The organism is Kluyvera sp. Awk 3, from assembly GCF_028069715.1.
In the GTDB taxonomy this organism is placed as follows: Bacteria; Pseudomonadota; Gammaproteobacteria; order Enterobacterales; family Enterobacteriaceae; genus Kluyvera; species Kluyvera georgiana_A.
Genome location: NZ_JANEWH010000022.1, coordinates 1 through 46,693 on the forward strand (window position 1 = coordinate 1; position 46,693 = coordinate 46,693).

Annotated in this window: 37 protein-coding genes, 1 pseudogene and 1 riboswitch; of the genes and pseudogenes, 24 read left to right on the forward strand and 14 right to left on the reverse strand. The window is 55.9% G+C overall.

Annotation, left to right across the window (positions count from 1 at the left end):
- The first annotated feature begins 214 nt into the window (after positions 1-214).
- A complete protein-coding gene (locus NNN71_RS06985; RefSeq protein WP_064540370.1) occupies positions 215-892 on the forward strand; it encodes an oligogalacturonate-specific porin KdgM family protein in 678 nt (225 codons plus the stop codon).
- Between the two features lie 89 nt (positions 893-981).
- Positions 982-2,406 (forward strand): MFS transporter, encoded by a 1,425-nt coding sequence (locus tag NNN71_RS06990; protein WP_167577198.1) that lies wholly within the window; start codon positions 982-984, stop codon positions 2,404-2,406.
- Positions 2,407-2,704: 298 nt separating this feature from the next.
- Here the strand turns inward: NNN71_RS06990 and NNN71_RS06995 are convergent, their stop codons facing one another.
- Complete coding sequence (locus tag NNN71_RS06995; RefSeq protein WP_271458178.1) at positions 2,705-3,700, reverse strand: LacI family DNA-binding transcriptional regulator; 996 nt, start codon at positions 3,698-3,700, stop codon at positions 2,705-2,707.
- Positions 3,701-3,797: 97 nt separating this feature from the next.
- On the opposite strand from NNN71_RS06995, the pseudogene NNN71_RS25250 reads away from it, so the two are divergent.
- The 4 genes and pseudogenes from NNN71_RS25250 to NNN71_RS07010 all read left to right on the forward strand — a co-directional run.
- A pseudogene (locus tag NNN71_RS25250) lies at positions 3,798-3,875 on the forward strand (hypothetical protein); the annotation flags it as partial.
- A 57-nt stretch (positions 3,876-3,932) separates the two neighbouring features.
- Positions 3,933-5,174, forward strand: coding sequence for an MFS transporter (locus NNN71_RS07000; protein ID WP_249022521.1), 1,242 nt, complete (start codon positions 3,933-3,935; stop codon positions 5,172-5,174).
- Between the two features lie 15 nt (positions 5,175-5,189).
- A complete protein-coding gene (locus NNN71_RS07005) occupies positions 5,190-6,626 on the forward strand; it encodes a glycoside hydrolase family 32 protein (protein ID WP_271458179.1) in 1,437 nt (478 codons plus the stop codon).
- A gap of 17 nt (positions 6,627-6,643) precedes the next feature.
- A complete protein-coding gene (locus NNN71_RS07010) occupies positions 6,644-7,588 on the forward strand; it encodes an aminoimidazole riboside kinase (RefSeq protein WP_249023386.1) in 945 nt (314 codons plus the stop codon).
- Positions 7,589-7,646: 58 nt separating this feature from the next.
- Here the strand turns inward: NNN71_RS07010 and metJ are convergent, their stop codons facing one another.
- On the reverse strand, positions 7,647-7,964 hold the full coding sequence (gene metJ / locus NNN71_RS07015) for a met regulon transcriptional regulator MetJ (protein ID WP_012907792.1): 318 nt from the start codon (positions 7,962-7,964) through the stop codon (positions 7,647-7,649).
- 259 nt (positions 7,965-8,223) lie between these two features.
- On the opposite strand from metJ, the gene metB reads away from it, so the two are divergent.
- Together metB and NNN71_RS07025 are read left to right on the forward strand one after the other, a co-directional pair.
- Positions 8,224-9,384, forward strand: a complete 1,161-nt coding sequence (gene metB / locus NNN71_RS07020) for a cystathionine gamma-synthase (protein ID WP_163448636.1) — start codon at positions 8,224-8,226, stop codon at positions 9,382-9,384.
- 2 nt (positions 9,385-9,386) lie between these two features.
- Positions 9,387-11,819, forward strand: coding sequence for a bifunctional aspartate kinase/homoserine dehydrogenase II (locus NNN71_RS07025; protein ID WP_163448635.1), 2,433 nt, complete (start codon positions 9,387-9,389; stop codon positions 11,817-11,819).
- Here NNN71_RS07025 and NNN71_RS07030 read toward each other — a convergent pair whose 3' ends face one another.
- Positions 11,820-12,200 carry a carboxymuconolactone decarboxylase family protein gene (locus NNN71_RS07030; RefSeq protein ID WP_271458192.1) on the reverse strand — a complete coding sequence of 127 codons (381 nt, stop codon included), beginning with the start codon at positions 12,198-12,200 and terminating at the stop codon, positions 11,820-11,822.
- Between the two features lie 88 nt (positions 12,201-12,288).
- Between NNN71_RS07030 and NNN71_RS07035 the strand changes: the two genes are divergently transcribed.
- The gene (locus NNN71_RS07035) at positions 12,289-13,197 is read left to right on the forward strand and encodes a LysR family transcriptional regulator (RefSeq protein ID WP_271458180.1); all 909 of its coding nucleotides are present in this window, start codon (positions 12,289-12,291) and stop codon (positions 13,195-13,197) included.
- On the opposite strand, the gene malI is transcribed toward NNN71_RS07035, so the two are convergent.
- The 3 genes from malI to NNN71_RS07050 form a co-directional block, all read right to left on the reverse strand.
- Positions 13,170-14,186 carry a Mal regulon transcriptional regulator MalI gene (malI, locus tag NNN71_RS07040; protein WP_065357279.1) on the reverse strand — a complete coding sequence of 339 codons (1,017 nt, stop codon included), beginning with the start codon at positions 14,184-14,186 and terminating at the stop codon, positions 13,170-13,172. The two genes, NNN71_RS07035 and malI, sit on opposite strands and share 28 nt — an antisense overlap.
- Before the next feature lie 88 nt (positions 14,187-14,274).
- A complete protein-coding gene (locus NNN71_RS07045; protein ID WP_271458181.1) occupies positions 14,275-15,774 on the reverse strand; it encodes a PTS transporter subunit EIIC in 1,500 nt (499 codons plus the stop codon).
- A 182-nt stretch (positions 15,775-15,956) separates the two neighbouring features.
- Positions 15,957-17,105 (reverse strand): cytoplasmic protein, encoded by a 1,149-nt coding sequence (locus tag NNN71_RS07050; protein ID WP_271458182.1) that lies wholly within the window; start codon positions 17,103-17,105, stop codon positions 15,957-15,959.
- Positions 17,106-17,238: 133 nt separating this feature from the next.
- Here NNN71_RS07050 and NNN71_RS07055 point away from each other — a divergent pair, with 133 nt between their 5' ends.
- The 4 genes from NNN71_RS07055 to katG all read left to right on the forward strand — a co-directional run bounded on the left by NNN71_RS07055 (position 17,239) and on the right by katG (position 23,296).
- On the forward strand, positions 17,239-18,795 hold the full coding sequence (locus tag NNN71_RS07055) for a bifunctional metallophosphatase/5'-nucleotidase (protein ID WP_271458183.1): 1,557 nt from the start codon (positions 17,239-17,241) through the stop codon (positions 18,793-18,795).
- 194 nt (positions 18,796-18,989) lie between these two features.
- Positions 18,990-19,877 carry a methylenetetrahydrofolate reductase gene (metF, locus tag NNN71_RS07060; protein WP_163448632.1) on the forward strand — a complete coding sequence of 296 codons (888 nt, stop codon included), beginning with the start codon at positions 18,990-18,992 and terminating at the stop codon, positions 19,875-19,877.
- Positions 19,878-19,989: 112 nt separating this feature from the next.
- Positions 19,990-20,895 (forward strand): DMT family transporter, encoded by a 906-nt coding sequence (locus NNN71_RS07065; RefSeq protein ID WP_271458184.1) that lies wholly within the window; start codon positions 19,990-19,992, stop codon positions 20,893-20,895.
- A 226-nt stretch (positions 20,896-21,121) separates the two neighbouring features.
- Positions 21,122-23,296: a catalase/peroxidase HPI gene (gene katG, locus NNN71_RS07070; RefSeq protein ID WP_271458185.1), complete on the forward strand. Its 2,175-nt coding sequence runs from the start codon at positions 21,122-21,124 to the stop codon at positions 23,294-23,296.
- 64 nt (positions 23,297-23,360) lie between these two features.
- Here the strand turns inward: katG and gldA are convergent, their stop codons facing one another.
- Genes gldA through ptsP form a run of 3 tightly spaced genes read right to left on the reverse strand, consistent with a single transcriptional unit; the run spans position 23,361 to position 27,651 of the window.
- Positions 23,361-24,464, reverse strand: a complete 1,104-nt coding sequence (gldA, locus tag NNN71_RS07075) for a bifunctional L-1,2-propanediol dehydrogenase/glycerol dehydrogenase (protein ID WP_163448629.1) — start codon at positions 24,462-24,464, stop codon at positions 23,361-23,363.
- A gap of 11 nt (positions 24,465-24,475) precedes the next feature.
- A complete protein-coding gene (gene fsa / locus NNN71_RS07080; RefSeq protein WP_271458186.1) occupies positions 24,476-25,138 on the reverse strand; it encodes a fructose-6-phosphate aldolase in 663 nt (220 codons plus the stop codon).
- Positions 25,139-25,149: 11 nt separating this feature from the next.
- Positions 25,150-27,651, reverse strand: coding sequence for a phosphoenolpyruvate--protein phosphotransferase (ptsP, locus tag NNN71_RS07085; RefSeq protein WP_271458187.1), 2,502 nt, complete (start codon positions 27,649-27,651; stop codon positions 25,150-25,152).
- A gap of 312 nt (positions 27,652-27,963) precedes the next feature.
- On the opposite strand from ptsP, the gene NNN71_RS07090 reads away from it, so the two are divergent.
- From NNN71_RS07090 to NNN71_RS07100, 3 genes are all read left to right on the forward strand, one after another.
- A complete protein-coding gene (locus tag NNN71_RS07090) occupies positions 27,964-29,043 on the forward strand; it encodes a PTS fructose transporter subunit EIIC (RefSeq protein WP_163448626.1) in 1,080 nt (359 codons plus the stop codon).
- Between the two features lie 17 nt (positions 29,044-29,060).
- Positions 29,061-29,381 carry a PTS fructose-like transporter subunit IIB gene (locus tag NNN71_RS07095; protein ID WP_163448625.1) on the forward strand — a complete coding sequence of 107 codons (321 nt, stop codon included), beginning with the start codon at positions 29,061-29,063 and terminating at the stop codon, positions 29,379-29,381.
- Between the two features lie 91 nt (positions 29,382-29,472).
- Complete coding sequence (locus NNN71_RS07100) at positions 29,473-29,829, forward strand: PTS fructose-like transporter subunit IIB (protein ID WP_167577186.1); 357 nt, start codon at positions 29,473-29,475, stop codon at positions 29,827-29,829.
- On the opposite strand, the gene NNN71_RS07105 is transcribed toward NNN71_RS07100, so the two are convergent.
- The 3 genes from NNN71_RS07105 to argE all read right to left on the reverse strand — a co-directional run bounded on the left by NNN71_RS07105 (position 29,816) and on the right by argE (position 34,876).
- Positions 29,816-30,661 (reverse strand): helix-turn-helix transcriptional regulator, encoded by an 846-nt coding sequence (locus NNN71_RS07105; protein ID WP_223803549.1) that lies wholly within the window; start codon positions 30,659-30,661, stop codon positions 29,816-29,818. The two genes, NNN71_RS07100 and NNN71_RS07105, sit on opposite strands and share 14 nt — an antisense overlap.
- Positions 30,662-30,761: 100 nt before the next feature.
- Positions 30,762-33,413, reverse strand: coding sequence for a phosphoenolpyruvate carboxylase (gene ppc, locus NNN71_RS07110; RefSeq protein ID WP_167577185.1), 2,652 nt, complete (start codon positions 33,411-33,413; stop codon positions 30,762-30,764).
- A gap of 311 nt (positions 33,414-33,724) precedes the next feature.
- Positions 33,725-34,876, reverse strand: a complete 1,152-nt coding sequence (gene argE / locus NNN71_RS07115) for an acetylornithine deacetylase (RefSeq protein WP_064540316.1) — start codon at positions 34,874-34,876, stop codon at positions 33,725-33,727.
- Between the two features lie 153 nt (positions 34,877-35,029).
- On the opposite strand from argE, the gene argC reads away from it, so the two are divergent.
- The 4 genes from argC (at position 35,030) to oxyR (ending at position 39,583) form a co-directional block, all read left to right on the forward strand.
- Positions 35,030-36,034, forward strand: coding sequence for an N-acetyl-gamma-glutamyl-phosphate reductase (gene argC / locus NNN71_RS07120; RefSeq protein WP_163448621.1), 1,005 nt, complete (start codon positions 35,030-35,032; stop codon positions 36,032-36,034).
- Positions 36,035-36,046: 12 nt separating this feature from the next.
- A complete protein-coding gene (argB, locus tag NNN71_RS07125; protein WP_163448620.1) occupies positions 36,047-36,820 on the forward strand; it encodes an acetylglutamate kinase in 774 nt (257 codons plus the stop codon).
- Positions 36,821-37,015: 195 nt separating this feature from the next.
- Positions 37,016-38,389: an argininosuccinate lyase gene (gene argH / locus NNN71_RS07130; protein ID WP_271458188.1), complete on the forward strand. Its 1,374-nt coding sequence runs from the start codon at positions 37,016-37,018 to the stop codon at positions 38,387-38,389.
- A gap of 276 nt (positions 38,390-38,665) precedes the next feature.
- On the forward strand, positions 38,666-39,583 hold the full coding sequence (oxyR, locus tag NNN71_RS07135) for a DNA-binding transcriptional regulator OxyR (protein ID WP_249022514.1): 918 nt from the start codon (positions 38,666-38,668) through the stop codon (positions 39,581-39,583).
- Here oxyR and sthA read toward each other — a convergent pair.
- Positions 39,566-40,966, reverse strand: coding sequence for a Si-specific NAD(P)(+) transhydrogenase (gene sthA, locus NNN71_RS07140; protein ID WP_064540302.1), 1,401 nt, complete (start codon positions 40,964-40,966; stop codon positions 39,566-39,568). The two genes, oxyR and sthA, sit on opposite strands and share 18 nt — an antisense overlap.
- Before the next feature lie 197 nt (positions 40,967-41,163).
- Here sthA and fabR point away from each other — a divergent pair, with 197 nt between their 5' ends.
- Both fabR and NNN71_RS07150 read left to right on the forward strand, forming a co-directional pair.
- Positions 41,164-41,799 (forward strand): HTH-type transcriptional repressor FabR, encoded by a 636-nt coding sequence (fabR, locus tag NNN71_RS07145; RefSeq protein WP_064540299.1) that lies wholly within the window; start codon positions 41,164-41,166, stop codon positions 41,797-41,799.
- A gap of 15 nt (positions 41,800-41,814) precedes the next feature.
- Positions 41,815-42,168 carry a YijD family membrane protein gene (locus NNN71_RS07150; RefSeq protein ID WP_163448616.1) on the forward strand — a complete coding sequence of 118 codons (354 nt, stop codon included), beginning with the start codon at positions 41,815-41,817 and terminating at the stop codon, positions 42,166-42,168.
- 49 nt (positions 42,169-42,217) lie between these two features.
- Here NNN71_RS07150 and trmA read toward each other — a convergent pair whose 3' ends face one another.
- On the reverse strand, positions 42,218-43,318 hold the full coding sequence (gene trmA / locus NNN71_RS07155) for a tRNA (uridine(54)-C5)-methyltransferase TrmA (RefSeq protein ID WP_271458189.1): 1,101 nt from the start codon (positions 43,316-43,318) through the stop codon (positions 42,218-42,220).
- Positions 43,319-43,432: 114 nt separating this feature from the next.
- Positions 43,433-43,620, forward strand: a riboswitch (cobalamin riboswitch).
- A gap of 66 nt (positions 43,621-43,686) precedes the next feature.
- Between trmA and btuB the strand changes: the two genes are divergently transcribed.
- On the forward strand, positions 43,687-45,543 hold the full coding sequence (btuB, locus tag NNN71_RS07160) for a TonB-dependent vitamin B12 receptor BtuB (RefSeq protein WP_271458190.1): 1,857 nt from the start codon (positions 43,687-43,689) through the stop codon (positions 45,541-45,543).
- A complete protein-coding gene (gene murI, locus NNN71_RS07165) occupies positions 45,488-46,345 on the forward strand; it encodes a glutamate racemase (protein ID WP_271458191.1) in 858 nt (285 codons plus the stop codon). Before btuB ends, murI begins: the two co-directional genes overlap by 56 nt.
- Positions 46,346-46,693 lie beyond the last annotated feature (348 nt).

The following is a 46,693-nucleotide window of genomic DNA, read 5'->3' on the forward strand; positions in this document are numbered from 1 at the left end:
TTATTTATCCTGGTAATGGTTTTTATTGGTGATCTGCATCTCATTTACCTTTAGTTTTTTGCCATTTACTAATATTTGATGGCAGTAATGAAAAGGTGTTTCTATACATTGCAAAATAGAATTTCAGGGTGACAAAAATACTACTAAACATCCTTTTCTTTGTTTAAAAACAGAGTTAATTGGACATCTTGCTGATATTTTAAGAGTGATTGCAATGAAGAAATACGCATTTTTACTGCTCCCTTTGTTATCCTGTGCGGCGCATGCAGGGTACGTGGACTATCGTCATGAGTACTATGATGATGGCCGGAATTACGACCGTGTCTATATGTCGAACCGTTTTGCAACCGGATTTGGTGTCGCGGTAGAAGCGGTGTCACGTTCGGATGACAAAGAGTCCAATCATGCGCTGAACAATATGGAATCTAACAGCGCAGAGTATACGGCTAGCTACCAGTTTGAATGGCAAGGATTTATTTGGCAACCGGGCATTGCCGTTGAGACGGGCGACGATATGGCAATCTATAAGCCTTATATTCGCGTACAGTACAACATCAATGATAACTGGTGGACGGCTTTTCGCTACCGTACTGAGTACGCCCGTCGTAACGGCGATGGGCGCGATGACCGCACCGTCTACCGTCCAGAAGCTTGGCTCGGCTATAACATCGATAACTGGATGTTTGAGCTTAACGGCATTTATAAAGTGGCGGATAGCGAAGATCTCTACAATAACGGCAAAGAGGATTATGAATATAACTTCCGCGTCGCTTATAACATTAACTCCTGGATTCCATTTATTGAAGTTGGCAATGTCTCATCCGGATATAATACCTCCACGACTGACGATCGCCAGACTCGCTACCGTATTGGTTTAGGTTATAACTTCTAATCATTAATATTCTCCAGTTTCGTTTATTGCGGTAAGTATCAGAATATACGTATAGCTTGTGTGAATAATGTGTCTAAGGAATTGACATCATGTCTAATGATGGAACCCGGGTTGGAAGCAATCAAAATATTGCCGTCAGACCTTTCGGATTCAGAGATAAAATCGGTTATTTATGTGGCGACCTGGGAACCTGTTTCATCCTCGGGTTAGTCAATAGTTTCTTAATGATTTATTACACCAACGTCATCGGCGTTTCCGGCGTGATTGTCGGGTCACTCTATTTTGTGACCAAACTTTTTGATGCGTTTGTGGATGTTGGCGTTGGGCGTTTATGTGATACCTCAAAACTGACCGCTCATGGGCGTTTTAACCCTTGGGTACGTCGCATGAAGTATCCGTTCTGCATTATTGCCGTGGTTCTGTTCCTGCCGTTTGTGCATGATTTTTCCTATACGGCAAAAATTATCTATATCTGCTGCTCCTATTTTGTTTACGGTTCTTTGTTATCGACCGTCAGTATTCCTTATGGCGCCATGTCTGCGGCGATTAGTTCTAATCCGGAAGACCGGGTATCGCTGTCAACTTACCGCAGCGTTGGTTCGGCGATTGGCGGCGGGGCCACCGGTTTTTTCATTCCGATCCTGATGTACACCACGCTGGTGGACGGCAGCCAGGTGATTTCCGGGCAACACTTTTTCTGGATTGCCATCGGTTGTGCAGTGCTGGGTTTTATTTTTTTAAGCCTGACCTGTCACTTAACGACGGAACGCGTACGGGTGGAAAGAAAAGAGAGCATGCCCGTTTCTGTACTGCTGAAGGGCTTGGCACGTAATAAGGCGCTGATTGTTTTAGTCGTTGTGGATCTGCTTATTGTGATTAATCAGGGCCTTTCCGGCACCAACATGACTTACCTGTTTAATGACTATTTCCACAATAAAGAGGCGATGTCTATCGCGCTGCTGTTTACCTTTGGTTCGCTGGTTTTGTTAGCGCCATCGGCATCGTGGCTCACCAGACGGTTCGGTAAAAAAGAGGCCAGTGTCGGTGCGCTGCTTTTTGCGGTCGTCATGTATGTGCTGATGTACTTCATCCACATTACGGACGCGAAAATTTATCTGATTTTCCTGTTCCTGGCGACGTTGGGCGCGGGCTTGTTCAACCTGATGATTTGGGCGTTTATGACCGACGTATGCGACTATCACCAGTATGTAACCGGCGATCGCGAAGATGGCACTGTGTATGGTGTGAACTTCTTTGCCCGTAAGATTGGCCAGGCATGCGCCGGGGCGATTGGCGGGTTTATGCTGGCGATTATTGGCTATCAGTCTTCATCGACGGGCGGCGCCGTGCAAACCAGCATCGTGCAGGAAAATATCTACACAATGGCGAACCTTCTGCCAGCTTTATGTTTGTTCCTGGCGGCAGTCATTTTGATTTATTTCTATCCACTTAACCGTAAAGAAACGCTGAAAATGGAAGAGACATTGAACAAATTCAATGGGATAAGTAAGTAATCTGCGTATGTGAAACGAAAGGCGAGGGAGCAATCTCTCGCCTTTCGTTTATCTGAAGTCAGTCAAACAAGATTTTTTGTGATGAGCGTCACAAAAATATTGCACAGCCAGCCGGATAAGCTTATTATTTGTCCATCAAACGACCACAAAATAACTATGGGTAAAGGTGTGACTATGCTGACTGCAATCAAAAACGTTTTTGTTTCCTACCTGATCTCAATGTCTGAGCTGCATCCTGAAGTGACTCGCTTCTAATTCGCTGAAAAAATTCCAAAAAAACCGCCTGACGGCGGTTTTTTTATATCGATTCTCCGGATAACCACGGGCTGGCGACGCGGACCGTCTTGCGATGTTTGTCGCCATTGATGATATGCAGCGCGCTGAGTCGGCCAATCTCGTAGTGCGGTAACTGCACCGTCGACAGCGACGGCAGGAACAGATCGCCAATGCCTACCATATTGTCGTAACCCAATACCGCAACGTCCTGCGGGATCTTCAACCCTTGCGCCAGCAGCGTCTGGTAAACCATAAACGCGATGCGATCGTTACCGCAAATTACCGAATCAAACTGGGGTTTACCCTGCTTGATATGCGCCAGTACTCTGGACGGCATATCGCGGTAGTGCGCATCGCCGTACTCCATGTAGTAATGCGTCAGCGTATCAGGGTTAATACCCGCTTCGCGGCAGGCGCGCTCCAGCCCCTGTCGGCGGCGTACGGTAGCCAGATGATTTTCCGGCAGATGCAGGCACAGCGGGCGGGTATACCCTGCCGCCAGCAGCCCCTTCACCGCTTCATATTGCCCTTGTTCATCGTCCGGAATAAAGCTGGCGACCGGATCGTTCAGGCTTTCACAGTTTGCCAGCACGCACGGCAGAGTGAGCAGCTTGGCGGGAACGGGCACCTGACGTAGGCCCATGGTGGTGTAAATAATACCGCCGGGACGGTGTGAGAGTAACAGGTCGACAATCGCCTCCGGGCTATCGTCAGAAAACATATTCACCACGAAACTGTTCCAGCCGTGCGCGCGCGCGGTCTCTTCAATCGACAGCGTGATCTCGACCGAGAAGGGCGTGGTGACCGTATCCAATGCCAGTACGCCGATAGTTTTCGGCGTATCGTGCGCGCCACGAATACGTTTAGCTGAGAGATCGGGGACATAGTTCGTTTGGGCAATAGCGGATTGTACGCGAGCCAGCGTTTCCGGCTTGAGCCGCTCCGGGCTGTTCAGGGCGCGGGAAACCGTCATCAGGGAGACGTTCGCCAGCTTCGCTACATCTTTTAAAGATGCCATATTTCAGACTCCACGATTGCAACAGAACCACTAACTTACTGATGTAAAAGGATAGCGCGTTATTCTAGCGTACTCTACTTCCCCGTTATGGCAGGAAATAGTTGATCATGATCTTATTTTTATAATGTTAACGTTAACTTTTGTGATTAACATCGGATATCGCAGCAAAATGACATGAGAATCGCTTTTTGTTAACGTTACCATTATGGCGTTAACCCACGATGAGATTGCTATGATGAAAGAACATCACTCCAGCAGTTACTTGTTACTTAGCGCCTTGCTGTTTTTCTTTTTTGTCACCTGGTCCTCTTCAGGTTCGCTGCTCTCTATCTGGCTGCACCAGGAGGTGGGGCTACAGCCTGGCGATACGGGCATTATTTTCTCCGTTCTGTCGGTTTCCGCGCTGTTTGCGCAGATCTGCTACGGTTTTATTCAGGACAAGTTAGGCCTTCGCAAACACCTACTCTGGTATATCACCGTACTGCTCATTCTCTCCGGCCCGGCATATTTGCTCTTTGGCTACCTTCTGAAAATCAACATCTTGATTGGCAGCCTTTTTGGCGGCCTCTACATTGGGCTGACCTTTAACGGCGGGATCGGTGTGCTGGAGTCTTACACTGAGCGCGTGGCGCGCCAGACGCATTTCGAGTTTGGCAAAGCGCGGATGTGGGGGTCGCTGGGATGGGCCGTCGCCACCTTCTTTGCCGGATTGCTATTTAACATCAACCCGCAGCTTAACTTTGCGGTGGCAAGCTGCTCGGGGCTGGTTTTTTTCTTCCTGCTGGTTCGTCTATCAGTACCGGGTGATACGCAGGCGCTTTCAACAGAGGGCGAGAAGAGCAACATTAAGCTGGAAGATGCCCTGCGTCTGCTGACGCTGCCGCGCTTCTGGGCCCTGGTCTTTTTCGTGGTCGGAACCTGCATTTATGGCGTCTACGATCAGCAATTCCCGGTCTACTTCTCCTCACAGTTCCCGACGCTGCAGGAAGGGAATGCGATGTATGGCTATCTGAACTCGTTCCAGGTCTTCCTTGAAGCGGCAGGGATGTTCTGCGCGCCGTGGCTGGTTAATCGCATTGGCGCGAAAAACGGGCTGATTTTTGCAGGGATGATCATGGCCTTGCGCATGGTGTCTTCCGGGCTGGTTGAGGGGCCGTTGCTGATCTCCATCACCAAGTTGCTGCACGGCGTTGAGCTGCCGGTACTGCTGGTCTCCATCTTCAAATACAACAGCGCCAACTTTGATAAGCGCCTCTCCTCAACGCTGTACCTGGTCGGGTTTGCTTGCACCAGCTCGGTTATCGCCACCGTACTGTCACCGCTTGCGGGCTATAGCTATGAAAAATATGGCTTTGCCGAATCCTACCTGTTTATGGGAGCGCTGGTGTTCTGCACCACCTTTATTTCCATCTTCCTATTACGCGCCAGCAAGCCGGCTTCCGATCCGCTGCTGACACAATCTTCTGCTGTCTGAACAAGAGTGAAGAATATGACATTTTCAATTGCCCATGCTGAACAGGAACTCGAGAAACGCAGCGCCACGCTGAATCCGCGCTGGTATCCGCGCTATCACCTTGCCGCGCGCGCCGGGTGGATGAATGACCCTAACGGACTGGTGTGGTTCGACGGCTGGTACCACGCGTTTTATCAGCATCATCCCTACTCAACCCAGTGGGGGCCAATGCACTGGGGGCATGCGCGGAGTAAAGACCTGGTGCACTGGGAGCATCTGCCGGTGGCGCTGGCGCCGGAAGGCCCTGAGGATAAAGACGGCTGTTTCTCCGGCTCAGCGGTGGTCGACGGCGACACGCTGGCGCTGATCTACACCGGGCATAAGTTTCATGGCGATCCGGGCAGTGACGATAATCTCTACCAGGTGCAGTGCCTGGCGACCAGCCGCGACGGGATTCATTTTGAACGTCAGGGACAGATTATTGATACTCCCGCCGGGTTGCATCACTTCCGTGATCCGAAAGTCTGGCGTGAAGGCGATACCTGGTACCTGATTGTCGGTTCGCGCGTTGGCGATACCGGGCAGGTGCGCCTGTACAGCTCCGCCGATCTGCGTCAGTGGCAAGAAGAGGGCGTGTTGGCCGAAGCGCAGGAAGGCATGGGCTATATGTGGGAGTGTCCGGACTTCTTCACGCTCAACGGGAAGCGGATACTGATGTTTTCACCGCAGGGGCTGGCGGCGGAAGGTTATCGCAACCGCAATCTGTTCCAGAGCGGCTATCTGATTGGCGACTGGCAGCCGGGGCAGCCGTTTTCGACCGATGGCGAATTCATTGAGCTGGACCACGGGCACGATTTTTATGCCCCACAAAGCTTCCTGACGCCGGATGGCCGCCGCATCGTGATCGGCTGGTTGGATATGTGGGAATCGCCGATGCCGGAACAGCAGGATGGCTGGGCGGGGATGCTCTCTCTGCCGCGTGAAATTCGTCTCGGCGCAGATAACCGCCTGCAGATGGTTCCCGCCGAAGAGGTGGCGACGCTGCGCGGCAGTTATTACCCGCTGCTGGCGCAGCAGTTGCACAATCAACGTTCACACATCGTGGATGACGCTGAGGCGATTGAGCTGGAACTGGTGTGGTCGATGAAAAACGCGACGGCGGAAAGCTACGGCCTCGCGTTAGGCGATGGCTTGCGGATCGCTGTTGATACTCAGGCGCAGCGGCTGACGCTGGAGCGCCGCTATCCGCAATTCGCGCTGGAAGGGACGCGCAGCATCGCGTTACCGGCGGGCGATCGTCTGTCGCTGCGGATATTTATCGATCGTTCCTCCGTGGAAGTTTTCGTGAATGACGGTGAGGCCTGCTTAAGTAGCCGCATTTATCCGCTGGAAGGGCAACGTGAACTGGCGCTGTTCGCCAGCAACGGGCGAGCCACGCTGCACAGCGGCGGCTATTGGCCCCTGGATAAATAACCGGAGGAAGAAGCATGATGAATATCTGGGCGCTAGGCGATGCAGTGGCCGATCTGCTTCCCATTGGCGACAGGCGCTATGAGGCCTGCCCCGGCGGCGCGCCGGTAAACGTCGCGGCGGGGGCCGCGCGATTAGGTTGCCGCAGCGGTTTTATTGGGCGGGTGGGTGACGATCCTTTCGGCCATCTTTTGCAGCAGACGCTGCGGGAGTATGGCGTCAACACGCAGGCAATGGAGCTGGATGACCAGCACCGCACCAGCACGGTGGTGGTGTCGCTCGGTAAAGGCGGCGAGCGGGATTTCACCTTCCTGGTGAATCCCTCCGCCGATCAGTTCTTGTCGGCGCAGGCGCTCCCTGAGTTTGGCGCGGATATCCTGCACTTTTGCTCGCTGGCGCTGGTGGCGCCGGCCTGCCGCGATACGCTGGCGCAGGCGATTGTGGGTATTAAACAGCAGCATGGCCTGCTGAGTTTTGACGTCAATCTGCGTGAGCAAATGTGGCCCGACCCCGAAAGCATGCTGGAAACCGTGCGCCACTTTGCCCGTCAGGCCGATATCCTGAAGCTCTCGGAAGAGGAGTGGTATTGGTTAACCCAGTCCCAGAGCTTTGCCGAAGCCATTACTGGGCTGGAGGCCTATCCGGCGACGCTCAAAGTGGTGACTTACGGCGCGCAGGGGGCGATGGTTTTGTACCAGGGGAACGTTGTGCACTTCAGCGGTTATGTAGTTGAGAGTGTGGATACGACGGGGGCGGGCGATGCGTTTATGGCGGGCTTGCTCGCCAGCCTTGCACAGCAAGGGATGCCTGACGATATCACGCAGTTACATCGCGCGATGGCGCAAGCCAGCGCCTGTGGCGCACTGGCGACCACGCAGAAAGGGGCGCTTTCGGCGATTCCCGACCGCGATGCGGTGGCGCAGTTTATTGCCGCGCGACCATGGCCGGAGTACGAGGTGAAGTAACGCTCGCTGACAATAAAAAAGCCGGGAAACATTAACGTTTCCCGGCTTCTTCAGCGAATCAATATTCCCACGTCTCCGGGTCAATTCCCAGCTCACGCATAATTTCTTTCGCCGCTTCCGGAATTTCATCGCTGCGCTCTTTCCGCAGGTCTTCATCGTTAGGTAACGGTTGACCGGTAAAAGCATGCAGGAACGCTTCACACAGCAGTTCGCTGTTGGTGGCGTGACGCAGGTTGTTCACCTGACGACGCGTGCGTTCATCGGTGAGGATCTTCAACACCTTCAGAGGAATGGAAACCGTAATTTTTTTTACTTGCTCACTCTTCTTACCGTGCTCAGCGTATGGGCTGATATATTCGCCGCTCCATTCAGCCATGAGATACCTTTAATCCTCTAGTCATTAGTTAACAGGCCGGTTCAGGGCCATGATCGCGCGTAGTGTACCGTAGTGGCCTTGCGCTGACACGCGCTTCGCCTTCGCAGATGTGCGCTAATGCATATAATTTTAACGGCTATTTGCCAATAGCTCAATCTATACGCAAAGAGGTTTAGATGTCTAGATGTATTGACGGCTATGACAACAATGTTTACTCTGGGGTCTGACTTTTCACAGACCTTGCCAGGAACGAATCCTCATGACCCGTAAACAGGCCACCATCGCAGTGCGTAGCGGATTAAATGACGACGAGCAGTATGGTTGTGTTGTCCCGCCGATTCATCTTTCCAGTACCTATAACTTTACCGGCTTTAACGAACCGCGCGCGCATGACTACTCGCGTCGTGGTAACCCGACGCGTGACGTCGTGCAACGCGCGCTGGCTGAGCTGGAAGGCGGCGCGGGCGCCGTGATGACCAATACGGGCATGTCGGCGATTCACCTGGTGACCACCGTCTTCCTGAAACCTGGCGATCTGCTGGTGGCGCCGCACGACTGCTACGGCGGCAGCTACCGTCTGTTTGATAGCCTGGCAAAACGCGGCTGCTATCGCGTGCTGTTTGTCGATCAGGGCAATGATGAAGCCTTAAAAGCGGCGCTGGCGGAAAAACCGAAGCTGGTGCTGGTCGAAAGCCCGAGCAACCCGCTGCTGCGCGTGGTCGATATTGCGAAAATCTGCCAGCTGGCACGTGAGGCCGGCGCGGTGAGCGTGGTGGATAACACCTTCTTAAGCCCGGCGCTGCAAAACCCGCTGGCGCTTGGCGCCGATCTGGTGCTGCACTCCTGCACCAAATACCTTAACGGCCATTCCGACGTGGTGGCGGGCGTGGTGATTGCTAAAGATCCGGATACCGTCACAGAACTGGCATGGTGGGCGAATAATATCGGCGTCACCGGCAGCGCGTTCGACAGCTACCTGTTGCTGCGCGGCCTGCGTACGCTCTCTCCACGTATGGAAGTGGCGCAGCGTAACGCGTATGCGATTGTCGACTTCCTGAAAACCCAACCGCTGGTGAAAAAGCTGTATCATCCTTCTCTGCCGGAAAACCAGGGCCACGAAATTGCCGCCCGCCAGCAGAAAGGGTTTGGCGCGATGCTCAGCTTCGAGCTCAACGGCGACGAGCAAACGCTGCGCCGCTTCCTGAGCGGGCTGTCGTTGTTCACCCTGGCGGAGTCGCTGGGCGGGGTAGAGAGCCTGATCTCGCATGCGGCTACCATGACCCATGCGGGCATGGCGCCGGAAGCGCGCGCCGCTGCGGGGATTTCTGAGACGCTATTACGCATCTCAACCGGTATTGAAGATAGCGAAGACTTAATTGCCGATCTGGAAAATGGATTCCGGATCGCAGCACAGGGGTAAATATGAGTGTGATTGCGCAGGCAGGGGCGAAAGAGCGTCAGCTGCATAAATTTGGTGGGAGTAGTCTGGCGGATGTGAAGTGTTACCTGCGTGTTGCCGGCATTATGGCGGAGTACTCTCAGCCAGGCGATATGATGGTGGTTTCCGCCGCCGGTAGCACCACCAACCAGCTGATCAACTGGCTGAAGCTCAGTCAGACCGATCGCCTCTCTGCGCATCAGGTTCAGCAGACGCTGCGCCGCTATCAGTCCGATCTGATTAGCGGCCTGCTGCCCGCCGAGATTGCCGATGGCATGATTGCCGACTTTATTCATGACCTGGAGCGGTTAGCCGGGCTGCTGGATAACGGCGTCAACGACGCGGTGTACGCGGAAGTGGTCGGCCACGGTGAACTGTGGTCGGCGCGCCTGATGGCGGAAGTCCTCAAGCTGCAAGGTCTGGACGCTGCCTGGCTCGATGCCCGCGCGTTCCTGCGTGCCGAACGTAGCGCGCAGCCGCAGGTGGATGAAGGATTGTCATACCCTCTGTTACAACAGCTGATGGCGCAGCATCCGGGTAAACGCCTGGTGGTGACCGGTTTTATCAGCCGTAATAACGCGGGTGAAACCGTACTGTTGGGGCGTAACGGTTCCGACTATTCCGCCACCCAGATTGGCGCGCTGGCGGGTGTTTCCCGCGTTACCATCTGGAGCGACGTGGCGGGCGTGTACAGCGCCGATCCGCGTAAAGTGAAAGATGCTTGTCTGCTGCCGCTGCTGCGTCTGGATGAAGCCAGTGAACTGGCGCGTCTGGCCGCTCCGGTGCTGCACGCGCGTACCTTACAGCCGGTTTCCGGCAGCGATATCGATCTGCAATTGCGCTGTAGCTACACGCCGGATCAAGGGTCCACGCGCATCGAACGCGTGCTGGCTTCCGGTACCGGCGCGCGGATTGTCACCAGCCATGATGATGTCTGTTTAATCGAATTCCGCGTTCCGGCTAGCCAGGACTTTAAGCTGGCGCATAAGGAGATCGACCAGATACTCAAACGCGCGCAGATTCGTCCGCTGGCGGTTGGCGTACACGCGGATCATCGTCTGCTGCAGTTCTGCTATACCTCGGAAGTGGTTGATAGCGCGCTGAAAATTCTCGATGAAGCGGGTCTGCCGGGCGAACTACGCCTGCGACAGGGGCTGGCGCTGGTGGCGATGGTTGGTGCGGGCGTCACCCGCAACCCGCTGCACTGCCACCGTTTCTGGCAACAGCTTAAGGGGCAGCCGGTCGAATTTACCTGGCAGTCGGAAGAGGGCATCAGCCTGGTCGCCGTACTGCGTGCTGGCCCGACGGAAAGCCTGATTCAGGGTCTGCACCAGTCGATTTTCCGTGCCGAAAAACGCATTGGCCTGGTGCTGTTCGGCAAAGGGAATATCGGTTCCCGCTGGCTGGAACTGTTTGCCCGTGAGCAGACGACGCTATCGGCCCGAACCGGTTTTGAATTTGTGCTGGCAGGCGTGGTGGATAGCCGCCGCAGCCTGCTGAGCTATGAAGGGCTGGACGCCAGCCGCGCGCTGGCTTTCTTTGACGATGAAGCCGTTGAGCAGGACGAAGAGTCGCTGTTCCTGTGGATGCGCGCTCACCCTTACGACGACCTGGTGGTACTGGATGTCACCGCCAGCGAACAGCTGGCCGATCAGTATCTCGATTTTGCCAGCCACGGTTTCCACGTGATCAGCGCCAACAAACTGGCCGGGGCCAGCAGCAGCGATAAATATCGCCAGATTCACGACGCGTTTGAAAAAACCGGCCGTCACTGGCTGTATAACGCCACCGTAGGCGCGGGTCTGCCGGTTAACCATACCGTGCGCGACCTGATTGAAAGCGGCGACAGCATTCTGGCGATCAGCGGTATCTTCTCCGGCACGCTCTCCTGGCTGTTCCTGCAGTTTGATGGCACTGTGCCGTTTACCGACCTTGTCGATCAGGCCTGGCAGCAGGGGCTGACCGAGCCGGACCCGCGTGTCGACCTCTCCGGTAAGGATGTGATGCGTAAGCTGGTGATTCTGGCGCGTGAGGCGGGCTATGACATTGAGCCGGACCAGGTTCGTGTGGAATCGTTGGTGCCGGCGCACTGTGAAGAAGGCTCAATCGACCATTTCTTTGAGAACGGCGATGAGCTGAATGAGCAGATGTTGCAGCGTCTGGAAGCCGCTCAGGAAATGGGGCTGGTGCTGCGTTATGTGGCGCGTTTCGACGCCAACGGCAAAGCGCGCGTTGGCGTGGAAGCGGTGCGTCAGGAACATCCGCTGGCCTCGCTGCTACCGTGTGATAACGTCTTTGCCATTGAAAGCCGCTGGTATCGCGATAACCCGCTGGTGATTCGTGGGCCGGGCGCCGGCCGCGACGTGACCGCCGGGGCCATTCAGTCGGATATTAATCGTCTGGCGCAGTTGCTGTAACTAGCGTTTGCCGTTCGCCGCAAAAACCTCTTTTGCGGCGAACAGGCCGTTGAGCGCCGCTGGAAATCCCGCATAAACCGCCATCTGCATAATCACTTCTATGACCTCTTCCTGCGTTAAGCCAACGTGCAGCGCAGCGGCAATGTGCACTTTGAGCTGCGGCGCGGCGTTACCCATGGCGGTCAGCGCGGCGACGGTGGCAATTTCCCGGCTACGCAGGTCCAGTCCCGGACGCGCATAAATATCGCCAAACGGGAACTCAAGCAGATAGCGGGCGAAGTCCGGTGCGATATCCTTCAGGCTATTCACGACGGCCTCTCCCCCTTTCCCATCAACCTGTTGCAGCATTTTCTGACCGGTTATATAGCGTTCTGAATCCATCATCATCACCTCGTTTGTTAGCGTATGGCGAGAGGATAGAGCGCGCAGAATCATTTGGATAATACCGATTCCGTGATACCTTTTCGGTATGACTACATCCCCTTTGCACGCGCTGGATATCCGGCTGCTGCGCTACTTTGCCGTGGTGGCGGAAGAGAACAATATGCGTCGTGCGGCGGAAAGGCTGTATATGTCGCAGCCGCCGCTGAGCCGTCACATTCGCCAGCTTGAAGAACGGCTGGGGGTAACGCTTTTTGTCCGGCATACCAAAGGGCTGACGTTAACGGCTGAAGGGCGGCAGGTGCTGGCGATTATTCGCCCACTGTTGGCGCAGCAGGATGAAACCTATGATGCCCTGAGCCGGCTCGCTCAGGCTGGCGCGTCATCGCTACGCATTGGATTGACCACCGCATTTGAGCAGGGCGTTTTTGCCACGCTGGAAACCGTGCTGGCGGCCCAGGTGGAGACACTGCACGTTGTGCGGCACGGTTCACCAGAGCTGGTGCGTCAGGTGCGCCGCGGAAAACTGGATGCTGCGCTGGTGGCGCTGCCGCTGGAAACCCCAGGGTTAAGCCTGATGCCTCTTAGCCGACAGGAGCCGTTGATTGCGGCGTTGCCCGCACAATGGCCTGAGTCGAAGCAGCAGCAACTGATGCTCAGCGAACTGAACGGTCGACCGTTATTCTGGTTCAAGCGCGAGCGTAACCCCGCCTTCTTTGACTTTACTCGCGATATTTTCCGCCGGGCGGGTTACCTGCCCGCCTGTATTGAAGAGCCGCTGGAACATGACGTGCTGCTGGCGCGTATTGCCCGCGGAGAAGGGCTGAGTTTGTTTCCCGAATCGTTTGCTGCGATTCAGCGCCAGGGCGTGGTTTTCCGGCCCATTGATGAAGCCGCCCTGTACGTCCAGTGCGGGCTCGTGATGTCGCCGGAAAATGCGGCGAGGCTGGATTGGCTGGTGAACGTGGTTCAGGCAGACTCGCGCGGCACCAGTTGACCCGACAACGTAATCGCCTGATTTTGTAATGTTGGCTCGCGCAATTTACGGATCATCAGCGTCGCGGCCTGACGCCCGGTTTCTTCGCTGGCCGAGGAGACGTAGGTAAATGACGGCGAGGTCAGGTTGATGTGCAACATGTCTTCAAAGCCGATTAGCGCCACCTGCTGGGTTAAAAAGACATCTTTCCCCACGGTGCGCCCCACCTTATGAATTCCATCGATACAGCCGATCATTGCATCCGGTGAATGACACAACAGGGCGGTAATGGCGTTATTGTTTTCCAGCAGCTGACGCGTCGCGACGCTGGCGGCGTACGTATCATCGCCGCAGGCGGGACTGAATTCGTCGCGAGTCGCAATACCGAGGCGGGTGAGGGTGCTGCGAAAACCGACCAGCCGCTGCTGGCGAATCAGATCGTGTTCCTGGCCGCCGAGGTAGGCGATGTAGCGGTGGCCGCGCTCCAGCAGATAGCGAGTTGCCAGGCTGGCCGCCTGTTGGTTATCACGCATCACCAGGTTGCACTTTTCTTTGATGGGAGACTGTGAGACGACGACCAGCGGTAATGGGCATTGGCGAATTTGTGCGGGCAGCGTATCGCGACGCACATCCGATGCCAGATAGATAACGCCAGCGACGCCCTGCTGTTTAAACGACAGGAGGCAGCGCTCAAGATGTTCATGCTCATTAAGCGGCTGGCCGAGGAACACCATGTAACCCTGCGCTTCCAGCTCCTGGACGATGCTGGCCATCACTTTGATGGAGAAGCTGTCGCTAAAGTCGCGCAGAATCAGGCCAATCAGATTGGAGGTATTGGCCCGGAGGTTGGCGGCCGCCACGTTGTGGACGTAGCCCAGCTCGTGGATAGCAGCCTGCACTTTTTCGATGGTCGCATCGGAGATTTTTCCTTTCTGGCGTAGCACCAGCGACACGGTAGAAACCGAGACGCCCGCGCGCTTCGCGACATCAATTATGCTGACCTTCTTCAAAAGTGCTCCCTGGACCATCGTGAATATCCGCAGAAAACAAGGAGGTGCCCATCAGAGATGGGACCTCCAACCGGCGACAATCTTATGATTATTTGCCAATCATCGTCGACATGGTTTGCGCGATAAATTGCGCTCTGGCGCCAAAAATCACCTGAATACCGTTATCACCGACGAAAACGACGCCGCGCGCACCGATATTGTTCAGACCATCCTTATCCACCGATCCTTTATCCGACACTTCCAGGCGTAGGCGGGTAATGCACGAGCCCACGGAGGCGATATTCTGCTCGCCGCCCAGCAGGCTGATAATTTCCGTTGCCAGATCTTCATCGGTTTTATCGTTAGCGCTCACCGTGGTTTCGGTACGGCCCGGCGTTTTGATGTCAAAACGGCGAATCACGAAACGGAAGGTGAAGTAGTAAATCAGCCCCATCGGCACGCCGACGATAATCGCATTCAGGAAGTTCGTCTGATAGCCGTTAAACGACGGCAGGATGCCAAACGAAATGTAGTCGATAAGCCCGGCGGAGAACGATTTGGCGATGTGCGCGTGCAGCAGGTACATCACCATGTAGGAGAGGCCTGCCATAATGGCGTTGAAGATGTAGAGAATGGGCGCCACGAAGATAAAGGTGAACTCGACCGGTTCGGTGATCCCGGTGAGGAAACAGGTCAGCGCGGCGGAGAACAGAATCCCGGCGGCGATTTTTTTATTTTTCGTGTGCGCTTCGTGGTACATCGCCAGGCACGCCGCAGGCAGCGCGAACAGCATCAGCGGGAACTCGCCCTGCATAAACTTACCGGCGTTCTGATAAGTATCGCTGCTGAAGGATTTCACCCCTTCTTCCAGCATTTTGAACCAGATGGTTTGGTCACCGTGAATCACCTGGCCTGCGTGGGTGGTGTAATCGCCGAAGGAGTACCAGAATGACGGATACCAGATGTGGTGCAGGCCCAGCGGAATCAGCGCGCGCTCAACCAGCCCGAAGATAAAGGTCGATACCGCCTGGTTATCGCCGTTGATCACCACCGACAGCGCGTCAATGCCTGCCTGAATGTGCTGCCAGATGTACGGCAGAAGCAGCCCGAGAATAAACGACAGCAGGGCGGTTGCAATGGCGACAAAGCGTTTGCCGGAGAAGAATCCAAGGAACTCCGGTAGCTGCATTTTGTGGAAGCGGTTATAGCACCACGCGGCGAGGATACCGCAAATCAGGCCGCCAAAGACGCCCATTTGCAGAGTCGGAATGCCGACCACCATCGCATATTTCCCACCTTGTCCCGCCATTTCCGGCGTGATACCGAGCACGGTACTGATGGTAATGTTGGTCACAAAGACGGAGACCGCGGCAGACAGCGCCGCGATGCCGGATTCGGACGCCAGACCGACGGCGGAGCCGATAGCAAACAGCATCGGCAGGTTGTCGAAAATAATGCCGCCTGCGTTCATCATCAACGGCAGGTGGAATTTATCCCCGAACGCCAGCAACAGACCGGCCGCAGGCAGCAGCGAGATGGGCAGCATCAGCGCGCGGCCTATCATCGACAGTTTAGAAAGCGATTTAACGACACTCGATATCAGACTCATACTGATTTCCCCCGGATAGACGCCTCTTCGTGCGTGCTTTTAATAACCCTGTTTATGTTAGGTATAACGTTATAGTAGAACGTTCTACTTATCGTGAAACAAGCCATTAACGTCTGCAATAGAATTTTTGTCAGGGCCGCAGAAGAGTGAGAGAACTGAGAAGTAGTTCTCACTTTAATGTATTAGAGGGTGGGGATTCGTGTGGGCATATATTCATCGTTTTGGGCATTGTACTGGCATGCCAGGGTGGTCACGAGACGCATAATATGCGCGGCAGAGTAGCGGGAGCTTTGCTGAAACTCATCCTGCACGGCGAGCCAACGGAAGAAACGTCGGCTGGCTGTGAGAGTTATCTTGCTACCATTGTCTTGGCGGTGGTCGGTTAATGGGCAGACCATTTTTTGATTACGGCCCTGCGCCCATAACTGCCACAGATTTTTCCACCATCCTTGATTCGTTTTGCCCAACAGTCGCCAGGCATCCGTATTGTCTTCATCGACGGTCTTCTCTTCAATAAACCAGAGTGAAGCCCGGCGCTGACGAAATAACTCCGCCCATGCGGTGATGATCGCCCCGCGAAGAAAGCATTCGTGGGCCACAATATGGGTACCCACCTCGGGGAAGCGGTTCTTGAGTACGCGAAAATGGCCATGGGCGGCTATGACAGGGCGTAGAATCATCCCGTTCGCATTGCGCTTCAGCGCCGCTGCCCCGTACTGGATTTCGTCAAATTGACTGCGCTGAAGGAACTGCCGTTCTTTCAGCGCAACGCTTTGAATAATATCGTGATGATGGGTCGGTGTGGGGCGAATGCCTTTCCAGCGGTAGCGCAACGTATTTCCTGCCGGATATGGCGTGTAATTGCCCGATACATGGAGGATATTGCCGCGAACAGCATCGAAACTAAAAAGCAGGTAGAGCTTCTGCGCGGCAAGTTCGCCCTGAAAGTCCATAATAAACGGCACGCTGCAAATCGCGTCTGGTGATAAGGCATTTGTCAGCGGCTGTTGCTTTGGCGTCCACACTTTTTTGCAGCGTTGACACTGCAATCGTTGGCTTCCTCCCGGATTATGCCCGTAACGGATCACCTCCGCCTGGTAGCAAGCAGGGCAAAAATGGCCGTATTCACGCGCATAGCCGGTGAAACAGGCGGCTGCCCAGCGTTGAAATTCCTCATCATTAAAAAGTGGCGGGTAGCTTCCGCATGCCCGGCAGTGCAGGGCGGGATAGCCCAATCGATAATCCGGCCACTGATAATCTGGCGATGTGGCTAACCCTAAATTAGGGCAACCATACGTTTTGCAGGTATTAATCGTGAAGAGAGAATCCATCGTGCTACCAACGATTTCGACAGGTCGTTGATTTTGTTCTACGACTGTCACCCACCGCTGTGATTGTTCTCACATAAAAAAACCTTTCAGAACGTAACGTAGCGATTCCTCATATGACTGAAAGGGATTGATTATGAAGTTAAAAACGATTGCCGCCGGCATACTGCTGACTCTGCCATTCTGGGCGTGCGCCAAAGACGTCACCATTATCTATACCAACGATCTGCATGCCCATGTGGAACCTTATAAGGTGCCATGGATTGCCGATGGAAAGCGCGATATTGGCGGCTGGGCGAATATCACCACGCTGGTGAAGCAGGAAAAAGCCAAAAATAAGGCCACGTGGTTTTTTGATGCTGGCGACTATTTTACCGGGCCGTACATCAGCAGTTTGACCAAGGGTAAGGCGATTATCGACATCATGAACACGATGTCGTTTGATGCCGTCACGATGGGTAACCATGAATTTGACCACGGTTGGGACAACACGCTGCTGCAGCTGAGTCAGGCAAAATTCCCGATTGTGCAGGGCAATATTTTCTATCAGAACAGCAGCAAAATGTTCTGGGATAAGCCGTACACCATTATTGAAAAAGATGGGGTGAAGATTGGCGTGATTGGCCTGCACGGCGTGTTTGCTTTTGATGACACCGTTTCTGCCTCGACGCGCGTTGGGATTGAAGCGCGTGATGAGGTGAAGTGGCTGCAACGCTATATTGATGAGCTAAAAGGTAAGGTCGATCTGACGGTGGCGCTGATTCATGAAGGAACTCCGGCGCGCCAGTCCAGCCAGGGAAGCACCGACGTTCGTCGCGCGTTGGATAAAGACATTCAGACCGCCAGCCAGGTGAAAGGGCTGGATATCCTAATCACTGGCCACGCCCACGTCGGCACGCCGGAGCCGATTAAAGTGGGTAAGACGCTGATTTTGTCCACCGATAGCGGCGGTATTGACGTGGGGAAACTGGTGCTGGATTACAAAGAGAAGCCGCATGACTTTACGGTGAAGAATTTTGAGCTGAAAACCATTTTTGCCGATGAGTGGAAGCCTGATCCACAAACGCAGCAGGTGATTGATGGCTGGAATAAAAAGCTCGATAAAGTGGTGCAGCAAACGGTAACCCGCGCGCCGGTGGAACTGACCCGCGCTTATGGCGAGTCTTCCTCTCTGGGCAACCTGGCGGCGGACGCACTGCTGGCGGCGGCGGGAAAAGAGACCCAGTTAGCCCTGACCAACTCTGGCGGCATTCGTAATGAAATTCCGGCGGGAGAGGTCACGATGGGCGGCATTATCAGTACCTTCCCGTTCCCTAACGAACTGGTGACGATGGATTTGACCGGTAAACAGCTTCGTAGTTTGATGGAGCATGGCGCAGGCTTGAGTAATGGTGTATTGCAAGTTTCCAAAGGGCTGGAGATGCAGTATGACAGCAGTAAGCCCGTCGGCCAGCGCGTGACGGCGTTCACCCTGAACGGCCAGCCGATTGATGATGCGACGGTTTATCACATCGCGACCAATAGCTTCCTGGCCGATGGCGGTGATGGTTTTGCCGCCTTTACTGAAGGCAAGGCGCGTAATACGTCAGGGGGATACTATGTCTCCAATGCGGTGGTGGATTACTTTAAATCCGGCGGTCAGCTTTCCGATGAGCTGTTAAACGGGATGCGAGTGAAGGATGTGAAGCACTAAGCGGACCCACTGCGGCGGGTTGCCCGCCGCAGTGCCAGATGAATATTTTTCATCTTCGCTGAAGATTACTCACTTTTTACGCCGATCTTTCTATTGACGCCCGTCGCCTTTTGCGGCATTTTTACATCCAGACGTCTAAACGGATAGATGTTTACAACACAACAATAATGACACGCGATTGATAGAGGTAAGGTATGAGCTTTTTTCACGCCAACCAGCGGGAAGCGCTGAATCAGAGTCTGGCCGAAGTGCAGGGGCAGATTAACGTTTCTTTCGAGTTTTTCCCGCCGCGCACCAGTGAAATGGAGCAAACCCTGTGGAACTCTATCGACCGTCTGAGCAGCCTGAAGCCAAAATTTGTTTCGGTCACCTACGGCGCCAACTCCGGCGAACGTGACCGTACGCACAGCATCATTAAAGGTATTAAAGATCGCACGGGTCTGGAAGCCGTGCCGCATCTGACCTGCATTGACGCCACCCGCGACGAGCTGCGCGCGATTGCTCAGGACTACTGGAACAACGGTATTCGCCACATTGTGGCCCTGCGCGGCGACCTGCCGCCGGGCAGCGGCAAGCCGGAAATGTATGCAGCCGACCTGGTCACCTTGCTGAAAGACGTGGCGGATTTCGATATTTCCGTCGCCGCCTATCCGGAAGTACACCCGGAAGCGAAAAGTGCCCAGGCCGACCTGCTCAACCTGAAGCGTAAAGTGGATGCCGGTGCAAACCGCGCGATCACCCAGTTCTTCTTTGATGTTGAAAGCTATCTGCGCTTCCGCGACCGCTGTGTCTCTGCGGGGATTGATGTTGAAATCATTCCGGGGATCCTACCGGTGTCGAACTTCAAACAGGCGAAAAAATTTGCCGATATGACCAACGTCCGCATTCCGGCGTGGATGTCGACCATGTTTGAAGGGCTGGACGATGATGCGGAAACCCGCAAACTGGTTGGCGCCAGCATCGCGATGGACATGGTGAAAATCCTCAGCCGTGAAGGGGTGAAGGATTTCCACTTCTACACGCTGAACCGTGCGGAAATGAGCTACGCCATCTGCCACACGCTGGGCGTGCGCCCGGCGTAATTGCCGGCCCGGTAAGCGCAGCGCTACCGGGAAATTCCCGACAAAAGCCCTGTCTATGCAGGGCTTTTGCGCAGTATAGTAACGGCCATCACATCACCGTTACGGACTTACCATGACCACCGAAGGGAAAAGCAATCCGCTGGCGCTTGTTGGCCTGCTGACGCTGACGCTCATCTGGAGCTACAGCTGGATTGCGATGAAACAGGTGACGCTCTACATCGGCGCCTTCGACTTCACCGCGCTACGCTGCATCTCCGGCGCACTACTGCTGTTTATTGTTTTACTCCTGCGTGAGCGCGGCATGCGGCCAACGCCGTTTGGCTACACGCTGGCGATTGCGCTGCTGCAAACCTGCGGCATGATTGGCCTCGCGCAGTGGGCGCTGATGAGCGGCGGGGCCGGGAAAGTGGCGATTCTGACCTACACCATGCCATTCTGGGTGGTGATTATGGCGGCGCTATTCCTGGGCGAACGCATGCGACGGCTGCAATATGCGGCGATTGGCGTGGCGGCGGTGGGACTGTGTCTGGTGATGCAGCCATGGCAGCTCGACCTCTCTTCGTTCAAAAGCGCGCTGTTAGCGATTCTCTCCGGCATCAGTTGGGGGGCGAGCGCCATCGTCGCGAAACGTATGTACCGGCGTCATCCAGGGCTCGATCTGTTGGCACTGACCAGCTGGCAAATGCTGTATGCCGCCGTCATCATGAGCGCCGTGGCGTTAATGGTGCCGCAGCAACCGGTCGACTGGCATCCCGCTGTTTTTGGGGCGCTGGCCTACAGCGCTATCCTGGCGACGGCGCTGGCCTGGAGCCTGTGGCTGTATGTGTTGCGAAACCTGCCTGCCGGTATTGCCAGCCTGAGTACGCTGGCGGTGCCGGTGTTTGGCGTGCTGTTTTCCTGGTGGCTGCTGGGGGAAAAGCCGGACGGATTGGAAACTGTCGGCATTGTACTGATCGTGTTTGCCCTGGCGGTTATCAGTCTCAAAAAGCGCGTTCCTCAGGTCCAACGTAGCCGATGAGAGATAATGAATTCCTTATATTTTATAAGGAATTTCTTGCCAATCCTCCCCAGGTCACAGCCATCGTGTCCCATTCTATGCAAGGATAAGTATGGCCTACGCAAAAATTCCGCGCTGACAAGGAAAAAATAAGAGGAATTAACTATCAAATCCGTGGGTCATTTCAGCTATAACTTATCAGCAGGGGTGTATATCTTAACGATAAATACTGTAAGGGAGCATAGTGATGAGCACGCCAGACGATATCCAGAACGCAGGTAAATGTCCTTTCCACCACGGTGGTGGCCACGACCAGAGCGCCGGTGCCGGCACCAGTAGCAAAGACTGGTGGCCGAAACAGCTGCGCGTTGATCTACTTAATCAGCATTCCAATCGATCCAACCCGCTGGGTGAGGATTTCGATTATCGTAAAGAATTCAGCAAATTAGATTACTCCGCACTGAAGGGGGACATCCGCGCGCTGTTAACCGAGTCGCAATCCTGGTGGCCTGCCGACTGGGGTAGCTATGTGGGGCTGTTTATCCGCATGGCGTGGCACGGGGCGGGTACCTACCGTTCAGCCGATGGTCGTGGTGGCGCAGGTCGCGGTCAACAGCGTTTTGCCCCGCTGAACTCGTGGCCGGATAACGTGAGCCTGGATAAGGCGCGTCGTCTGCTGTGGCCAATCAAACAGAAATACGGCCAAAAAATTTCCTGGGCCGACCTGTATATTCTGGCGGGTAACGTGGCGCTGGAAAACTCCGGCTTCCGTACCTTTGGTTTTGGTGCCGGGCGTGAAGACGTCTGGGAACCGGATCTGGACGTGAACTGGGGTGATGAAAAAACCTGGCTGGCGCACCGTGACCCGGAAGAGCTGGCAAAACGCCCGCTGGCGGCCACTGAAATGGGCCTGATTTACGTCAACCCGGAAGGACCAAACGCCAGCGGCGAACCGCTGTCGGCGGCATCGGCCATTCGCGCAACCTTCGGCAACATGGGGATGGATGACGAAGAAACCGTCGCCCTGATCGCCGGTGGTCACACGCTGGGTAAAACCCACGGCGCAGGCCCGGCCACGCATGTTGGTCCTGATCCTGAAGCGGCGCCGATTGAAAACCAGGGCCTCGGCTGGAAGAGCGATTTCGGCACGGGCGTCGGTAAAGATGCAATCACCTCTGGTCTGGAAGTGGTATGGACTCAGACCCCGACCCAGTGGAGCAACTACTTCTTCGAGAACCTGTTCAAATACGAATGGGTACAGACTCGCAGCCCGGCTGGCGCTATCCAGTTTGAAGCCGTAGACGCGCCGGAAATCATTCCGGATCCGTTCGACCCGTCGAAAAAACGTAAGCCAACAATGCTGGTGACCGACCTGACGCTGCGCTTCGACCCGGACTTCGAGAAAATTTCCCGTCGCTTCCTTAACGATCCGCAAGCCTTCAACGAAGCCTTTGCCCGCGCGTGGTTCAAACTGACCCACCGTGATATGGGGCCAAAAGCGCGTTACATCGGGCCGGAAGTACCGCGTGAAGATCTGATTTGGCAGGATCCGCTGCCGCACGCGTTCTTCAATCCATCAGCAGAAGATATCGCCAGTCTGAAAGCGGATATTGCCGCTTCCGGTCTGACGGTGAGCGAACTGGTGTCGGTAGCGTGGGCGTCAGCCTCAACGTTCCGCGGCGGTGATAAGCGTGGCGGCGCGAACGGCGCGCGTCTGGCGCTGGCTCCGCAGCGTAGCTGGGACGTTAACGCTACGGCGGCACGCGTGTTGCCAGTGCTGGAAGGCATCTATAAATCGGCGCATAAAGCGTCGCTGGCCGATATTATCGTGCTGGCTGGCGTGGTGGGCGTTGAGCAGGCGGCGAAAGCGGCTGGCGTTAGCATCTCCGTGCCGTTCACTCCGGGCCGCGTTGATGCGCGTCAGGATCAGACCGATATCGAGATGTTCGAACTGCTCAAACCGATTGCCGATGGTTTCCGTAACTATCGTGCGGCGCCGGGTGAAGCGACCACTGAGTCTTTGCTGATCGACAAAGCACAGTTGCTGACGCTGACCGCACCGGAACTGACCGTACTGGTCGGCGGGATGCGCGTACTGGGTGCGAACTTCGACGGCAGCAACCACGGCGTGTTGACCGACAACGTCGGTGCGCTGACCACCGACTTCTTCGTCAATCTGCTGGATATGCGCACCGAATGGAAGGCTACGGACGAAACGGCTGAGCTGTTTGAAGGCCGTGATCGTGTGAGCGGTGAGGTGAAATACACTGCGACGCGCGCCGATCTGGTGTTCGGTTCCAACGCCGTACTGCGCGCGCTGGCGGAAGTTTACGCTTCCAGCGATGCGAAAGAGAAGTTTGTGAAGGACTTCGTCGCGGCTTGGGTGAAAGTGATGAACCTGGACCGTTTCGACCTGCTGTAAGGTCGGTTTGACGGTATAAAAAAATCCCCGCGAAAGCGGGGATTTTTGTTGGTGGGGTGAGGGGTTACTCCCACTCGTGCAGAAAACGCTGCCCATACTGGTCGGCAACCAGCAGCGCCGCGTACACGCGGTCAGGATCCGCGCCGCCAGGCATGTTGTGAATGGTTTCCCCTTCCGCGCAGGCCGCTTCCGCCACCAGGCGCATTTTCGCCGGGATATCTTCTTTAATATCCAGCTGCGCCAGGGTGATCGGCAGACCAACGCTGTGGCACAGCGCGGCAACGGTCTCAATTTCTTCCACCGACGCGTTTTCAAGCACCAGTTGAGTCAGCGTACCGAAGGCGACTTTTTCGCCGTGGTAGAAATGGTGAGCGTCAGGAATGGCCGTCATACCGTTGTGGATAGCGTGCGCCGCGGCCAGGCCGCCGCTTTCAAAACCGACGCCGCTGAGGTAGGTGTTGGCTTCAATCACGCGCTCCAGCGCCGGAGTGACCACGTGCTGCTCGGCGGCCAGCATCGCTTTTTCACCTTCTTCAATCAGCGTGTTGTAGCACAGTTCGGCCAGCGCCAGCGCCGCCTGAGTACACTTGCCGCCTGCCATGGTGGTGGCGCCGCTGCGTGAGCAGGCGCGGGCTTCAAACCAGGTGGCCAGCGCATCGCCAATCCCGGCGGCCAGCAGACGTGCCGGGGCGCCGGCGACGATTTTGGTGTCGACGATAACCATGTTTGGGTTATGCGGCAGCATCAGGTAGCGGTCGAATTCACCGTCATCGGTGTACAACACGGAGAGCGCGCTGCACGGCGCGTCGGTGGAGGCGATGGTGGGCACGATAGCCACCGGCAAATTCATAAAGTGGGCCAGCGCTTTCGCGGTATCCAACGTTTTCCCGCCGCCAATACCTAAAATAGCGCTGCATTTTGCGCTGGTGGCGACGTCCTGCAGTCGATTGACTTCATTCTGTGAGCACTCGCCGCCAAACGGCGCGATTTCAACGGACAGACCTGCGCCGGTCAGGCTCTTGCGCAGCGTCTCTTCGGCAAATCCCAGTACAAACTTATCGCCGACGACCAGCCAGCTATTCGCCATCGGTTTTAAGTAATCACCCAGGCGAGTGATGACGTCAGCGCCCTGAATATACTTACCTGGTGATTGAATAATGCGATCCATACATTTCTCCCTTACAGGTTCAGATTACCAAATGCGTTTTTCCAGTCTTGCTCGAACTTCTCTATAGCTGACTCTACAGCGGGCGTGCCGAGCATTTGTTGCGCTACATCTAAAGGAAGGGTGATGGCCTCACATCCCGCTAATAAACAGTCCAGCGCCTGACGTGGGGTTTTGAAGCTGGCGGCCAGCACTTTGCTCTGTGGCGCGTGCAGTTCCAGCAGCGTTTGTAATTCCTGCACCATACGGATGCCGTCGCCACCTTGAGCATCCACGCGGTTAACATATGGCGCGACATATTCAGCGCCGGCCAGTGCGGCGAGCAGCCCCTGCGCTGCGCTGTAAACCGCGGTACCTAGCGTCGGTATACCTTCTTTTTTCAATAGCTTAATTGCAGCCAGCCCTTCGGCGGTGACCGGTACTTTCACCACGATGCCGGGAACGGCCTCGTTCAGGCGACGAGCGTCGGTAACCATACCATCCGCCGTGCGGCTCATGGTTTGGGCAAACAGCGTGCCGTTTTCGCCCATCGCTTTTTTCAGGCGCGGCAGCACATCCCAGATAGATTCACGGCTGGCGGCGACAATACTCGGGTTGGTGGTCACGCCAACAATCGGGAAAATACGCGCCAGACGCTCAACTTCCTGCACATTGGCGGTATCCAGATACAGTTCCATGCTATGTCCTCTTAAAGTTCCAGTTCGTGTTGCAGCAGGCTGGCAATCGCGTCGGCTGAAGCGGCGTTAACCAGCGAGTGACGGAATTCTTCATGCATAATCCGACGAGCCAGGCGCGAGAAAATGCGCATATGCTGGTCGCCCGCGGCATGTTTGTTAAGCGTCAGCATAATGATGAATTGCGCCTGTTCATCGCCCCAGGCCACCGGCGCGGGCAGGCGTGCGACGCTGATGGTCGACTGTTCAATATGCTCAGATTTGCTGTGCGGAATGGCAAAGCTAAAGCCAAGGCCGGTCGAGAAGACCGCTTCGCGTGCCCACAGGTCGGCCTCAAGCTTGCGCGGATAGCGGCAGCGCCCGGCGAGCAGCAGGTTATCGGTCATGCCTTTGAGCACTTCCTCTTTGCTGCGCCAGTCGTTATCCAGCGAAATGCAGCGCGGGGTAATCAGCGGCGCATCCTGCTGGCTCATGCGGAACTGTGCCAGTAAATGTTCCACTTCCAGCGAGGTACGGCAGGCCATCGCCTGATTCAGAAGCTGACGACAGGCGCGGCTGTCGAGCTGGGCCAGGCGCGCTTTGGTGGCCGGAATCGAGGGCGCGCTCATGCTGATTTCGTCCAGCCCCAGCCCAACCAGCAGCGGCAGGACGGAGCCTTTCGCTCCCAGTTCGCCGCACAGACCAATCCATTTTCCCTGACGATGCACCGCCTGGACGGCGTAGTCGAGTGCGCGCAGGAAGGCCGGATTCAGACTGTTGTAGTGACGGGTGACCCTCGCGTTATCACGGTCGACCGCCAGCAGGTATTGCGTCAGGTCGTTACTGCCGATGCTAAAGAAATCAATCTCTTCACAGCACTGATCGATGATGAACATCACCGAAGGGACTTCCAGCATGATGCCTAGCGGAATGCGCTCATCAAACGGCACGTGCTCGCTGCGCAGTTGCTGTTTCGCTTCGGCTACCTTTTCTTTTACCCACAGGATCTCTTCCATGGAGGAGATCATCGGAATCATAATTTTCAGGCTGCCGTGCGCCGAGGCCCGCAGAATGGCGCGCAGTTGGGTGGTGAACAGCGTGGAATATTCTTCATAAATACGCACCGCGCGGTAGCCAAGGAACGGGTTGTTCTCCGCCGGAATATTGAGGTAATCCACCGGCTTATCACCGCCGATATCCATGGTGCGGATAATAATGCTACGTCCGTTGGCGGACTCCAGCGCCTGACAGAAAATATTGTAGAGCTCGCTCTCGCTCGGCTCGCTGGCGCGGTCCATATACAGCATTTCAGTGCGGAACAGACCTACCGCTTCCGCGCCGTTACCAAAGGCCGCCTGCGCTTCGACGGAGTGAGCGATGTTGGCCGCCACTTCCAGACGAATCCCGTCGGCGCTGCGCGCCTCTTTATTCAGCCACACGCTCTGCTGTTCGCGGATAGCGGCCTGGACGCGCGCTTCCTGCTGGTAGTAGCGGGTAATAGCTTCGTCAGGCGCGACAATGACCGCTCCGGCGTTACCATCGAGGTAGACCGTCTGGTTTTGCCACGGCGTCAGCGCGTCAATTTCCACGCCAACAAGGGTGGGAATATTGAATGAGCGCGCAAGTATTACCGTGTGTGAGGTCGTGCCGCCGCTTTGCAGCAGCAGGCCTTTGAGCTGCGTTTTGTCCAGCTCAAGGAATTGGCTTGGGGTTAGCTCTTCCGCCATACAGATAGACGGCTGAGTCAGCTGGCCCGGCGCCGGGAAACGCTGTTCGCCATAAATGTGCTGTAAAAGCTGAAAGCCGACGTCGCGTACGTCCAGCGCGCGCTCCTGCAGATAGCTGCTGCTGGAACGGGCGAACTCGGCGCAGAAATGGTTGGTGCTGGCGATAATTGCCTGTGCGCAGCTGAGGCCCTGATTGACGCCTTCCAGCAGATGCTGGCGTAGCGAGGTGTCGGTGGCCAGCGAACGATGTGCTTCAAGGATAGTGCTGGCGGTGCTGTCGCTGTCCAGCAGGCGCAGCTCCAGCGTTCTGACCAGCCGCGTCAGGCCGCCGTCCAGCGCGGATTGTTCCTGCTCCGGATTTTGTGCCGCAGGCAGTTCGCCGAGGTTATTGAGATCCAGCGCGGCCAGGCGGGTCAGGACGCCGCCGGCGCTGCCGTTGCATACCGGCTGCGCGCGGAACAGCGTTGGGCCCAGGCGAGTCAGCGACGCCGGCAGCGGTTCCTGCTCAACGGCGGTAACTTGCGCCAGCGGCGCATCGCACAGCGGGAATTCGTTCTTCAACCAGACGGACAGGCGTTCGTGAGCGGCGTTTTCATCAGCACCGCTAATGAGCAACTGGCAGCTATCGCCCGCCAGCGTGTCGGTACCGATAATCGCCAGCGCGCTTTTGGCGTTGCCTTTACGGTCGGTGCGCAGGTTATGCCATTCAATGTCGCAGCAAAAGGTATTGCACAGCGTTTCGACATGGCTGGCCGGACGGGCGTGCACGCCGTTCGGCAATTCACAGATAAATTCAACAACCAAGGCCATAACCTTCTCTCCCAAATCAGTCGATATGGGTAACAGAATAGGGGGCATGTTATCGGCGCTGCTATCTGACATTTATGTCAAAAACTGGACAAATGTATTGTCCGCTTGAAAATGCGAGCCATCTCACAGGTTGCTAGTGGAGCTTATAAAGAGGGGAATAGCGTTAACTTTTGAGGTCGCTCGCATTTTTCTTCTGACATTACAAAAATCCAGTAAATGCACTTTTTATCCACTGTCTGTCCCGCCACCAATTGCCTATTGTTTGCCACAACACCTTAATGGACATGGGCCGAAGAAGCCCAGGAGCGACTGATGAAAGAATTGGTGCACATACTCAAAAACACCCGTCAGCACTTAATGACTGGCGTGTCGCACATGATCCCGTTTGTGGTTGCGGGGGGTATTTTACTGGCGGTCTCGGTCATGTTGTACGGCAAAGGGGCCGTACCGGATGCGGCCACCGATCCCAACCTGAAAAAGCTGTTTGATATTGGCGTCGCGGGTCTGACACTGATGGTGCCATTCCTCGCCGCCTACATTGGCTATTCCATCGCCGAGCGCTCCGCACTGGCGCCTTGCGCCATCGGCGCGTGGGTGGGCAACAGTTTTGGCGCGGGCTTCTTCGGCGCGCTGATCGCCGGGATTATCGGCGGAATCGTCGTCTACTATCTGAAAAAAATCCCGGTGCACAAAGTGTTGCGCTCGGTGATGCCAATCTTCGTCATTCCTATCGTCGGCACCTTCATAACCGCAGGCGTGATGATGTGGGGGCTGGGTGAACCGGTGGGCCTGCTGACCACCAGCCTGACCCACTGGCTGCAAGGCATGCAGCAGGGCAGCATCGTGGTGCTGGCAGTCATTATGGGCCTGATGCTGGCGTTCGACATGGGCGGCCCGGTGAACAAAGTGGCCTACGCCTTCATGCTGATTTGTGTCTCGCAGGGTGTTTATACCGTGGTAGCGATTGCTGCCGTCGGCATCTGCGTTCCGCCGCTGGGTCTGGGCCTGGCCACGCTAATTAATCGTAAGAATTTCAATAACGAAGAGCGCGAAGCCGGGAAAGCGGCGCTCGTCATGGGTTGTGTCGGCGTCACTGAAGGGGCGATTCCATTCGCTGCCGCCGACCCGCTACGCGTGATTCCTTCCATCATGCTGGGTTCCGTTTGCGGCGCGGTGACCGCGGCGCTGATGGGGGCACAGTGTTACGCCGGATGGGGCGGTCTGATTGTCCTGCCGGTGGTAGAAGGCAAACTGGGCTATTTGCTGGCGATTGTCGTGGGGGCTGTGGTGACCGCCGTCAGCGTTAACCTGCTGAAAAGCCTGGCGCGTAAGAACAAGAAAGCGGTTGTCGAAAAAGAAGATGACCTGGATTTAGATTTCGAAATTAACTAATTGAGAAGGTAGAGATTATGACCAATATTATTGCGGTAACGGCCTGTCCTTCCGGCGTAGCACACACCTACATGGCCGCGGAAGCGCTGGAAAGCGCGGCCAAATCCAAAGGCTGGAACGTGAAGGTAGAAACGCAGGGGTCGATTGGTCAGGAAAATGAGCTGACCGCCAGCGACGTCGCGGCTGCGGATATGGTCATTTTGACCAAGGATATCGGCATCAAATTTGAAGAGCGCTTCACCGGGAAAACGATAGTACGCGTCAATATTAGCGATGCAGTAAAACGCGCCGACGCTATTATGAATAAAATCGAGGCACACTTAGCGCAGAGCGCATAAGCATTATCTCGATATTATAGGTACTTACAGACTGGCGGGCGCGAAAGAGTATTTGCGCCTGCCAGCGTTTGTTTTCTGCAAGGAGGGGACGATGACGGCAACGGGCGGACGAATGTTAGTGGCGGTAACCGCCTGCGTGAGCGGCGTGGCCCATACCTATATGGCGGCTGAACGTCTGGAGAAGCTCTGTCAGCAGGAAAAATGGACCATCAAAATCGAAACTCAGGGGGCGCTGGGCATTGAGAATGCGCTCACGGAAGAGGACATTCGCCGCGCTGACGCGGTACTGCTGATCACCGATATTGAGTTGAATGGGGCCGAACGTTTTACCCAGAGCCGCTATGTGCAGTCGGGTATCAGCGCTTTTCTACGCGATCCGCAAAAAGTGATGATCGCGGTGCGTAAGCTGCTTTCCGCGCCTCAGCACACGCATATTATTCTGTCGTAGTCAGCTGGCTGTGGTACTGGCGACGGTACTCTGACGGTGAGCGTGCGGTGTTTTTGCGAAACAGGCGGCAGAAGTAGTTGCTGTCGACGAACCCACAGGCGTGGGCGATCTCTTTTACCTTCAGATCATACCCCTTCAACAGCCGTCTGGCGTGCTCCAGGCGGGTGTGGTTGAGGTATTCATTAAAGCCCATAATGCCGCTTTTCTGGAACAGGTGTGACAGGTAGTTCGGCGAAATATAGAACGCCTGTGCCACCGATTCGCGGGTCAGCGGTTCGGCGAAGTGGCTATCGATATATTCGCGAATGGCGTCGAACAGTGCCTGGCTGCGCGAGGCGGTCTGAATCTGGCTGCTGAGCAGATCGGCGCAGTGGCTGATGAGGCTGGTGGCAATCAGCCGCGCGGTTTGCTGCTCCTGCGGCTGCATTTGAATTTCGCTCATGGTTTGCAGCAGAAAGGAACCGACGCGCGGCCCGCGACGGGCAACATGCTGTTTTGCCAGATTACTCAGGCGGTAGCCATCCCACTGCTGGATGCTAAACCCCAACTGCTGTTTGCCAAACAGAATGCTTAGCGTGGTGGCAGGTTCCAGCCAGTGAGGAAAATTCCAGCCGCCAGCGGGAACGAACAGCGCATCCAGCGTCTGCATGGGCGTGTCGTCGCCCAGTCCGGCGTCGGCGAGTTGCCCTTCCAGCACAATTTCGAGGCGCGGAAAGTCGACCTGAAAAGCCATATCGGGAACGGGCGTGTGATTGCCGGCAAAACCGATTTTTTGCAGCGGGGTGGCCCCGGACGCAATGCGGGAAAGCAGTGGGTTGATGTCGAAAAACATGGGGCTCCCTGTCGTGATGAACAACAAAGAAACCTTAACTGAGGGTATGAAAAAAGGCCACAAAGAATGTGGCCTTTTGGGGTGTCCGCGTCTTGATAAATTAACCGGTGTTACGCATACCTGCTGCGACGCCCGCGATGGTGACCATCAGCGCCTGCTCGACGTTAGGATCCGGCTCCTGGCCTTCTTCTTCCGCTTTACGAGAACGGTGCAGCAGTTCGGCCTGCAGTACGTTCAGCGGGTCGGTGTAGATGTTACGCAGCTGGATAGACTCGGCAATCCACGGCAGGTCGGCCATCAGGTGCGCGTCGTTGGCGATGTCCAGCACCACTTTGATGTCGGCTTCGAGCAGATCGCGCAGTTCGGCACCCAGCGCCCACAGCTCCTGTTTCACCAGACGCTGATCGTAATATTCTGCCAGCCATAGGTCGGCTTTCGAGTAGACCATCTCCAGCATCCCCAGACGGGTAGAGAAGAACGGCCAGTCGCGGCACATGGTTTCCAGCTTGCTCTGCTTGCCGTCTTCCACCACTTTTTGCAGCGCCGCGCCGGCACCCAGCCAGGCTGGCAGCATCAGGCGGTTCTGTGTCCAGGCGAAGATCCACGGGATGGCGCGCAGGGACTCGACGCCGCCGGTCGGGCGACGTTTTGCCGGACGTGAACCCAGCGGCAGTTTACCCAGCTCCTGTTCCGGCGTGGCGGAACGGAAATAAGGCACGAAATCTTTGTTTTCACGCACGTAGCCGCGGTACATCTCGCAGGAGATATCGGACAGCTCGTCCATGATGCCGCGCCACTCTTCTTTTGGCTCCGGCGGCGGCAGCAGGTTCGCTTCCAGAATCGCGCTGGTGTACAGCGACAGGCTGCTGACGGTGACTTCCGGCAGACCGTATTTGAAACGGATCATCTCGCCCTGTTCGGTCACGCGCAGACCGCCTTTCAGGCTTCCCGGAGGCTGAGAGAGCAGCGCCGCGTGCGCCGGTGCGCCGCCGCGACCAATAGAACCACCGCGACCATGGAACAGCGTCAGTTCAATACCGGCTTTTTCACAGGTTTTGATCAACGCATCCTGCGCCTGGTACTGCGCCCAGGAAGCCGCCATAACGCCCGCATCTTTCGCGGAGTCGGAATAGCCGATCATGACCATCTGCTTGCCCTGAATAAAGCCGCGATACCAGTCAATGTTGAGCAACTGGGTCATCACGTCGTCGGCGTTGTTCAGGTCGTCCAGGGTTTCGAACAGTGGGGCGACCGGCAGCGCGAAGGTGATGCCGGCTTCTTTCAGCAGCAGGTGAACCGCCAGCACGTCGGACGGCGTTTTGGCCATCGAGATCACGTAAGCGGCAACCGAGCCAATTGGCGCATCGACAATGGCTTTACAGGTATTCAGAACTTCACGGGTGTCGTTGCTTGGCTCCCAGCTACGCGGGAGGAGCGGACGTTTAGAATTCAGTTCGCGGATCAGGAAGGCCTGTTTGTCGGCTTCTGACCAGCTTTCGTAGTCGCCGATGCCCAGGTAGCGGGTCAGTTCGCCCAGCGCTTCAGTGTGGCGGGTGCTCTCCTGACGCACGTCAATACGCACCAGCGGTACGCCAAAACACTTCACGCGACGCAGCGTGTCGAGCAGCTCGCCGTTAGCGATGATGCCCATACCGCAGGCCTGTAGTGATTTATAACAGGCGTACAGCGGTTCCCACAGCTGCTCGTTCTGGCTGATCAGACCGGCTGGTTTTGGCAGGCGCTGGCCTTTCAGGCGCGCTTCCAGCCAGGCCTGGGTGGCCATCAGCTGGCTGCGCAGGGTTTTCATCAGGTAGCGATACGGCTCGGTTGCGCCTTCTTCGCCAACCCGCTCGCGCAGTTCGTCGGTGCATTCCACCATCGACAGCTCGGAAATCAGCACCTGAATATCTTTCAGGAACAGGTCGGTCGCTTTCCAGCGGCTGAGCAGCAGCACGTGGCGGGTGATTTCGGCGGTGACGTTCGGGTTGCCGTCACGGTCGCCGCCCATCCACGAGGTAAAGCGTACCGGCACGAAATCGACCGGCAACTGGTAGCCGAGGTTCTCTTCCAGCTGTTCATTCAGTTCACGCAGATAGTTCGGTACGCCTTCCCACAGGCTGTTTTCCACAACAGCGAAGCCCCATTTAGCTTCATCTACCGGGCTTGGGCGATGCTTACGAATTTCATCGGTGTGCCATGACTGAGCAATCAGCTGGCGCAGACGGCGCATCACCTGGTTGCGTTCGTAGTCGGCAATGTCGTTATTATCGAGCTGTTTCAGGCAGTTGTTGATTTCGCCCATTTTATGAATCAGCGTACGACGCGTGATTTCAGTCGGGTGCGCGGTCAGTACCAGCTCCAGCGACAGGGATTCAACGGCCTGTTTAATCGTGGTTTCGTTGAGATTGGGTTGGTCTTTGAGTTTACGCAGGGTACGGGCAATCACTTCCGGGTTGCTTGCCGCTTCGCCTTTCGGCGAAATGCTGTGGTACTGCTCGGCGGTATTGGCCAGGTTCAGGAACTGGCTGAACGCGCGGGCAACCGGCAGCAGCTCATCGTTGGACAGGTTCTGCAGCGTGGTGAGCAGCTCCTGACGATTGGCTTCGTTGCCGGCACGTGAAGATTTGGACAACTTACGGATCGTTTCTACACGGTCAAGAATGTTCTCACCAAGCGCATCCTTGATGGTATCGCCTAGCACTTTACCGAGCATACTGACATTACTACGCAACGCGGAATATTGTTCGTTCATTAACCCAGACACCCCATCTCATTTTATTTTGTTATATCCCAGCCTTTGGAACGAAAGGGCGGGATAAAGACACCTCTTTTATAAAGCCACGTAAAAACCCGTACGTCAATTGCTGCGAAATCGCTTCAGCAAACGAATAAATTGCGGCAATTGACGAAAGTTAATTCGCATCGTGCCAGATAAGAAATGCTTATGAAAATGTGAAGGCGATCGCGGGAATCGGGGGCGGAGAGATGCCGGATGGCGCTGCGCTTATCCGGCCTACAGGCGAGGGTAGACCCGGTAAGCGTAGCGTCACCGGGCAGAACACATTAATGCCAGCAGAAGTGATGCACGACCTGGGTAATTAATTCGCGTGTCGGCTTAATAAAGCGCGTTTCCAGGTATTCGTCCGGCTGGTGTGCCTGATTAATCGAGCCTGGGCCGAGAACGATGGTCGGGCACAAGGTCTGGATAAACGGTGCTTCGGTGCAGTAGTTCACCACCTCGGTTTTGGTACCGAGCAGTTTTTCCAGCACTTCAACCAACTGATGATCTGGCGGGCATTCGTAGCCCGGAATCGGTGCGTGCAGCTCGCTGACCGTCAGGCGGCCCGGCCATTGCGCGCTGACCGGCTCCAATGCTTCATCCAGCAGGCCGTTGAGATCGCTCAGCGTCATGCCCGGCAGCGGGCGGATATCCATATGTAGCTCACAGCAGGCGCAGATACGGTTGGACGCATCGCCACCGTGGAGGCTACCGAGATTGAGCGTTGGGTACGGTACGGTGAACGCTTCATAGTGATAGCGCTCTTTCAGCGAGTCGCGCAGTTGCATCACGCGGCCAATGGCGTCGTGCATGATTTCAATGGCGTTCACACCGCGCGCCGGGTCGCTGGAGTGGCCGGACTGGCCCATGACGCGAATGGCGTTCGACATATGACCTTTGTGCGCGCGCACCGGCTGCAATGAGGTGGGCTCACCGATGATAGCGCAGTCCGGGCGTAGCTCGGTGGATTCGGAGAAATAGCGCGCACCCGCCATGCTGGTCTCTTCATCCGCCGTCGCCAGAATGTAGAGCGGCTTTTTCAACTGCGTCACGTCAACATCCCGCAGCGCGTCGAGAATAAAGGCGAAGAAGCCTTTCATATCGGCAGTGCCCAGACCGTAGAGCTTGTTATCGTGCTCGGTCAGGGTAAACGGATCGCGGGTCCAGCGCCCGTCGTCGAACGGTACGGTATCGGTATGACCGGCAAGCAGTAGCCCGCCCGCGCCGTGTCCGGTGCTGGCCAGCAGGTTGAATTTATTGCGCGTGCCGGGAACCGGCTGCACCTCAACATTGAAGCCGAGAGAGGCGAACCAATCGGCCAGCAGAGTGATTAAAGACGCATTACTCTGATCGAGTGCTTCTTCGGTTGCGCTGATGGACGGTGTGGCGATCAACGCACGGTAAATCTCGATAAATGGTGGTAAATTGTTTTTCATTGTTGACACACCTCGGGTCGTGATAGTATCAATATTCATGCAGTATTTGTGAATAAAAATACATTATCATTAGGCGTAATAAAACCCACCAACGGTAGGGTGAAGTGACGACGCTTAATCAGGCAAACAGACATAAGAAGGTAAACGGCCCCGATGTTGAATACGCTGATTGTGGGCGCGAGCGGTTACGCTGGCGCTGAGCTTGTGACCTATGTGAATCGCCATCCTCATATGAACATAACCGCTTTGACGGTCTCAGCGCAAAGCAATGATGCGGGAAAGTTAATCTCCGATTTGCATCCACAGCTAAAAGGGATTGTTGATCTCCCTTTGCAGCCGATGTCCGACATCAGTGAATTCAGCGCCGGTGTTGATGTGGTGTTCCTCGCCACCGCTCATGAAGTCAGCCACGACCTTGCGCCGCAGTTCCTCGCGGCGGGCTGCGTGGTGTTTGATCTCTCCGGCGCGTTCCGCGTGAACGACGGCGCCTTCTATGAAAAATATTACGGATTTACCCATCAGCACCCGGAACTGCTGGCGCAGGCGGTATATGGCCTGGCCGAATGGAGCGGCGAAGCGCTGAAAGAGGCGCAGCTGATTGCCGTGCCGGGGTGTTATCCCACGGCGGCACAGCTTTCCTTAAAACCGTTGATCGACGGCGATTTACTGGATCTCTCCCAGTGGCCGGTGATCAACGCGACCAGCGGCGTGAGTGGCGCGGGGCGTAAAGCGGCGATCTCCAACAGTTTCTGCGAAGTGAGTCTGCAGCCTTACGGCGTGTTTACCCACCGCCATCAGCCGGAAATCGCCAGCCACCTTGGTGCCGAGGTGATTTTCACCCCGCACCTGGGCAATTTCCCGCGCGGGATTCTGGAAACCATCACCTGCCGCCTGAAACCGGGCGTGACCCATGCTCAGGTGGCGGAAGCCTTACAGCAGGCCTACGGCGATAAGCCGATGGTGCGTTTATACGACAAGGGTGTTCCGGCGCTGAAAAACGTCGTCGGCTTGCCATTCTGTGATATCGGTTTTGCCGTGCAGGGCGAGCATCTGATCGTGGTGGCGACCGAAGACAACCTATTGAAAGGCGCTGCCGCACAGGCCGTGCAGTGCGCCAATATCCGTTTCGGCTTCGCTGAGACGCAGTCTCTTATCTAAGGTGTGATGACGATGAATCCATTAATTATCAAACTGGGCGGCGTGTTGCTGGATAGCGAAGAAGCGCTGGAGCGTCTGTTTACCGCGCTGGTGAACTACCGCGAGTCACATCAACGCCCGCTGGTGATTGTCCACGGCGGCGGCTGCGTGGTGGATGAGCTGATGAAGCAGCTCAACCTGCCGGTGAAAAAGAAAAATGGCCTGCGCGTGACGCCTGCCGATCAGATCGACATTATTACCGGCGCGCTGGCGGGCACTGCCAACAAAACGCTGCTGGCCTGGGCGAAGAAGCATGAAATCGCCTCCGTGGGCCTGTTCCTCGGCGACGGTGACAGCGTGCAGGTCACTAAACTGGATGAAGAATTGGGCCACGTTGGTCTGGCGCAGCCGGGCTCGCCTAAACTGATTAATCTGCTGCTGGAAGGCGGTTTCCTGCCGGTGGTGAGCTCTATCGGCGTGACCGTCGAAGGGCAATTGATGAACGTCAACGCGGACCAGGCGGCAACCGCGCTGGCGGCCACGCTGGGTGCGGATCTCATTCTGCTCTCCGACGTCAGCGGTATTCTCGATGGCAAAGGCCAGCGCATTGCGGAAATGACTGCGGCCAAGGCGGAACAGCTGATCGAGCAGGGGATTATTACCGACGGCATGATTGTGAAGGTGAACGCGGCGCTGGATGCGGCGCGTACGCTCGGCCGCCCGGTCGATATCGCCTCATGGCGTCACGCGGAGCAGTTGCCGGCGCTGTTTAACGGCACGCCGATCGGTACGCGTATTCTGGCATAAGTTTTTCCCCCTCACCCTAACCCTCTCCCCACAGGGGAGAGGGGACTGGCCGGAGCCGGTATAGTTCTCCCACTCTCCACAGGGACGAGGGAACTGACGGTTTTCCCCCTCTCCCTCAGGGAGAGGGCCGGGGTGAAGGTTGTTTTCAGGCCGGAGACTACCCGGCATAAATAAACGAATTTAAGGAAGCATGTTATGGCACTTTGGGGCGGGCGTTTTTCTCAGGCAGCAGATCAGCGGTTCAAACAGTTCAACGACTCTTTACGCTTTGATTATCGCCTGGCGGAGCAGGATATCGTTGGCTCTGTAGCCTGGTCTAAAGCGCTGGTGACGGTTGGCGTACTGACGGCGGAAGAGCAATCTCAACTGGAAGCGGCGCTGAGCGTGCTGCTGGAAGAAGTTCGCGCTAATCCGCAACAGATCTTGGAAAGCGATGCCGAAGACATCCATAGCTGGGTGGAAGGTAAGCTGATTGATAAGGTCGGCCAACTGGGTAAGAAGCTGCATACCGGGCGTAGCCGTAACGATCAGGTTGCGACCGATCTCAAGCTGTGGTGCAAAGACACCGTGGCGGAGCTGCTGGACGCGAATCGTCAGCTGCAAACCGCGCTGGTGGAAACCGCGCAGGCGAACCAGGACGCGGTGATGCCGGGTTACACTCACCTGCAACGCGCGCAGCCGGTGACGTTTGCTCACTGGTGCCTGGCCTACGTTGAGATGCTGGCGCGCGATGAAAGCCGCCTGCAGGATACCCTCAAGCGTCTGGACGTCAGCCCGCTGGGCTGCGGCGCGCTGGCGGGTACCGCTTATGAAATTGACCGTGAACAGCTGGCGGGCTGGCTGGGCTTCGCGTCTGCGACCCGCAACAGTCTGGACAGCGTGTCTGACCGTGACCACGTGCTGGAGCTGCTGTCTAACGCTTCCATCGGTATGGTGCACCTGTCGCGCTTCGCGGAAGACCTGATCTTCTTTAATACCGGTGAAGCGGGCTTTGTTGAGCTTTCCGACCGCGTGACGTCAGGCTCTTCTCTGATGCCGCAGAAGAAAAACCCGGATGCGCTGGAGCTGATCCGCGGTAAATGTGGCCGTGTACAGGGTGCGCTGACCGGCATGATGATGACCCTCAAAGGTCTGCCGTTGGCTTACAACAAAGACATGCAGGAAGATAAAGAAGGCGTATTTGACGCGCTGGATACCTGGCTGGACTGTCTGCATATGGCGGCGCTGGTGCTGGACGGCATTCAGGTGAAGCGTCCGCGTTGCCAGGAAGCGGCGCAGCAGGGCTACGCCAACGCCACCGAACTGGCGGATTATCTGGTCGCTAAAGGCGTGCCGTTCCGTGAAGCGCACCACATCGTGGGCGAAGCGGTGGTGGAAGCCATCGCCCAGGGCAAGCCGCTGGAAGATCTGCCGTTGGCCGATCTGCAGAAATTCAGCGCGGTGATTGGCGACGACGTTTACCCGATTCTGTCGCTGCAATCGTGCCTCGATAAGCGTGCGGCAAAAGGCGGCGTTTCGCCGAAGCAGGTAGCACAGGCGATTAGCGACGCGAAGGCGCGCCTGAGCTAGCCCTCTGCATAGCCAAAGATAGCCCGGCCGAGCGCAAGCGACGCCGGGTTTTTTGTGCGCAAAAAAAGCGGGCCACGGGGCCCGCAAACGTTCATGTTGGCTTTAGTTAGTCGAGTTTTGAGAGAAACTCAGAAATCCACGCGGCGACTTCAAAGGGTTAAACAAGGAACCGCGCTGTTTCTGTGGTCTATTATTAAACAGAATCCTTGATAGGGATAATCATTCATTGCTATTCTATCTATCGCCATGAACTATCGTGGCGATGGAGGATGAATAATGAATATTCGCGATCTTGAATACCTGGTGGCATTAGCTGAACACCGGCATTTCCGCCGGGCGGCAGATTCCTGCCACGTCAGCCAGCCAACCCTGAGCGGGCAGATTCGTAAACTGGAAGATGAACTGGGCGTTATGCTGCTGGAACGCACCAGCCGTAAGGTGCTGTTTACCCAGGCCGGGCTGCTGCTGGTGGACCAGGCGCGTACCGTGCTACGTGAGGTCAAAGTGCTGAAGGAGATGGCTAGCCAGCAGGGGGAGACGATGTCCGGCCCGTTGCATATCGGCCTGATCCCGACCGTTGGCCCGTACCTGCTGCCCCACATTATCCCAATGCTGCACCAGACGTTCCCGAAGTTGGAAATGTACCTGCACGAAGCGCAAACCCATCAGCTGCTGGCGCAGCTTGATAGCGGTAAGCTGGACTGCGCCATTCTGGCCCTGGTGAAAGAGAGCGAAGCCTTTATTGAGGTGCCGCTGTTTGACGAACCGATGATGCTGGCGATCTATGAAGATCACCCATGGGCTGAGCGCGATCGCGTGCCGATGTCGGATCTGGCCGGTGAGAAATTGCTGATGCTGGAAGACGGTCACTGCCTGCGCGATCAGGCGATGGGGTTCTGTTTTGAAGCCGGTGCGGATGAAGACACGCACTTCCGTGCGACCAGTCTGGAAACGCTGCGCAATATGGTGGCGGCGGGCAGTGGTATTACCTTACTGCCAGCGCTGGCCGTGCCGCATGAGCGTAAACGCGATGGTGTCGTTTACCTGCCATGCATTAAGCCGGAGCCGCGCCGCACCGTTGGGCTGGTCTATCGACCTGGATCGCCGCTGCGCAGCCGCTATGAGCAGCTGGCAGAGACCGTCCGTGAGGCGATGGACGGTCATTTCGACAAGACGTTAAAACAGGCGATTTAAGCCGTTTAGCGCCGCAACCCGATAGGCTTCCGCCATCGTCGGGTAGTTAAAGGTGGTGTTAACGAAGTACTCAATGGTGTTACCGCCACCTTTCTGCTCCATGATCGCCTGGCCGATGTGAATAATTTCGGCCGCGCGTTCGCCAAAGCAGTGAATGCCAAGGATCTCCTTCGTCTCCCGGTGGAACAGGATTTTCAGGCTCCCCACGCTCATCCCGACGATTTGCGCTCGCGCCAGGTGTTTAAACTGGGCGCGTCCGACCTCGTACGGCACCTTCATGGCGGTCAGTTGCTGTTCGGTTTTGCCAACAGAGCTGATTTCCGGAATGGTATAGATACCGGTCGGAATATCTTCAATCAGGTGTGCGGTGGCTTCACCTTTCATCAGCGCCTGGGCAGCAATACGTCCCTGATCGTAGGCAGCAGAGGCCAGGCTCGGATAACCGATTACGTCGCCGACGGCATAGACATGTGGCAGGGCGGTCTGGTACATGCTGTTCACTTTCAGCTGGCCGCGGCCATCGGCCTGTAGGCCAATATTTTCCAGCGACAGTGAGTCGGTGTTGCCGGTACGGCCGTTGGCAAACAGCAGGCAGTCGGCCTTGAGCTTTTTGCCGGACTTCAGGTGCATGATCACGCCGTCGTCCACGCCTTCAATCTTCTCGTACTCTTCGTTGTGGCGAATGACCACGCCGCTGTTCCAGAAGTGATAAGAAAGCGAGTCTGACATCTCCTGGTCGAGGAAGGCCAGCAGACGGTCGCGGGTGTTGATCAGGTCAACTTTCACGTCCATGCCACGGAAGATAGATGCGTATTCGCAGCCAATAACCCCGGCGCCGTAGATAATGACGTGGCGCGGTTCGTGGTGCAGACTCAGGATGGAATCGCTGTCGTAAATGCGCGGATGAGTGAAATCCACGTCGGCCGGACGATACGGGCGTGAACCGCAGGCGATCACGAATTTATCGGCGGTTAACGTTTCAACGGAGCCGTCCGGGCATTCCAGCGCGATGGTGTGTTCATCGACGAAACGGGCGTCTCCCTGCAGCATTTCACAGTGATTGCGCTCATAAAAACCCTGACGCATGCGAGTTTGCTGATTGATAACGCTATCGGCATGATTCAGGATGTCAGCAAAGGAAGAGCGGAGAAGTCGGCTGTGGTCGCTGTAGAGAGGGTTCTGGTTGAATTCGATAATACGGCTGACGGCATGGCGAAGAGCTTTGGACGGGATGGTACCCCAGTGGGTACAGCCGCCGCCGACATTATGATAACGCTCAATAACGGCGACACGGGCTCCTTGCTTCACCAGACCCATAGCAGCACCTTCGCCGCCGGGGCCGGAACCAATTACTATTGCATCATAATCGTAGGAATGTGGCATGGTAGGGCTTACCTGTTCTTATACATAAAAGCAACAGAATCATAACATCATCGAAGATATAACCCAATTATCGTTGGGCTTTTTTCATACGAAATAGCATAAATAGCATGTAAACAATCATTAACAAAGCGACGTAAGTCGATTCGTTTTAATCTCTGGTATAGTGCCAGCATGTCATGTGGAAGGATTCAGTTATCGTGATGGGTGTTAGAGCGCAACAAAAAGAAAAAACCCGGCGGTCGCTGGTCGAAGCGGCATTCAGTCAACTGAGTGCCGAACGTAGTTTTGCCAGCTTGAGCCTGCGCGAAGTCGCGCGTGAGGCGGGAATTGCGCCAACCTCCTTTTATCGCCATTTCCGTGATGTGGACGAGCTGGGGCTGACCATGGTCGACGAAAGCGGCCTGATGCTGCGTCAGCTGATGCGCCAGGCACGCCAGCGTATCGCCAAAGGCGGCAGCGTGATCCGCACTTCCGTCTCAACCTTTATGGAATTTATTGGTAACAACCCGAACGCCTTCCGCCTGCTGCTGCGTGAACGTTCCGGGACGTCTGCCGCCTTCCGTGCCGCGGTGGCGCGTGAAATTCAGCACTTCATTGCGGAACTTGCTGACTATCTGGAAATCGAAAACCATATGCCTCGTGCATTTACGGAAGCGCAGGCAGAGGCGATGGTGACAATCGTATTTAGCGCGGGAGCGGAGGCTCTGGATGTTAGCCTTGAGCAGCGCCGACAGCTGGAAGAACGGCTGGTGCTGCAGTTACGGATGATCTCCAAAGGCGCATACTACTGGTATCGCCGTGAACAAGAGAAGACGACACATCAGTCCGAATAAGGTGGTAAACGAGCAATGAAACAGTCAGGTCAAGAAAAGGGTACGCTGCTGCTGGCGCTGTTAGCTGGCTTATCGATTAACGGCACGTTTGCAGCCCTGTTTAGCTCCATTGTACCTTTCTCCATTTTTCCCATTATCTCGCTGGTGCTGACGGTCTATTGCCTGCATCAGCGCTACCAGAACCGCACGATGCCGGTAGGGCTGCCTGGCCTGGCGGCTGGCTGCTTTATCCTTGGCGTGTTGTTGTATAGCACCGTGGTGCGTGCGGAGTACCCGGATATCGGTTCTAACTTCTTCCCGGCGGTCCTGTCGGTAGCGATGGTCTTCTGGATTGGCGTGAAGTTGCGTAACCGCAGGCAGGAATCGTAATTATCGCCCAGGCCGGATGGCGCTACGCTTATCCGGCCTACCTTCAGTCTTACTTCTTCGTTAACAGCACGCCGCATTCCATATGATGGGTATACGGGAACTGGTCGAACAGCGCGAGGCGTGACACCTTGTGCGTCTGGCTCAACGTTTCCAGGTTCTGGCACAGCGTCTCCGGGTTACAGGAGATGTACAGAATGTTCGGATACGCCTGCACCATCTTCTCCGTTTCGCTATCCAGCCCGCTGCGCGGTGGGTCGACGAAAATCGTTTCGCATTGATAGCTTTTCAGATCAATGCCCTGCAAGCGGTTAAATTCCCGCACGCCGTTCATCGCCTGAGTGAATTCTTCCGCCGCCATGCGGATAATCTGCACGTTGTCGATCTGGTTGGCGGCAATGTTGTACTGCGCCGCCGCGACGGACGGCTTGGCGATTTCAGTGGCCAGCACCCGGTTGAAGTTACGCGCCAGCGCCAGCGAGAAATTGCCGTTGCCGCAGTACAGTTCCAGCAGGTCGCCCTGTGAATTGTTTGTGGCGTCCAGCGCCCACTCCAGCATCTGGATGTTCATGGCGGCGTTCGGCTGGGTAAAGCTGTTCTCAACCTGACGGTAGATCATCTCTTTGCCCGCCACCGGCAGGCGCTCATCGATATAATCTTGATCCAGCTCGATTTTGGTTTTCGTCGCGCGGCCAATCAGGTGCACATTCAACCCCTGGGCACGTAGCGCATCGCGCAGCGCTTCGGCCTGCTCGCTCCATGCGTCATCGAGCTTTTTATGATACAGCAGTGAGACGACCGCCTGATTGCTCAGCGTGGTGAGGTAGTCAATCTGGAAAAGCTTATGACGCAGGACGTGGTTCTCGCGCACGCCGTCGAGCATCGCGGTCATCAGCGTGTTAATCAGTTCGCTGGCGGCCGGGAAGGCGTCGACGCGGATGCGGCTTTTGGTCTGCTGGTCGAACATGATGTGGTACAGATCATCGCCGTCGTGCCAGATGCGAAATTCGGCGCGCATGCGGTAGTGGCTGACCGGCGAGCGGAACACCTCCGGCGCGGGTGCGCTAAACGGCGCCATCATCGTTTGCAGGCGAGTCACTTTCTCGGCGAGCTGTGCGTCGTACTGTTCGGTTGGGAGGTGTTCGGGGGTCATGATGCATCCTGAATAATAAAAGTACGCGGGGATTGTAGGGCCTGCTCAGGGGATGTCCAGTATCGATGCAGGTGAAAATCGTAAATAGCAGTCTGGACATCTATATGTAACTAAATGTAGCATTCGCGTACCGGTCCTGTGAGTTAAAAGGGAATCCAGTGTAAATCTGGGGCTGACGCGCAGCGGTAAGGATGGTGAGAGACGAGCGCACGAAGTGCAGACACTGCGGCTTGCCGTGGGAAGTCATCGTTTCTCTATTATAGCCTCCAAGCCCGAAGACCTGCCGGATGACGTCGCATGAGGTTTTATCGTCGCGAGCAACTGATAAAGCCTGCGGCATCCTTTTTCTGTTTCGGATGCTTTGAAAAATGATTAAAAAAGCTTCGCTGATGACGGCGTTATCCGTCACGGCTTTTTCCGGCTGGGCGCAGGACAGCAATTCAGACACGTTAGTGGTCACCGCTAATCGCTTCCAACAACCTGTGAATACTGTGCTGGCGCCGACCGATGTGGTCACGCGTGATGATATTCAGCGCTGGCAATCAAAAGACCTGAATGATGTGATGCGCCGACTTCCCGGCGTGGATATTTCGCAGACCGGCGGCATGGGTAACAGCAGCTCTCTTTATGTCCGTGGTACTGAGGGGCGTCATGTTCTGGTGCTGATTGACGGTGTGCCGATGGCGCGTGCGGGCATTTCCAACGGTATTGATATCAGCCAAATCCCCGTTTCACTGGTGCAGCGCGTGGAATATATTCGCGGACCGCGTTCAGCGGTTTATGGTTCCGGAGCCATCGGTGGTGTCGTCAATATCATTACTATGAGCGACAATGAACGCGCGCAGATTAACGCAGGCGTGGGGACCGATGGCTATCAAACCTACGACGGCGCGGTGAACAAACGCTTTGGCGACACGGTGGTGACCGCGGCGGGCGCTTACCAGACCACGAATGGCTTCAACGTTCAGCCAAACTCCCCTTACAGCGGCGACAGCGATCGCGACGGTTATCGTAATAAACTGTTCCTCGGCGGCGTGCAGCATAAGTTCGACGATAATTTCTCCGGCTTTTTCCGTGGTTATGGCTATACCGCCAACAGCGACTACGATCAGGGTTCATACGGCTATGCGGGTGGCAATGACGAAAGTCAGAGCTACAACCAATCCTGGGACACCGGCCTGCGCTACAATTCCGGTATCTACTCCTCTCAACTGATCGCCAACTACCAGCGTCTGAAGAATTACAACTACAGTAACGATCTCGGTCGCTATGCGGGTGACGCTACGCTGGATGATATGGAGCAGCGCTATATCCAGTGGGGTAATAACGTTGAAGTCGGGCACGGGGCGATTAGCGGCGGCGTGGACTGGAAGCAGGAGAAGCTGACGTCCAGCAGTACAACTCTCTCGGATACTTACAAACGTGATACCACCGGGCTGTACCTGACCGGGCAGCAGCAGATTGACGCGGTGACGTTGGAAGCGTCCGGACGTGAGGATCACGATGAGCAGTTCGGCTGGCACGGTACCTGGCAGACCGCCGCGGGCTGGGAGTTTGTCGATGGCTATCGCGCGACGCTTTCCTATGGCACGGGTTTCCTGGCGCCTTCGCTGGGCCAGCAGTTCGGCGCAACGCGCTTTGCCTCTTCTTATGGTCCCGGCATCGCCGCTAACCCAAACCTGAAACCGGAAGAGTCTAAGCAGTGGGAAACGGGTCTGGAGGGTTTAACCGGGCCGCTTGACTGGCGTCTCTCCGCCTACCGTTACGAAATCCAGAACCTGATTGACTACAAGAACAATCAGTATATCAACGTGAAGTCGGCCACCATTAAAGGTGTGGAGTGGACGGGCAACATCACTACCGGCCCGGTGGATCACCACCTGACGCTGCAATATGTCGACCCGCGCGATGACCAGACGGATAAAGTACTCTACCGCCGCGCCAAGCAGCAGGTGAAGTATGAATTGACCGGGCAAGTCGCCGACCTTGGCTGGAACGTCATGTACCAGTACCTCGGGGAGCGTTATGACAACGACTATGACAATGGTCGCGATGTCAAAATGGGTGGGGTTAGCCTCTGGGATATCGGATTGTCGTATCCGGTCACCTCACACCTGACAGTTCGTGGTAAAATAGCCAACCTGTTCGATAAAGATTACGAGACAGTTTATGGCTACCAAACTGCAGGACGGGAATACACCTTGTCTGGCAGCTACACCTTCTGAACCACGTCCCACCGTGCTGGTCTTTGACTCTGGCGTCGGTGGGCTGTCGGTCTATGATGAGATCCGGCATCTTCTGCCGGATCTCCATTACATCTACGCTTTCGATAACGTTGCGTTTCCCTATGGGGAGAAGAGCGAGGAATTTATCGTCGAGCGGGTCCTGGAAATCGTGACTGCGGTACAGCAGCGCTATCCGTTAGCGCTGGCGGTGATTGCCTGTAACACGGCGAGCACGGTATCGCTGCCTGCGCTGCGCGACAAATTCGCCTTCCCGGTTGTTGGCGTTGTACCGGCGATTAAACCGGCGGCACGGCTGTCGGCTAACCGTATTGTGGGGCTACTGGCCACTCGGGGAACGGTGAAACGTCCTTATACTCACGAGCTGATCGCGCGCTTTGCGAATGAATGCCGCATTGAGATGTTAGGTTCCGCCGAGCTGGTGGAGCTGGCAGAAGCAAAACTGCACGGAGAACCGGTCTCGCTGGAAGAGCTGCGTCGTATTCTGCGCCCATGGCTGCGGATGCCGGAGCCGCCGGACACCGTTGTGCTCGGTTGTACCCACTTCCCTCTATTACAAGAGGAGTTGCTGCAGGTGCTGCCAGAAGGAACGCGTCTGGTGGATTCCGGCGCGGCGATTGCACGGCGTACGGCCTGGTTGCTGGAACATGAAGCGCCGGATGCAAAATCGAGCGACGCGAATCTGGCTTATTGCATGGCCCTGACGGCAGAAACTGAACAACTTTTACCCGTTTTACAGCGTTATGGCTTTGAAACGCTCGAAAAACTACCTGTTTCAGCCTGATTTGTTCAAAAAAGAGGCGGTTGAAAAGTTTTTTTAAAACAGGGCTTGTCAACGTCTCAGAACTCCCTATAATGCGCCTCCACTGACACGGAACAACGGATTATAAGCCGCCGGGTCAGGGAGGTTCTCCTGAGAATCTCGACAGAGAAAAGCGAAATAAACGCTTGACTCTGAAGCGGGAAAGCGTAATATGCACATCCCGCGCCGCTGAGAAAAGCGAAGCGGCACTGCTCTTTAACAATTTATCAGACAATCTGTGTGGGCACTCGAAGATACGGATTCTTAACGTCGCAAGACGAAAAATGAATACCAAGTCTCTGAGTGAACACGTAATTCATTACGAAGTTT

Bases quoted from the DNA above. Each gene is read 5' to 3' on its own strand.
- NNN71_RS06985 (WP_064540370.1), top strand. From the start codon at position 215: ATGAAGAAATACGCATTTTTACTGCTCCCTTTGTTATCCTGTGCGGCG.
- NNN71_RS06990 (WP_167577198.1), top strand. From the start codon at position 982: ATGTCTAATGATGGAACCCGGGTTGGAAGCAATCAAAATATTGCCGTC.
- NNN71_RS06995 (WP_271458178.1), bottom strand. From the start codon at position 3,700: ATGGCATCTTTAAAAGATGTAGCGAAGCTGGCGAACGTCTCCCTGATG.
- NNN71_RS07000 (WP_249022521.1), top strand. From the start codon at position 3,933: ATGATGAAAGAACATCACTCCAGCAGTTACTTGTTACTTAGCGCCTTG.
- NNN71_RS07005 (WP_271458179.1), top strand. From the start codon at position 5,190: ATGACATTTTCAATTGCCCATGCTGAACAGGAACTCGAGAAACGCAGC.
- NNN71_RS07010 (WP_249023386.1), top strand. From the start codon at position 6,644: ATGAATATCTGGGCGCTAGGCGATGCAGTGGCCGATCTGCTTCCCATT.
- metJ (WP_012907792.1), bottom strand. From the start codon at position 7,964: ATGGCTGAATGGAGCGGCGAATATATCAGCCCATACGCTGAGCACGGT.
- metB (WP_163448636.1), top strand. From the start codon at position 8,224: ATGACCCGTAAACAGGCCACCATCGCAGTGCGTAGCGGATTAAATGAC.
- NNN71_RS07025 (WP_163448635.1), top strand. From the start codon at position 9,387: ATGAGTGTGATTGCGCAGGCAGGGGCGAAAGAGCGTCAGCTGCATAAA.
- NNN71_RS07030 (WP_271458192.1), bottom strand. From the start codon at position 12,200: ATGGATTCAGAACGCTATATAACCGGTCAGAAAATGCTGCAACAGGTT.
- NNN71_RS07035 (WP_271458180.1), top strand. From the start codon at position 12,289: ATGACTACATCCCCTTTGCACGCGCTGGATATCCGGCTGCTGCGCTAC.
- NNN71_RS07045 (WP_271458181.1), bottom strand. From the start codon at position 15,774: ATGAGTCTGATATCGAGTGTCGTTAAATCGCTTTCTAAACTGTCGATG.
- NNN71_RS07050 (WP_271458182.1), bottom strand. From the start codon at position 17,105: ATGGATTCTCTCTTCACGATTAATACCTGCAAAACGTATGGTTGCCCT.
- NNN71_RS07055 (WP_271458183.1), top strand. From the start codon at position 17,239: ATGAAGTTAAAAACGATTGCCGCCGGCATACTGCTGACTCTGCCATTC.
- metF (WP_163448632.1), top strand. From the start codon at position 18,990: ATGAGCTTTTTTCACGCCAACCAGCGGGAAGCGCTGAATCAGAGTCTG.
- NNN71_RS07065 (WP_271458184.1), top strand. From the start codon at position 19,990: ATGACCACCGAAGGGAAAAGCAATCCGCTGGCGCTTGTTGGCCTGCTG.
- katG (WP_271458185.1), top strand. From the start codon at position 21,122: ATGAGCACGCCAGACGATATCCAGAACGCAGGTAAATGTCCTTTCCAC.
- gldA (WP_163448629.1), bottom strand. From the start codon at position 24,464: ATGGATCGCATTATTCAATCACCAGGTAAGTATATTCAGGGCGCTGAC.
- fsa (WP_271458186.1), bottom strand. From the start codon at position 25,138: ATGGAACTGTATCTGGATACCGCCAATGTGCAGGAAGTTGAGCGTCTG.
- ptsP (WP_271458187.1), bottom strand. From the start codon at position 27,651: ATGGCCTTGGTTGTTGAATTTATCTGTGAATTGCCGAACGGCGTGCAC.
- NNN71_RS07090 (WP_163448626.1), top strand. From the start codon at position 27,964: ATGAAAGAATTGGTGCACATACTCAAAAACACCCGTCAGCACTTAATG.
- NNN71_RS07095 (WP_163448625.1), top strand. From the start codon at position 29,061: ATGACCAATATTATTGCGGTAACGGCCTGTCCTTCCGGCGTAGCACAC.
- NNN71_RS07100 (WP_167577186.1), top strand. From the start codon at position 29,473: ATGACGGCAACGGGCGGACGAATGTTAGTGGCGGTAACCGCCTGCGTG.
- NNN71_RS07105 (WP_223803549.1), bottom strand. From the start codon at position 30,661: ATGTTTTTCGACATCAACCCACTGCTTTCCCGCATTGCGTCCGGGGCC.
- ppc (WP_167577185.1), bottom strand. From the start codon at position 33,413: ATGAACGAACAATATTCCGCGTTGCGTAGTAATGTCAGTATGCTCGGT.
- argE (WP_064540316.1), bottom strand. From the start codon at position 34,876: ATGAAAAACAATTTACCACCATTTATCGAGATTTACCGTGCGTTGATC.
- argC (WP_163448621.1), top strand. From the start codon at position 35,030: ATGTTGAATACGCTGATTGTGGGCGCGAGCGGTTACGCTGGCGCTGAG.
- argB (WP_163448620.1), top strand. From the start codon at position 36,047: ATGAATCCATTAATTATCAAACTGGGCGGCGTGTTGCTGGATAGCGAA.
- argH (WP_271458188.1), top strand. From the start codon at position 37,016: ATGGCACTTTGGGGCGGGCGTTTTTCTCAGGCAGCAGATCAGCGGTTC.
- oxyR (WP_249022514.1), top strand. From the start codon at position 38,666: ATGAATATTCGCGATCTTGAATACCTGGTGGCATTAGCTGAACACCGG.
- sthA (WP_064540302.1), bottom strand. From the start codon at position 40,966: ATGCCACATTCCTACGATTATGATGCAATAGTAATTGGTTCCGGCCCC.
- NNN71_RS07150 (WP_163448616.1), top strand. From the start codon at position 41,815: ATGAAACAGTCAGGTCAAGAAAAGGGTACGCTGCTGCTGGCGCTGTTA.
- trmA (WP_271458189.1), bottom strand. From the start codon at position 43,318: ATGACCCCCGAACACCTCCCAACCGAACAGTACGACGCACAGCTCGCC.
- btuB (WP_271458190.1), top strand. From the start codon at position 43,687: ATGATTAAAAAAGCTTCGCTGATGACGGCGTTATCCGTCACGGCTTTT.
- murI (WP_271458191.1), top strand. From the start codon at position 45,488: ATGGCTACCAAACTGCAGGACGGGAATACACCTTGTCTGGCAGCTACA.